This window comes from Streptomyces dysideae (assembly GCF_001514305.1).
Lineage (GTDB): Bacteria > Actinomycetota > Actinomycetes > Streptomycetales > Streptomycetaceae > Streptomyces > Streptomyces dysideae.
This window is the reverse complement of the sequence record NZ_KQ949095.1, coordinates 113,962-168,499: the sequence shown is the minus strand read 5'-3', so window position 1 is coordinate 168,499 and position 54,538 is coordinate 113,962. Positions and strand designations below refer to the sequence as shown.

The following is a 54,538-nucleotide window of genomic DNA, read 5'->3' as shown; positions in this document are numbered from 1 at the left end:
CCGGCGCGGAGGCTGGCGGGCGGCAGATGCCCGGCGTTGGCGATCCGGCACTGCCGCAGCCGCGGGTCGTGGACGGCGTACACGCAGGTGGCAATGGCTTCGTCGAGACCCTCGGTGATCTTGTCCAGGTGCTCGAGGAGCCGGGCCGGATCGACGTCGAGGGAGGCCAGCGTGGTCGTCGCGGTGCGCAGGCGGCCCATCGTCGCGGCGGCGTTGACGCCGCTGCCCATCACGTCGCCCACGACGAGCGCGGTCTTGCCGTCCTCCAGCGGGATCACGTCGAACCAGTCGCCGCCGACCTCGGCGGTGGCCCCGGCGGGCTGGTAGCGGGAGGCGACCTCCAGACCGCCCGTCACCGGCGGATGGCTGGGCAGCAGGCTGCGCTGCAGGGTGAGGGCGGTGTCGCGGGCGTTCTGGTACCAGCGCGCGTTGTCGATCTGGACGGCCGCGCGGGACGCCAGCTCCCTGGCGAGCAGCAGGTCGTCCTCGCCGAACGGCAGCGGATTGCGGGTGCGCTTGAGGTCGAGGGCGCCGAGCACCTCGCCGCGCGCGATCAGCGGCACCGCCAGATAGGAGTGGACGCCCGCGCGCTCCAGCTGCCCCACCGCCTCGGGGGAGCGGGCGATGTGGCACAGGTCCTCGCCCTTGACCTGCGGCACCATGACGGGCCGGCCCGTGCGGACACACTCGGTGACCAGGCGGTCGGGCGCGTACCGGGCGACCTGCCCGGGCGGGTCGGCCGCGTCGAGCGCCTCCGTGGCGTGCTCCGCCTGTACGGCCAGGGCGCGGATCACCGCCGGTTCGGAGGGGCCGAGGCTGCTGCGCCTGCCCTCGACCACGGCCTCGAGCAGATCCACGGCGGCGATGTCGGCGAGTTCCGGCACGGTGACGTCGGCCAGCTCGCGTGCCGTGCGGTCCAGTTCCAGCGTGGTGCCGATACGGGCGGAGGCGTCGGCGATGAGGGCCAGCCGGCGGCGCGCGGCCTCGGCCTCCGTCTCGGCCCGGTACTGCTCGGTGACGTCCAGGACGGATCCGGCCATGCCCAGTACGTTCCCGAGCGAGTCCTCCAGCCGGTAGAGCGAGATCGACCAGGCGTGATCCTCGTCGGGATCGGCCGGGGTCCGGCCGACGACGCGCTGGTCGACGAGCGGACGGCCGGTCTCCAGCACCTTGCGTGCCACGGCCTCGACGGCGTCGACATCGACATCCGGCAGGAGATCGCGCGCCGAGCGGCCTATGTGCTGCTCGGCCGGTATGCCGTTGAGCCGCTCCAGTGCCGGGTTGACCGAGACGTATCGCAGGTCGGTGTCGAGGAAGGCCAGCCCGATGGGGGACTGCGAGATCATCCGCGTCGACAGCGCCACGTCCCGCTCCAGCCGGCGCAGGGTCGGCTGATCCGCCGCGAGCCCCAGGGCGTACACGTCACCCCGGTCGTCCAGCAACCGCATGTTGCGGAACTCCACCAGACGCGTGGTGCCGTCCTTGTGCCGGATAGGAAAGGCCCCGGCCCACGCCTCACCGGTCTCCATGACGTCGGCGAACAGCTTGACGGCCAGGTCGGCGTGCTGCTCGTGGACCATGACGTGCGCGGCGTACTGCCCCAGCGCCTCCTGCGCCGAGTAACCGAACAACTCCTCGGCCTGGGGACTCCACAGCACGATGCGGCCCGTGGCGTCCAGCACCACCGAGGCCACGCCGAGCACGTCGAGCAAGCCGCTCGGCCGTACCGGCCCATGTGCCGGTTCGTCGCCCTCGGTCACGGGATATCCGCCTGCAGTCATCCCACGCACCGCCTTCATCTTTGACGCGGCACGCCGTCCCCCGTGCCGACTCCCCTTGTTCTACCGCGCCCAACCGTCCCTGCGACCTCTGGGTCGCCCACCTCCACCATCCCTCAACACGGTGACGCCCGTCCGGCGAAGCCGTTACGACGGCACGCGACTGTGGCGTACCAGACATCGGCCGTTCTGCGAATTGGCCTGTACATGACCATCCCGAGCCGTCAAACTGTCCGCCGACCACATCCCCACCGAGGAGTCGCCCCCATGGCCCTGCGCGCCCGGCAACGTTGTCACGCCGTCCTGACCGGACTCGTCGCCCTCACCTCCGCCGCGGTCCTGTCCACCGCGGTGCCCGCGCACGCGGCCGACACCTGGACCGAGGTGGGCTCCGACCGCGCCGACCCGCTGACCGAGAGCCAGGGCCTGGCCTCGGTGGAGGTCCCGGCGAACAGCCCCAACCGCTACACCGGCATCGGCACCATCCCGGCCGGCGTCTCCAGCCGCGGCTGGAACCATGTCGGTGACCCCGACGCCTCCTACACCGGCTACTACATCGAGCCGTACCAGCGGGACGACGGCGGCTCGAAGATGTTCCGGGTGCAGGCGCCGGACGGGACCTGGTCCGAGTACGTGCACACGCTGGGTTCCGGAGAGGCGCTGAACAACTCCTTCGTCGCCATCTCGCCCGGCGGCCAGTGGATGGTGTCGGGTGAGTGGGGCACCATGACCCGGCTGCTGGTCCACCCGACCCCGGGCGTCAACCCCGGCACGTCACCGTCGGCGAACCTCCCGTGGACGTCCAGCATCCGGCTCGACCACGCCGTACGCGACGTACAGGGCTGCGACTTCCTCACCGCCACGACCCTGCTGTGCTCCTCCGACGATCCGGCGGGCACCCTCTTCGGCGTCACCAAGCCGCTGCTCCAGATCGACCTCTCCGCCGAGCCGGGCACCTCCGACGTCACCGGCCATGTCACGGCACTCCGCCAGCTGCCGCTGCGCAGCTCCTGCTCGGGCGAGTTCGAGACGGAGGGCATCGACTACGACCGTCGTACGGGCACCCTGCGTGTGATCGTCGTGTCGCCGGGCTTCTGTGTGCTCACGGACTCCAAGACGTACCGCTTCACAAGGAGCTGAGGCCCGCGCGGATGGTGTGACGGCGCCGGGAGTGCTCTCCTGGAAGGTGGTGCCGTGGCCACGAGAGGAGCGATCACGATGGACCGTGAACGACCGCACGACGAGTCCGTATCCGTCGAGATCAGCGGATGCAGCAAGGAGGACGCCCGGATCGTGTTCGACGCGCTGTGCACGTGCTTCGAGTCCGACCGGAGCAGGGAGGACGTGCCGCAGCAGCTCCACGAGACGCGCCCCATGGTGTGGCTCGGCACGTTCGAGGTGACGGACGCGCACACGTGCCCGCCGCCCGCCCGGCTCTCGTCGTCCGTCGAGGCCGACGCGCAGGGCGGCTACTGGGCCGTCGAACGGCTCCGTACGACGCTGAACTCCCTGTTCGCGGTGCGCGACCTCTCCTCGGCCTCGGGCGACCAGGAACGCGAGCTGCATGTGGTGCTGGAGAGCCGGTGAGTCTCAGGCGTCCAGGAGGCTGAGTGCGGCGCGCCGGTAGACGGTGTGGACGGCAGGCAGATCGGCGAGGTGGGCTCGTTCGTCCAGGCCGTGCAGCCCCTCGTACCGCACCCCGAATCCGGCCGTCGCCGGGATGCCCTCGCCGGCGAGCAGGTTGCCGATGTTCGACGGTCCCGCGGTCTTCGCCCGCACCGTCAGCCCTTCCTGGCGGGCGGCGTCCAGGAGCGCGGCGGCGGGCTGCTGCTCCTCGCCCAGTCGGTACGGCGGCCAGGCGGACACCGGCGTGATCCCGGTCGGCCGTGGGGCGGGCACCCGGTCGTCGAGCGCGGCCACCGCCGCACGGATCAGGCGCTCGGCGGATACGGCGTCGAAGCCCGGCGTCGTGCGGATGTCGACGCCCACCTCGCACCGGCCGGGCGCCACCGAGAAGCCCTGACCGCCGTGGCAGGAGGTCACCGTCAGCTTCGGCGGCAACGGGAACTCCCCGTCGGTGCCCGGGAGTTCGGCCTCTTCGAGGAGCCGTACGAGCTGTGCCGCACGGGACACCGCACCCGGCGTCGCACGACGCGACCCGGAGTGGCCGGAGGCCGCGTGCACCGTGATCGTGGCCCGCCACAGCCCCCGCCCGCCGACCACGACCTCGTCGAGCCCCGGGTAGCCGATCATCACCCCGGCCGGGCGCACCGCGTCCGGGTCGGTGAGGTAGGCGCGGGCACCGCCGAAGCCGCCGGTGTGCTCGTCGGCGTCCAGCAGTACGGCGAGCCCGCCGCGCAGTTCGCCGGCGCGGCTGTGCAGCTCGGCCGCGATGCCGCAGAACATCGCCGCGGCCAGCTTGGAATCGGCGGAGCCCCTGCCCCGCAGCCAGCCGTCGACGACGTCTCCGCAGTCCGGCGCGAACGACCACGCGTCCTCGTCGCCGTAAGGGGCCGTGTCCACGCAGGCGTCCAGCGCCCACCACGGCCCGGGCCGTCCGCCCGCGATCTCCACCAGCAGCCCGACCAGCCCGCCCGTGCCGTCGTACAGGCGGCGCTGCGGCAGGCCCCGCGCGGCGAGCCAGTCCGCCACGACGGCCAGGGCGGGACCGTAGTCGTCGATCCCGCCGCGGCTCGGGCGGCGGATCAGTTCCCGAGCGAGTTCGACGATCTCTCCAGTCATGGGGCCACTGTGCCCGACGGTGGTCCGTGTCACCCTCCCCTGGTTGTGCAACTAGTTGCATAAACCGTTCCCGGTCCTCTACAACAGAAGGGCACGACACCGCGACGGAGGGGCCCGATGAGCCGTTACCCACACCTGCTGAGCCCGCTCGACCTGGGCTTCACCACGCTGCCCAACCGCGTCCTGATGGGCTCCATGCACGTCGGCCTGGAGGAGGCCGAGCGTGGCTTCGAGCGCATGGCGGCCTTCTACGCGGAACGTGCCCGCGGCGGAGTGGGCCTGATCGTCACCGGCGGCATCGCACCCAACGACGCGGGCCGGCCGTACGAGGGCGGCGCCAAGCTCACCACCGACGCGGAGGCCGAACAGCACCGGGCCATCACCGGGGCCGTGCACCGCGAAGGCGGCCGGATCGCCATGCAGATCCTGCACTTCGGCCGGTACGCCTACCACCAGGACCTCGTCGCCCCGAGCCCGGTTCAGGCGCCGATCAGCCCCTTCCCGCCGCGCGAGCTCACCGACGCCGAGGTCGAGCAGACCATCGACGACTACGCCCGCGCCGCCCGCCTCGCCCGGCAGGCCGGCTACGACGGCGTCGAGATCATGGGCTCCGAGGGCTACCTCATCAACGAGTTCATCGCCGCGCAGACCAACCACCGCACCGATCGCTGGGGCGGCTCGTACGAGAACCGGATGCGCTTCCCGGTGGAGATCGTCCGGCGGGTGCGGGAGGCCGTCGGTGAGGACTTCATCATCATCTACCGGCTGTCCATGCTGGACCTGGTCCCCGGCGGCTCCTCGCTCGCCGAGGTGGTCACGCTCGCCAGGGCCGTCGAGGCCGCCGGCGCGACGATCATCAACACCGGCATCGGCTGGCACGAGGCCCGCATCCCGACCATCGCCACCTCGGTGCCGCGCGGCGCCTACACCTGGGTCACCAAGAAGCTCATGGGCGAGGTGTCGATCCCGCTCGTCACCACCAACCGCATCAACACCCCGGAACTCGCGGAGGAGTTGCTCGCCGACGGCTGCGCGGACATGGTCTCGATGGCCCGTCCGATGCTCGCCGACCCCGACTTCGTCGCCAAGGCCGCCGCCGGCCGGCCCGAGGCCATCAACACCTGCATCGGCTGCAACCAGGCCTGCCTCGACCACACCTTCAGCGGCAAGATCACCTCCTGCCTGGTCAATCCGCGCGCCTGCCACGAGACCGAGCTGGTGCTGTCCCCGACCCGGCTGCGCAAACGGATCGCCGTCGTGGGGGCGGGTCCCGCCGGACTCGCCTGTGCCGTCTCGGCCGCCGAACGCGGCCATGAGGTCACGCTCTTCGACGCCGCGAGCCGGATCGGCGGCCAGCTGAACGTCGCCCGCAAGGTCCCCGGCAAGCAGGAGTTCGACGAGACGCTGCGCTACTTCCGCCACCAGCTCGACGCGCACGGCGTGGACGTACGCCTCAACACACCTGTGACGGCAGGAGACTTGGAGGGCTACGACGAGGTGGTGGTCGCCACCGGCGTCACCCCGCGCACCCCCGACATCCCCGGCGTCGACCACCCGAGCGTCGTCGGTTACCTCGACGTTCTGCGCGACGGCGCCCCCGTCGGCGACCGGGTCGCGATCCTCGGCGCGGGCGGCATCGGCTTCGACGTCGCCGAGTTCCTCACCGACGGCGGCGACAAGGCGAGCGAGGACCCGGCGACGTACTTCCGCCATTGGGGTGTCGACATGGACTACACGGCACCCGGCGGCCTCGGCGCCCCCGAACGCCCGGCCCCGCCGCGCACCGTCCACCTGCTCCAGCGCAAGACCAGCAAGGTCGGCGCGGGCCTCGGGAAGACCACCGGCTGGATCCACCGCACCGAGCTCAAGCACCGCGGCGTCACCATGCTCCCGGGCGTGCGCTACGACCGGATCGACGACGCCGGACTGCACGTCACGGTCGGCGAGGAGAGCACGGTCCTCGAGGTCGACACGATCGTGCTGTGCACGGGGCAGGACCCGCGTCGCGACCTGTACGAGGAACTGCTCGCCGCCGGCCGTGGCGTGCACCTCATCGGCGGTGCCGACGTGGCCGCCGAACTGGACGCCAAGCGGGCCGTTAAGCAGGGCACCGAGCTGGCGGCGGCGCTGTAGGGGCACGGCGGCCGTCCCTAGGATGACCCCATGTCACTCCCGCACGCGATCCTCACCGCCCTGCTCGAAAGGCCTTCTTCGGGGCTGGAGCTGACCCGCCGGTTCGACAAGTCGATCGGTTACTTCTGGTCGGCGACGCATCAGCAGATCTATCGCGAGCTGGGAAAACTGGAGGCCGAGGGCCATATCCGCGCGCTGCCGTCGGAGCAGCCGACCCGAGGGCAGAAGAAGAGCTACGAGGTCCTGCCCGCGGGCCGCGCCGAACTCGCCCGCTGGACCGCCGCGTCCCAGGACCCGAAGCCGCACCGCGACACCCTGCTGCTGCGCCTGCGGGCGGCCGCCGTGGTGGGCACCGAGGGCATCGAGGCGGACCTGCGACACCATCTCGCACTGCACCGGCGGCAGCTGGCCGAGTACGAGGAGATCGAGCAGCGCGACTTCCCACCCGGCAAGGGCGGCCCCCAGGACCGGCTGCGCCACCTCGTGCTGCGGGCGGGCATCGACCTGGAGACCTTCTGGACGCAGTGGCTCACCCACGCGCTGGAGGAGTTCACGGAACTGCCGGACCGCGACCCGGCATGAGTACGGCCGGCCTCACAGCCGGTACGGCCGCGAACGGCGGCGCAGGAACCAGGCCGTGGCCAGCGCACCCGTGCCCACCAGGACACCGCCCGCCGCCAGCGTGAGCGTGCCGTAGTCCCGGGTGGCACCGCCCAGGCCGCCCATGACACCGCGGGACGGCGAGGCCGTGGCGGAGATCGTGGGCGTGGAGGCGGCGGACACGATGACCGACTGGGTGCCCGCGGTGCTGTCGTTGAAGGCGCACCGGACGACGACGGTGTACGTCCCGGGGCTCACGTTCTGCCAGGCCGCGGACTGCAGGGAGGTCGTCCCCGACAGCGCCACCTGGCGTCCCTGGGCGAAGGTCGCCTGGCTGCGGTTGAGCAGCGAGGCGGTGCCCCAGCTGCCGTCGGAGCTGGTCTGGGAGCACACCGTGGTCGTGACGGAGACCGTGGACCCGGAGGTGCTCACGGAGATCCCCGGCCCCGCGGCGGCCGGTACGGCGGCCAGGGCGAGCGGCAGCGCGGCGGCGGCTGCCACGGCCAGGCCGGAGCGGAGGAGTGGCTGAGACTTGCGCATATGGACTGCCCTCCGGCGGCACGGTTGGCGGTACATCCCTTGCGCCGCCGAGGTCGGGGAACGTCCGTGCTGCCACAGGGGCAGCCAACGTCCCCCCGGCGCCGACCGCATGCGGACCGCCCCCGGGCAGGTGACGGATTGCACCGTCCGGGGGACACCCGGCACGGCATCAGCCCCGCGCGCCCGTCGTCACCGTCCGCTCCGCCGAGTAGCCGCCCCAGGTACCGTCCGGCATCCTGGCCCGGATCCGCACCCGATGGCGCACGCCGTCCTCCGGGCCCAGATAGAAGCTGTACGTCGCCCGGTCGCGCGGCGCGTCCCCGCCGTACACCAGCGAGGTGGCCGTACGGCCGTCCAGCCGGACCTGGTACTCCGTGACCACACCGTCCGCACGCGGCGGCACCCAGCTCAGGTCGAGGTGGTACGCCCCGTCGGCGCGGTGGATCGTCGCCCGGAAGCCGGTCGGTGCGGTGCCGCGGCCGTCGTCGGTGCCCGGTGTGGTGAGGCGGACGACCGGGCCGGCGGGGGAGAGGTGGTCGGCCGCGTCCCGGGCCCGGACGGTGAAGGAGTAGCGGGTACCTGGCCGGAGCCCCGTGACCACGGTCGCCGTCTGACCCCCGCCCACACTGTGGATCTTCGTGCCGTCCTGGTGGATGTCGTACGACACCACGCCCCGGTCGTCCGTGGCGGCGGACCAGGACAGCCGGACCGCCCGGCTGCCGACGGCCCGGCCCTCGAGCCGCCCCGGCCGGCTCGGTGCCCAGCGGTCCGCCGCGCCGGCCGCCGGAGTCGTCGCGCGGACCTCCCCGCTGGGCGGGCCGAGACGTCCGTCGGCGTCCCGGGCCCGCACGGTGAACACGTACCCGGTGGCCGGCCGGAGCCTGGGGACATCCACCATGTGCTCGGAACCCGGCACTTCCCTCACCTTCGTGGTGCCGCGATATACCTCGTAGCCGCTGACGTCCGGCTCCGCCGAGACCGCGTTCCACATGACGTGCACGCTGGTCGCGCTGCCCGCCGCGGCCGTGACACCTGTCGGAGCCGAGGGCAGCCTCCCGTCGTCGTCCGTGCCGTTCCAGGCGCAGGACGAGAGCAGCACGAGCAGCGGTGCGCAGAGCAAGGGAACGCGACGCACGACTGTGCCTCCCCGGGGGCAGCCCGACGGCAATGGTCCGGACCAATATGGCGCCGCCGCGTGCTCACATCAAGAGGGCCGTTGCTGCCGGCCGTCTCAGGGGAGTTACGTATGCTGAGGTCTCTCACGGCTGAACTCTCCCGGAGGGCTGGGGAGTTCATGCCGGTGGCGCGGGCCGCTGTCGTCGCTGAACCCGCGCCCGACGCGGGTGGCCGGAGGGCCGGAGCCGCATGCGCGCTCAGGCCCCCGGTCCCTGCCGGAAGTCCGGGGCGTGCACCGTCCGGCCCCCCAACGGTGGCCGCGGGAGCGCAACGGCGCCAGGGTGGGCTGAGTGCCGTCAGTGTCCCCCAGGAGAGGGTCCCATATCGTGCGTGTCCAGTCGCTGACGCCGGCCGTGGCAGGCGCCGCCCTGCTCGTCCCGACGACGTTGCCCGACGTCGTGCCCGTCACGCAGGGGGAGCCGGTGAGACGGCAGGAGGGCGACGTCCGCGCGGCCGACCTGCTCGTCCCGACGACGTTGCCCGACGCCGTGCCCGTCACGCAGGGGGAGCCGGTGAGACGGCAGGAGGGCGACGTCCGCGCGGCCGACCTGCTCGTCCCGACGACGCTGCCCGACGTCGTGCCCGTCACGCAGGGGGAGCCGGTGAGACGGCAGGAGGGCGACGTCCGCGCGGCCGACCTGCTCGTCCCGACGACGCTGCCCGACGTCGTGCCCGTCACGCAGGGGGAGCCGGTGACGCGGCAGGAGGGCGACGTCCGCGCGGCCGAGCTGCTCGCCAAGGTGCGGGACTGCGCCCCCGTCTCGCGCGGGCGCTACCGCAGCGACGCCGGAACGCCCGCCAGGATCCCGATCTGCGGTATGCGGGGCGCCGTCCACTGGAAGGCCGACATGGACATCGACTGCGACGGCCGGCCCAGCCGCCGCTGCAACCGCCGCACCGACCCGTCGTTCTCCGCCGCCACGGCCTTCCAGCAGTCCGACGGCCGCCCCCTGGACGCCGGACACCTGCCGTACATCGTGGTGCCCGCCCCCAGTCGCATCTCGAACTACCGCGACCACGGCGTCCGCGGCGGCTCGGTCGCGGCCGTCGTGTACCGGGACCGCGTGCAGTACGCCGTCGTCGGTGACGTCGGCCCGCGCGACATCATCGGCGAGGCCTCTTACGCCACCGCCGCGGCCCTCGGTATCCGCCCCGACCCGCGCGGCGGCGGCACGCCCTCCGGTGTCACCTACATCGTCTTCAAGGACACGCCGGTGAAGCCGATCGAGAACCATGCGGCCGCCGTGCTGGCCGGGGAGCGGCTGGCGCGGCAGTTCGTGCGGGGGAGGTAGTCCGGGCCTCGGGGCGGCTGACGGGCTGTCAGACAGCGGACCAGCCGTCGTCGACCGGCAGCACCACGCCGTTGATGTTGCTCGCCGCGTCCGAGGCCAGGAACACGATGGCCGCGGCCTGCTCCTCGGGGTGGGCGATCCTGCCGAGGTTGACGAAGTGCGGGCCGTGCGCCGCCGGGCCGTGCGCCGCCTGGTCGGCGTCCAAGACGATGCCGGTCTGCGTGCCGCCCGAGGCGATGGCGTTCGCGCGGATGCCCTGCTTGCGGTACATCACCGCGAGGTTCTTCGTCAGACCCACCACGCCGTGCTTCGAGGCCGTGTACGCGGCGCCCGCCGCGCTGCCGCGCAGGCCTGCCTCGGAGGCGGTGTTCACGATGGCGCCCCGGCCCGACTCCAGCATGTGCGGCAGCACCGCCCGGGTGAGCAGGAAGGGGCAGCCTCTGGAGGAGACCCTCGACCGGGAGCTCGCGACCCGCGGCCCCGTCGCCGCCGCACTCGACCACGCCACGCTCGGGGGACTGGTGCGGCTGACCCGCACCGAGCCGGGCCTGCGTGCCGTCTGGCTCCAGACGTACGACGAGGCCGAGCCGGCGTTCGCCCGCACCCTCGCCGACCGGGCCGGGCTGCCCGCGGACGACCTGCGCCCGGTGGTCCAGGCGGCGATGTTCAACGCGGCCCTGCGCGCGGCCGTCGAACACCACGTCTGGCACACCGGCGGCACGCCCACCGACCCGGCGACGGCGCGGGCCGAGCTGGCGGCGATACTGCGGACGGCTCTTGCGGTGGTGCGGGAGGGACTGACGTAGCGGCGGGGCCTCACACCTTCCGGTACGTGTACGCCTCCACGGCCGCCGCCTCCACCGCCGCCAGGTCGGCGCCCGTCGCCGCGGTGACCACCGCGGCCACCGCGCCCTCGACGAACGGGGCGTCCACGAGGCGGGTGCCGTCCGGGAGTTCGTCGCCCTCCGCGAGCAGCGCCTTGACGGTGAGGACCGCGCTGCCCAGGTCGGTGAGGACGGCCACCCCGGCACCCCGGTCCACGGATGCGGCCGCCGCGGAGATCAGCTCCGCGCTGGTGCCGAGCCCGCCGCCCTCGGTGCCGCCCGCCGGGGCGACGGGCACCACCGTCCCGCCGCCCGCCAGCCCTTTCGCCAGCTCGGCCACCGACGCGGCGACCTCCGCGCTGTGCGAGACGAGCACGATCCCGACCAGCTTCTCGTCACTCACCGGCCGCCTCCTCGGCCTCACAGAGCCCCGCGATGAGCAGCGCCGACGACGTGGCACCGGGATCCTGGTGCCCGATGCTGCGCTCACCGAGATAACTGGCCCGCCCCTTGCGCGCCTGCAACGGCGTCGTCGCCAGCGCCCCCTCCTCGGCGGCGGCCCGCGCGGCGCCGAAACCGGCGTCGAGCGCGTCCACGGCCGGCACCAGCGCGTCGATCATGGTCTTGTCGCCCGGCGCGGCACCGCCGAGCGCCATCACCGCGTCCACCCCGGCCCGCAGCGCCTCGGCGAGCTGCCCCTCGCTCACCTCGCCGTCGTCTCCCAGAGCCTTGCCGGTACGCCGCAGCAGCGTCCCGTACAGGGGCCCTGAGGCCCCGCCGACCGTGGAGATGAGCTGCCGCCCGGCGAGGATCAGGACGGCGCCAGGCGTCGCCGGCGCCTCCTTCTCCAGCGCCGCCGCCACGGCCGTGAACCCGCGCTGCAGATTGCTGCCGTGGTCGGCGTCCCCGATGGGCGAGTCGAGGGCGGTGAGCCGTTCCGCCTCGCGGTCCACGGACATGGCGGTCGCCGTCATCCAGCGGCGGAAGAAATCGGCGTCGAGCACTGGATCTCCTTGCCTGGTAGGTACGTTGACACCTCCGTGCCGTGGGATCACATACCCCACCGCAGCCCCGGCGTCCGCACCGGCGCGTCCCACAGTCGCAGCAGCTCCTCGTCGATCTGGCACAGGGTGACCGAGGCGCCGGCCATGTCGAGGGAGGTGACGTAGTTGCCGACGAGCGTGCGGGCGACGGCGACACCGCGCGCGGCGAGCACCCGCTGGACCTCGGCGTTGAAGCCGTACAGCTCCAGCAGCGGGGTCGCGCCCATGCCGTTGACCAGGACCAGGACCGGGTTGCGCGGCGGCATGTCCTCCAGGATCGCGTGCACCGCGAAGTCGGCGATCTCGCCCGAGGTCATCATCAGGCGCCGCTCCCGGCCCGGCTCGCCGTGGATGCCGATGCCCAACTCCAGCTCGCCGGACGGCAGATCGAAGGTCGGGCTGCCCTTGGCCGGTGTGGTGCACGCGCTGAGCGCGACGCCGAAGCTGCGCGCGTTCTCGTTGACCTGCCGCGCGATCGCCTCCACCCGCTCCAGCGACTGCCCCTCGTCCGCCGCGGCGCCCGCGATCTTCTCGACGAACAGCGTCGCGCCCGTACCGCGCCGCCCGGCCGTGTACAGACTGTCGGTGACCGCCACATCGTCATTGACCAGCACCTTGGCGACCTGGATGCCCTCGTCCTCGGCGAGTTCGGCGGCCATGTCGAAGTTGAGCACGTCACCGGTGTAGTTCTTCACGATGAACAGCACGCCGGCCCCGCTGTCCACGGCGGCCGCGGCCCGCACCATCTGGTCGGGCACCGGCGACGTGAACACCTCCCCCGGGCAGGCCGCCGACAGCATCCCCGGCCCCACGAACCCACCGTGCAACGGCTCGTGCCCCGAACCCCCGCCGGAGACGAGGGCGACCTTCCCGTCCACGGGGGCGTCCCGCCGTACGATCACCCGGTTCTCGACATCGACGGTCAACTCGGGATGCGCGGCCGCCATACCCCGCAGCGCGTCCTTGACCACGGTTTCCGGGACGTTGATGAGCATCCTCATGCGTACCTCCTGGGGAGATTAACAGGCGAGCCTCTGGCCTGTGTCTTTGCGGGTCAGAGTGGGTTACGTCAGTTGTCGATCTTGGCGGTCCACGGCGGTCGGAAGCGGGCTCCGGCGGGGCTGATACTGACTCGGTGCTGACTTTGATGACGGGGTGTCAGATGCGGTTGACGTACGGGTTGACGGTTCCGGATGCCTGCTCTCGGAAGTATCGACGCTGACCGGGCGCGGGGTCACGTGTGCGGACGCCAACGGGCGCGTGCGGGTCGCACCGCTGCGCTGTCGCATCAGCCGAGACGAGTTGGACGTCGGTCCGGAGGGCCGCGCAACGTGGCCGTGGTGCCGGAGGAGTTCTGGGGGTCGTTCGGGCCGGGGGCGGTCGGGGTCGGCTGGGACTTCGTGTTCCTCGGGCTGGGCAAGCACCTCGCCGACGGCAAGATCAGCAAGGAGGACGCCGAGGCCTGACTGTGAAGACGCGGGATTTCGTGCCGCCGGCTGCCGCCGAACTGGTGTGTACGACAGGAGGCCGACTTCCTCGTAGGCTGAATCTCACACGTGATGGACAGGAGGCTGAGGTGGCCGAGACGACGCTGACCGAGACGACGGTCGCCGAGGTGATGACCGAGCTGGCCGAGCTCGAGGACCCGAAGGCACGTGAGGTGAACGAGAGACACGGTGACGATCACGGTGTGAACCTCAGCCAGCTGCGCGCCCTCGCGAAGCGGCTGAAGACGCAGCAGGAACTCGCGTGCCGGCTCTGGGCGACGGATGATACCGCGGCGAGACTGCTGGCGATCCTGATCTGCCGTCCGAAGGCGTTCGAGCGTGACGAGTTGGACGTCATGTTGCGCGAGGCGCGCACACCCAAGGTGCACGACTGGCTCGTGAACTACGTGGTGAAGAAGAACCCGCACTCCGAAGAGCTGCGCCTGGCCTGGTCCGCCGATCGGGATCCAGTCGTCGCGAGTGCCGGCTGGGCGCTGACCTCCGAACGCGTGACGAAGAAGCCAGAGGGCCTCGACCTCGCAGGACTGCTCGACGTCGTCGAGGCGGAGATGAAAGACGCCCCGGACCGCCTGCAGTGGGCGATGAACCACTGCCTGGCTCAGATCGGGATCGAGCACGCCGAGCACCGCGCCCGTGCACTCGACATCGGTGAGCGCCTGGAGGTGCTCAAGGACTACCCGACGTCCCCGGGCTGCACGTCTCCGTACGCGCCCATCTGGATCACCGAGATGGTGCGCCGACAGCACGACAAGTAGGAAGGTTCGCGCTCGGAGGTCGGCAATTTCGCCGTCGGCGACCGGGTCGGTCGGCTGCATCGTCGAGTCCTGCCGCGAAGGCACGATCACCCCAGGGCGGCTACTCCACCCACGTCGTGGTCACCGAGGACTTCGTCGTCCGAGGCGGCCCCGCTGCTGTGCGCGGGCATCACGACGTACGCCCCGCTGCGCCGCTGCGGCGCGGGCCCCGGCAAGAAGGTCGCCGTCATCGGTCTCGGCGGCCTCGGCCCCATCTCGACCGGCAGGGAAGCGGCGTCCGTGCCCGTGGCGGAGCCCCGGTAGAACTCCAACGGAGTGTCGGCGATCACGTATCTGGTGTTGGCCCCGCCGCCCCAGTACTCGAAGGGGAGCATCCACTTGCCGTCCGTCGTCCGCACGACGTTCGTCATGCGGGTCGGCCGCCGCCGATCTCCTTCTTGCCGCCGCCCATGTCCTGGGTCAGTCCCGCGAGGTCCACGACGGGATCGCTCCAGTTCGCGCTGCGGCCGTCCCAGGTCTTGTGGACGAGGATCTGACCGAGGGAATCCCTGGCGGTGTCGTTCGCGGGGTCCGGTGTCGGGACGCCTGTGTCCGGGTTGAAGCCGAGGTAGTCGTTCTCGTCGGAGTAGTAGCAGACGAGCTTGCCCTTGTAGACCGTCAGGTACGGCTCCCAGAGGGGATCGACCTGCCTGTTCGTGTTCGCGTTCGCGATGTTCTGCCCGGTCGCGCCCGCGCTGCCGCCCTGCCAGCCGCCGGTCGCGACGACGTTGACGACCTTCCACGTCGCACCGTCGTCGGTGCTGGAGTACAGGGCGATCGCCAGGTCCTTGCGGTCCCCGTCGTTGGACGGCGTCCAGTCCGGGTCGGCCGCCTTGTGCTCGCGGTAGTAGTAGTCGTCGCCCGATACGACACTCGCGAGGAGCAGCGTGCCCTGCGTCAGGTCCCCGACATCCTGCGGAAGTGTGTAGAGGTACGGGTTCGTCCAGTTGCTCGTGTACTTCGCGTCACTGGAGAGGTACGCCGGAGCCTTGACCTCCGACAGCGGCTGCCACGTCGTTCCGCGGTCGTCGCTCTTGTACACGGGGAGCGTCTGCCTGTCGGCGCTGCCCGTCTCCGGCACCACCGTGGACTTCTCGAACGACGCGACCCGACGTCCGCTCGGCAGCTGAGCCGACTTCGGGTAGATCGCGCAGTTGCCCCGCCCCTTCAAACACGGTTCGCTTCCGAGCTGGTACAGGGTCCCGCCCGTCGGGTTGTACGCCTGCGCACCGGAGGCGGGTATGGCCAGCATCGCGGATGCCGCGACGAAGGTTCCCAGCGCCAGTCACAGAGTTCCCGCTCGCGGACGCGGGGAAGACGCGGTCCGGCCGCTCAGTGGGCGGGCGGTGGAGGCTGTATCAGGCCGGTCTGGTAGGCGCTGGCGAGGAGCTGGGCGCGGTCGTGGGCCTCCGGTTTCGCCATGGCGCGTTGGATGTGGGTGCGTACGGTCAGCGATGGGCACGCGCTCGCGATCTCGTCGTTGGACTGTCCCTCGGCGGCCAGGGCCACGACCTCGCGGTCGCGGGCGGTGAGATGGGCCAGGCGTCCTGACCGCACGGGGCGGCCGCGAGAGGTGCGAATGGTGAGGAAATGGGTGATGAGGGAGCGGGTGGCCCCGGATGAGAGGAGCGGTTCGCCGGAGGCCACGGACGCGGCGGCGAGCGGCGGCGGGAGCCAGACCCTGCTCGCCCACAACTACCGGTGCGGGATGGCGAGTTCGCGGCCGCGATAGAAGCCTTCCCGCTCTTCGACGACGTACGGGGCCATGGCCGCTCGCCGCTGCGCCTCCGGCTCGGACGTCCGCCAGGAGTCGCATGCCTCCTTGGAGTCCCAGAAGGACACCCCGGTGATCTCCTGCCCGTCCTCGGACCAGTACGCGAAAGCGCGACGCAGACCCTGCGGGGAGGGGTCCGGTTGCCACGCCCTCTCGAAGTCCTCCAAGGTGCCCGGCCGAAGGCGGCGGGTCGTGACCCAGACGAACTGTTCCTCCATGGGCGGCCTCCCTTGCAGCACAGGCCCGGCCAGGGCCCCTTGTGCGACCACCGTAGAGGCAGCCCACCAGTTGTGCCTGCGTAGTGATCGACGGGTGCCCATACCGGGCAAGGGCCGTCACCCGAGCGGCGCACCACGACACGGGGCCGCGGAGTGCCGGCGCTTAGCGTGGAAGCGTCGTACAAGGACGAGGGGGGTAGTCAGACGCTTCTCAGGCAGGAGGACTCAATGCCGGTTGCCGGGCAGATCATGCACCGAGGCGCAGAGTGCATCAACAAGACGGAAACCCTCACACGCGCCGCCGAGATGATGAACAGGCTGGGCGTCGGCGCACTGCCGGTCTGTGAGGACGACGGCAGGATGTGCGGCATCATCACCGACCGCGACATCGTGGTGAAGTGTGTCGCGGAGGGGCGCAACCCCTCCGAGACCGAGTGCACGGAGCTGTGCCAGGGCACCCCGCAGTGGATCGACGTCAACGCCGACGTCAGCGAGGTGCTCGACAGGATGGAGCGGCACCAGATCAAGCGCCTCCCGGTGATCGAGAACAAAACGCTGGTCGGCATGATCAGCGAGCGGGACATCGCCCAGCATCTCAACGAGCATCAGATCGCCGAATTCGCCGAGCGGGTGTACGCCACCGCCTGAACACGGTTCGCGTGCGGTTGCCTGGCGACGGTGACCATCCATCGCCAGGTCGACCACCGTGCGGGAAATCCACAGACTGCCCGAACGACCTCACTGCAGCCGCGGATCCGGTGGGTGTCCAGCTGCCGCTTGATCCGGGCGAGCTGCCCCGGCTTGCGGGCGGCCACCGAGCGGGGCAGGAGCAGGGTGCAGCAGTCCTCGTCCGGGAGCCACGCCGCGTCCACATCACAGGCTGACCAGCATCCTGGCCCGGTACGGGCCTTCTCCACCACGACACCGCCCTCCAGGCCGGCATTGACGGCGATCTGCTTGAGCGGGGCGGCCAGCGCGCGCCGCACCACCTCCACGCCGGTCCGCTCCTCGTCCTCCGCGTCCAGCTTGGCGAAGGCTCTTTCGGATGTCGCGGACGGCGTCCTCGATGCAGTGCTTGCGTTCCTTCCAGGCGCTCCCGCGGCTTCTCGCGGTCGTAGTCGGAGTCCGTGCGCAGCCGGAGTGAGCATGAAGGGGAGGTGTTGAACGATGGCGCACATGCTCGCCGAGGATGATCAAGTAGTCATACGCCTGGCGTGGTGGGAAAGGGCAGCCGCCCGCCGGGGTGACGTGCGCGTGCCACTGGCGGCCGTGCGCCGGGTGACCGTCGAGCCCGACTGGTGGCGTGCCCTGCGCGGAATCCAGGAGAGCGGCATCTGCGTTCCCGGCGCCCTGTGCCTCGGCACCCGCCGCCATCAGGCCGGGAAGGACTTCGCTGCCATACGGCCCGGCAGACCCGTGGTGTGCATCGAACTCTGGTCCTCTACCCCTTTCCGCCTTCTCGCCGTCTCCGCGCGGGACGACGTGGAAGCCGAGGCTGCAGCGGGGCTGTTCCGCCGGGTCGCGCCGAGAATCGACGCCTCCACGCCGTGGCGGCAGCCCCTGCCGGTGCCCGATGAATCGGAATGAGCACAGGCCGGAGATGCACCCCGCGCCAGTCTCGGCCAGGCCAGGACTTGTTGGCGTCATCGCACCCGCCGACAGCAGAACGACGCTTCCCGACCGCGTCGCGCCCGGCTGCCTGCCTCAGAAGAAGAGCTCGCCCGTGAAATCCGGCGAGCACTCGGCGCGCCCGTCGGAACGCATCCGCACGTACGCGAATTCGAAGGTCTCGGCGAGCCGGGGTGCCCTGGTGAAGAAGAGCGTCGTCGCCAGGCCGTCGGCGAGTTCTGCCTCGTCGGCCACGACCCAGGTGGCGGTCATCTCGCTGACAGGCACACCGGTCCTCGCGTCGAGCATGTGATGCAGCCCGTCGCCCCAGGCGCGCCGGCTGATGCCGGAGGCGCACAAGGCCTGGCCCCGCAGCTCGGCCACGCCGATCACCCGGCGCGGATCGAAGGGGTGCTCCAGGCCGACCCGGGTGGCACGCTCGCCGCCATGGCGCAGGTCGCCGCTTCCGTCGACGACGAACCGGGTGCGGCCGGCCTCCTGGAGGACCGCAGAGAGGACGTCGACCAGGTACCCCGTATTGCCCACGAGGGTGGCCGCCCGGGAGGGCGGCCACCCATGCTGGTCGGAGGTGCCTGTCAGAGATCGAATTTTTCGTCCCGGGTCTCGGGCAGAGCCAGCACACACGCCAGGCTGACCAGACACAGCCCGCCCGCGTAGGCCCCCAGCGCCAGCGGTGACGCCCAGTGGCTGTTCAACCAGGTGGCGACCAGCGGGGCGAAGCCGCCGCCGAGCGTGTTGGCGAGGATGAACGCCGCGGAGGCACCCGTGTAACGCAGCCGGGCCGGGAACAGCTCCGGCAGGAACGCCGCGATCGGCGCGAACATCAGCGTGAACAGCACCAGGCCGACCGTGAACGCCGCCGTGATGACGAGCCCGTTGCGGGTGTTCAGCGCCCCGAACATGGGCAGTGCCCACAGCACACATCCGATCGCGCCTGTCAGAATCACCGGCCGTCTGCCCACCCGGTCGGCCAGCCGGGCGGCGGGGATGGTGGCGCCGGCAGCGGCGGCGGCCCCCACGCTCGCGGCGGCCAGCATCGTGCTCTGCGAGATGCCGAGGGCTTTCGGGCCGTAGGAGAGGCTGTAGACGACGGTCAGGTAGTAGACCGACGAACCGCCGACCGCGGCGCCGATACCGAGCAGCAGTCGGCCCGGGTACTCCTTGAGCAGGGTGCCGAGCGGGAATCGGGGAGCGGCACCTGTGGCGCGTCCCCGCTCCGCGAACACCGGCGACTCGGTGACCCTCGTACGTACCCAGAGACCGATGACGATCAGCAGGGCGCTCAGGAGGAAGGGCACGCGCCATGCTCCGGCTGCGAAGCCGTCGCGCCCGGCGATCGAGAGGGTCGGCAGAATCACGGCGCTGGAGAGCAGGAAGCCCAGCAAGGGGCCGACCTGCGGGATCGACGCGAACATCGCCCGGCGTCCCGGGGGCGCGTGCTCGGCGGCCAGCAGCACCGCGCCGCCCCACTCGCCGCCCATGCTGACGCCCTGCAGAAGGCGGAGAGACACCAGCAGGGCGGGGGCGAGAACGCCGGCTGTCTCGTACGTGGGAAGCAGTCCGACCCCTACCGTCGCCACGCCCATCAGGAGGAGAGAGATGACCAGTGCCCGCTTGCGGCCGAGGCGGTCGCCGATGGTGCCGAACAGTACGACGCCCACGGGGCGGGCCAGGAACGCGGCCGCGAAGGTGAGGAAGGCGGCGAGGGTCTGGACCGTGGTGCTGCCGGACGGGAAGAAGGCCGGGCCCAGGACGAGCGCGGCGGCGGTGCCGTACACCGCGAAGTCGTAGTACTCGACCGTGGTGCCGATGAGACTCGCGACGGCGACCCGAGACACCGTACGCGTGTCGCTCGGGCGTGTGCCGGGGAGTTTGGGCGGACTGGTGACGGACTCGGACATGGAGCGGCTCGTTTCCGGTTGGACTGTGGCGTCGGATGCCGGTGATCCACACCACAGCGGGGACGTGGTGGGCAGAAAGGTGACGCCTGGCCGAATGTCGTGCACGCGGTCGTGCCGTCCTCTGGCACGCCCCGCAAGCCGACCTGACCGGTCGTCGGTCGCTTTCCGGCCTGCGCTTAGAGTGGTGGCGTGTCCGAAGGAAACGCCGTGGTGGCGCGCAATGTGCGCCTTCTCCGAGAGCAGCGGGGTCTGTCCCTGGCCGAACTGGCCCGGCAGGCGGGGCTGGCGAAGCAGACCCTGTCGAACCTGGAGCAGGGGGCGGGCAACCCCACCGTGGACACCCTGTTCTCCATCGCGACCGCGCTCGGCGTGCCCGTCACCAGGCTGGTGGCGGAGCGCGAGCAGGTGATGACCGTGCAGCGGGGCGACGAGGTCGTCTGGCAGCGGCACGCGGGCTACGAGTCCCGCTCGCTGGACCACATCTACGGATCCGGTGTCATCGAGAACTATCTGGTGCGCATCGGCCGGGACCTGGAGGGCGCGGGGAAGCCGTCCGAGTCGCATCCGGTGGGCACCCTGGAGCATCTGTACGTCATCAGTGGCCGGGTGCGCGTGGGCCCCGCGGACGCTCCGGTGGAGCTGTCGGCCGGCGACTTCGTCCGCTATCCGGGCGACCGCCCGCACGTGTACGAGTCGCTGGACGGCGAGAGCCTGGTGCACATCGTGGTGAGTGTGCCGCGGGTGCAGCCCGGTACCGGTACCACGACCGTCGTGCGTACGCATGGCGGCGGTCGGCGCTGAGTTGCTGGAGCGGCGTGCCGTCGGTCGGCACGTCTGCTTGGTTCGTCCGGACCGGACCGGGAGCGTGGTGACCGAGGGCAGGTCGGGCTGGGCCGGGTTCGTGCGGGTCAGGCTCCGGAAAGGCCGCCGAGCCCGGCCGGTACCGCCTGCCGCGCCTTGGCCGCGGTGATCGTCCGGCCCGCTTCGAAGGCCACGCGGCGCAGGGCCGGGGCGAAACGGGCGGGGTCGAAGCGCCGGTCCGCGCCCGCGATGGACAGGGCCGCCACGGGGCGACCGGCGGGCCCCATGATCGGTACGGCGACGCAGCTGAGGCCGAGGAGGGCCTCCTGGCGGTCGTAGGCGATGCCGTCCCGGCGGATGCGGCGCAGGTCGGCCCGGAAGCGGTCGGGGTCGGTGAGGGTGTACTCGGTGCGGGCGGGAAGCCCGGCCTCGACGGCCGCCTCGGCGGCGTCGTGGTCGAACGCCAGGAGGGCCTTGCCGACCCCCGTGCAGTAGGCGGGCAGCCGGGCGCCGATCCGGGAGGGCGAGCGGGCCGCCCGGTGGCCGTGGAGCTTGTTGACGTAGACGATGTGCGTGCCGTGGAGCACGGCGAGGTGCACGGTCTCGTGCGTGAGCTCGTACAGGTCCGCCAGGTGCGGCAGCAGTCGCTCCTGGAGCAGCGGGGTCGTGGGGCCGTAGGCCCGGGCGCCGATGTCGAAGAGCTGTGCGCCCAGGCGGTAGTCGCTGCCGACCCGCTCGACCAGGTCGTTGCGCTGGAGGATGCCCAGCAGCCGGAAGGTCGTCGACTTGCTCATGCGGGTGCGGCGGGCCAGCTCGCTCACGCCGATCTCCCCGTCCAGCTCGGCGAGGGACTTCAGCAGGGTGAGCGCCTTGTCGACGGCGGTCTGCTGTTCCGGCGCGGCGTCCGGCGCGATGGCCGACGTGCAGCCGGCTGGGGGCTCGCTGTGGTGCGAAAGGGGGGAGTGGAGTGGCATGGCGGGCTCCGATGACGATCACGACGATCCGGCGATCTATTAAAATGGACGCCTGTCCAATCTAGGTGACCGTTTCCGGATTGTAAACGGGTCGGCGTCCCGCGTGCTCGACACGGCGGACTCGATACGGCGGACTGGTTTCCGGGCCCCGTTCCACATCCCGGCACAGCGGCTGGGCAGGGTGTGGCCGGGCGACGTCTGCTGTGCCCATGCAGCGACACCGTGAGCCGTCCGTCGACGTCGGCGCGTACTTCGACCTGGACCGGGGCCTGATCGATCGGACGATCTTCGGCGACCCCGGCCTCTACCGTCAGGAGCTGCGCCGCGTCTTCGCGCCGAGTTGGCTGTTCCTCGCGCACGAGAGCCAGTTCGGCAAGCCCGGCGACTTCTTCACCACGTACATGGGCGAGGACCCGGTCATCGTCACGATGGGCAAGGACCGGCGGCTCCGTGCCTTCCTCAACGCCTGTCGGCACCGGGGCATGCGGGTCTGCCGCGCCGACGCGGGTGCCACGAAGGCGTTCACGTGCAGCTACCACGGCTGGGCGTACGACACCTCCGGCAAACTGATCAACGTACCCAACGGCGAGGACTACCCGGCCCACTTCGACCAGGATCAGTGGGGCCTGATCGAGGTCGCGCAGCTCGACACGTACAAGGGACTCGTCTTCGCCACCTGGAACCCCGAGGCCCCACCGCTGCGCGAGGCGCTCGGCGGTCTCGCCTGGTACCTGGACGCGATGCTCGACCGCGACCCGGAGGGCACCGAGGTCGTCGGCGGCGTGCACAAGTGGGTGCTCGAGGGCAACTGGAAGCTCGCCGCAGAGCAGTTCGCCTCCGACTGGTACCACGTCAACATCTCGCACGCCTCGGCGCTGATGGTCATGTCGCCCACCGGCAAGGGCCCGAAGGCGGACATCGTGCAGACGCCGGGACGGCAGTACACCGACCCGCTCGGGCACGGCCACGGCTTCCCCACCCACCCGAAGAGCCGCTTCGACGACCGGGTCGTGCACGAGCACTACGACTACGAGGCCCTGCGCGAACGCCTCGGCGACGCCCGCGTCGAAGGCCCGATGACCACCGGCCACGGCACCGTCTTCCCCAACTTCTCCTACCTGCCGGTCAACGGCAGCATCCGCGTCTGGCACCCCAAGGGTCCGGACAAGATGGAGGTCTGGGCCTGGACCATCGTCGACAAGTCGATGCCGGACGAGGTCAAGAACGCCCAACGGATCTACAACCTGCGGACGTTCGGGCCGACCGGCATCTTCGAGCAGGACGACGGCGAGAACTGGAGCGAGTGCCAGGCCACGGCCCACGGCTTCGTGTCCGGTTCCATGACCCTCAACTACCAGATGGGCCTGGGGCTTCAGACCGAGGACGGCATCCATCCCGGCACCACCGGCCGCCTCTACAGCGACGGTGCCGCCCGCGGCTTCTACGCCCGCTGGCGCGACCTGATGAACACGCCTGCCTGGCACGAGCAGAAGAACGAAGAGGACACCCCGTGAGCATCAACGGCACCGGCATCCGGGTCGCCGCCGTCGGCGACATCGACGAGGGCGAGGCACTGAAGGTGCCCGCCGACACCACCGGCCACGGCGACGCCATCGCCGTCTTCCACGACGGCGGCGCCTACTACGCCCTCGACGACACCTGCTCCCACGGCCAGGCATCCCTGTCCGAGGGCTGGATCGAGGACGGCGAGGTGGAGTGCCCGCTGCACAGCGCCCGCTTCTGCCTGAAGTCCGGCGAACCGCAGTGCATGCCCGCCACCCTCCCGCAGCGCACACACCGGGTCGACGTCCGCGACGGTGCCATCTGGCTGCACCCCGGCAAGGAGAGCACGGGATGACCGCCCCACGGCGCGTCGCCGTCGTCGGCGCGGGCCTGGCCGCCGTCTCCACCTGCGACGCCCTGCGCGCCCAGGGGTACGACGGGGAACTGGTGGTGTATTCGGGCGAGCGTGGGCTGCCGTACGACCGGCCGCCGCTCAGCAAGGACGTCCTGCTCGGCAAGGCCCGGCGCGACGACGTCCTGCTGCGGCCGGAGCAGTGGTACGACGAACAGCGCGTCGACCTGCGCGACGGTGCCCCGGTCCGGGCTGTACGCCCGTACGAGGGTGGGATCGAGCTGGGTGACGGCTCGGTGGCCGTCGCCGACCGGGTCGTGCTGGCCACCGGCGGCACGCCCCGTGCGTTGCCCGTGCCCGGCGGCGACGATCCGGCCGTACACCTGCTGCGCACGTGGGAGGACGCCGAGCGGTTGCGGGAACGCCTGCTGCCCGGCGCCCGGGTGGCCGTGCTCGGGGCCGGGCTGATCGGCGCCGAGACCGCGGCCGTCGCGTGCGCCCTGGGATGCCGGGTCACCCTGGTCGACCCGGTTCCGGTACCGCTGGCCGCCGTCGTCGGCGACGACATCGCTCGGGCACTGCATCTCCAGCACACCGCCGAGGGGATCGAGGTGATCACCGCGGGGGTCGAGCGCGTCGAACGCCGCTCCGCCGAGATCCTCGTGCACCTCGCGGGGTACGACGGGGTCGTGGCCGCCGACACGGTGGTGGCCGGCATCGGCATCCGGCCGGCGACGGAGTTGGCGGAGGACGCCGGGGTGCGGGTGGACAACGGCATCGTCGTCCAGGCTGGACAGCGCACCTCCCACCCGAACGTCCTCGCTGTCGGTGACGTCGCCCGTCGGGATGGCCATCGCGTACGGCACGAGCACTGGGAGGCCGCGCAGCGGGATGGCCAGGCTGCTGCCCTGGGCATCCTGGGGCGGCCGGAGCCGGATGCGGGGGCGCCGTGGTTCTGGTCCGATCGGCACGGTTCGCGACTGGAGGCGGTCGGCACGATGGCAGACGCCGAGCGGACCGTGCGGCGGGGCGCACCTGACGGCGGGGCCCTCACTGTCTTCGGCCTGTGTGGTGATCGGGTGGTGGCTGCGGCTGCCGTCGACCGGGCGCGGGACGTCAAGGTTGCCCGGCGTCTTGTCGACCGCCGTGTTGTGGTCGACGCCGAGCGTCTGGCCGATGAGAGCGTTGACCTGCGCGTGCTGCTCCGATCAGGGGGTGCCACGTGATGTTGTCGGTTTGCTGCGGGGCGTACGTGGCTGGTCGCGCCCACGCGGCGGAGCCGCATACCGATACAGCCCCGCGCCCCTTGGGGCGTGCCGCCCACCGGCACGCGTGCTCCCCCCAACCATCGCCTCCGCACTGGAATGACACCCGAGCGCGGATCGCAGGAGGACCCCACCGATGAGCAGCCACCCCCTGGAGTCGACGGCACCCCCGGCCGTCGTGTCCGACGACGACATCCGGCTCCACTTCGAGGTGCAGCGGCTCTACGCCGTCGAGGCGCAGCTGCTCGACCAGCACCGTTACGCCGACTGGCTGGAGCTGTTCGCCGACGACCTGCACTACTGGGCGCCGGTGCGCACCAACCGGCTGCGTCGTCAGCAGGCCCTGGCCGACGGATCGCCCGGTGAGGTGGCGATCTTCGACGAGACCAAGGCGAGTCTGGCCTGGCGGATCCGACGGTTCGACTCGGGCATGGCCTGGGCCGAGGACCCGCCCTCACGGACCCGGCACCTGATCACCAACGTGACGGTACGGGCGGGGGACGAGAGCGGCGAGTACCTCGCCGAGTCGGCGTTCCTCTGCTACCGCAACCGTCTGGAGCGCGAGGTCGACATCTATGCCGGCGGCCGCACCGACGTCCTGCGCCGTACCGAGGACGGCGGTCTGCTGATCGCCCGCCGCACGATCCTGCTCGACCAGAACGTCCTGCTCGCCAAGAACATCAGCACCTTCCTGTGATGACCGACCGGAGACCCACGTGAGCACTGCACAGACTGAAGAGCCGAAGCTCGTCGAGCACACCGTGCAGACGACGCTCGGGACCGTCGCGGTGAGCGAGGCCGGGGAGGGTCCGGTGCTGGTGATGCTGCACGGCGGCGGCCCGGGCGCGAGCGCGGTGGCGAACTACCGGCAGAACCTGGCCGCCCTCACCCCGCACTTCCGGGTCGTGCTGCCCGACCAGCCCGGTTTCGGGGGCAGCTACCGGCCCACCGAGGCCGACCTCGACGCCCGCAGCATCACCGAGATCACGGTCGATGCCCTGCTGCAGACGCTGGACGCGCTCGGCATCGACCGGTTCCATCTGCTGGGCAACAGCCTCGGGGGTGCCGCCGCCATCGCCACCGCGCTCGAAGCCCCGGAGCGGGTCGAGAAGCTGGTGCTCATGGCCCCGGGTGGCGGCTGGCTGCCCTTCGGGCCTACCCCGACCGAGGGCCAGAAGGCGATGTTCCGCTACTACCACGGCGAAGGTCCGACGGTGAAGAAGATGCGGGACTTCATCCGCGTCATGACCGCCGAGCCGAAGCGCTGGGAGGACACCGTCCAGGCCCGCTACGAGGCATCCCTCGACGAGTCCCACATCGCCTTCTACCACGCCTACAACGCCGCCTTCGCCAAGCGGCACGGCATGGATCCGCTCTGGCAGCGCGTCCACAGGATCAAGGCGCCGACCCTGCTGCTGTGGGGGCGCGACGACCGCACGATCACCCTCGACGGCGCCCAGCTCATGCTCAAGCAGATCCGCGACGTCCAACTGCACGTCTTCGGTGGCTGCGGCCACTGGGTGCAGCTGGAGCGGCAGCAGGAGTTCGAGCGGCTTGTCACCGACTTCCTCGGTGCGCGGTGATGGGCGGCTGGCTGGAGGGCGAGGTCGCCCTGATCACCGGCGGCGGCTCCGGCATCGGCCGAGCGGTCGCCCTGCGGTATCTGGCCGAGGGGGCGCGGGTCGCCGTACTGGACCGGGACGCGGGGCAGCTGGACGACCTCCCGGACGGTGTGCTGACCGTCACCGGTGACGTGCGCTCACCGGACGACCTGCACCGCGCCGTCGAGGCCACCGTGGAACGCTTCAGCAAGCTGGACATCCTCGTCCCGAATGCCGGAATCTGGGACTACCACCGCAGCGTCACCCGGCTGACCGGCAAAGAGCTGTCAGAGGCGTTCGACGAGGTCTTCGGCATCAACGTCAAGGGCTACGTCCTGGCCGTGGAGGCCGCTTGGCGGGAACTGGTCCGCAGTCGCGGGAGCATCGTCATGACCCTCTCCAACGCCTCCATCCACACCGACGGCGGCGGCTCCCTCTACACCGCCAGCAAGCACGCCTGCCTCGGCCTGCTCCGCCAGTTCGCCTACGAGCTCGCGCCCAAGGTCCGGGTCAACGGCGTCGCCGTCGGCGGCATGCGCACCCAGCTGCGCGGACCCGAGAGCCTGGGGCTGCAGGACCGTACACTGGCCGCCTCCTTCGCCAAGAACGAAGCCTCCGGTGAGAAGCAGCCACCTCTCATCCCCCTGTACGACTCCAGCGTCGAGCCCGAGCACTTCACCGGCCCGTACGTCCTGCTCGCCTCCCGCGCCAACAGCGGCACCGTCACCGGAGCGGTCATCCCCGCCGACGGAGGCATCGCCGTACGCGGCTTCCGCACCCCCGCCGGCGGCGCCGGCCTGTAGAGAAGCCCTCCGCCTCCCGTTCGACCTCCTCCGCTCCCGTACGACAGCCATAGAAGGAGCCGCCGCCATGGCCGCCGTCGACATCAGCCCAGCAGCCGCGCTGCACCGCAGAGCCAAGTACCCCACGCCCACCGCCCTCGTCTACGAGGGGCAGGAGTTCTCCGCCGCCGACCTCAGCCGCACCGCGGTCGAGCTGGCCGCCGGACTCGCCGAGCGGGGACTGCGCCGCGGCGACCGGATCGCCTACCTCGGCTTCAACAGTGTCACCTTCCTCCACGCGCTGTTCGCCGCCGCTCACCTCGGGGCCGTCTTCGTCCCCGTCAACTTCCGACTCGCCGCCGACGAGGTGCGCCACATCCTCACCGACAGCGGAGCCCACACCGTGGTCGTCGAGGAGGGACACCGCGAACTGGTGGAGTCGGTCCTCGGCGGCATCCCCGCCCGCCGCCACATATTGATCGACACCGACCCCGCCTGTCCCGCCGACGTGGCGCCCACGGCCACGTGGACGCCGCTGTCGGAGCTGCTCGGCCCCGGCCGGCCCGAACGGGAGCCGGTGCCGTTGCACGACGACGACCTCGGCGCCCTGATGTACACCTCCGGCACCACCGGCCGCCCCAAGGGCGTCATGCTCACCCACGGCAACCTGTGGTGGAACGCGGTCAACGTCGACAGCATGGTGGACACCCGCTCCGACGACGTGAACCTGGCCGCCGCCCCCCTCTTCCACATCGGCGGCCTCAACGCCCTCACCCTGCGCACCCTGCTGCGCGGCGGCACGGTCGTCCTGCGCCGCGGCTTCGACCCCGCCCAGAGCCTGGACGACCTGGTGCGGCACCGGGTGAGCACCTTCTTCGCGGTCCCCGCCATGTACGCCGCCCTCGCCCGCACACCCGGCTTCGCCGAGACCGACCTGAGCGCCCTGCGCTCCGCGGTGGTCGCGGGCGCCCCCGTCCCGCCACAGCTGATCCACGACTACGCCGAACGCGGCGTCCTGCTCCAGCAGGCCTGGGGGCTCACCGAGACGGCCCCCTTCGCCACGTACCTGCCCGCCGGGCTGACGCAGGAGAAGGCGGGTTCGGCCGGCGCCCCCATGCCGTACACCGAGATCTGCATCGCCGATCCCGTCACCGGCGCCAGGATCACCGAGGCCGACACCCGCGGCGAGATCTGCGTCCGCGGCCCCAACGTCACCCCCGGCTACTGGAACAACCCCGAGGCGACCCGTGCCGCCTTCGACGACGCCGGCTGGTTCCACACCGGCGACATCGCCCACCGCGACAAGGACGGCTTCTACTACATCGTCGACCGGCTCAAGGACATGATCATCAGCGGTGGCGAGAACGTCTACCCGGCCGAGGTGGAGCGCGTCCTCGCCGCCTGCCCCGGCGTCCTGGAGGCGGCCGTCATCGGCGTACCCGACCCGAAATGGGGCGAGACCGTCCAGGCCGTTCTCACCTGTGCCCCCGGAACCTCGCTCACGCTGGAAGAGGTACGGGAGTTCGCCGGCCGGCACCTCGCCCGCTACAAGCTCCCCACCCGGCTCCTGCTCGTCGCCCAACTGCCGCGCAACGCCAGTGGCAAGCTCGCCAAGGGCGAACTGCGCCGACTGGTCGAGGCGGATGCCGAGCCGGCCGCCGACGCGGTGTGAGCCCGTCATGACGACCACATTCCCCGACGTGCAGCCGCCGCCCGAGCCCGCCCTCGGCGACGGCTGGACGCTGCGCCCACTCGTCGACGCCGGTCACGGCGTCCACGCGTACGCCGTCGCCCCGCGCGGCGGCGGCACACCGGTCGAGCTGCGGCTGTACCGCGTACAACACCATCCGTTGCGTGCGTGCTATCCGTACGGCGCGTACGACATCGCCGTTGGGCTGGTCCTGGTCCAGGACGCGGAGAACACGGCCGGTCGGCTGCTGAACGACCTCGTCCCCGCCCTGTTCGCCGCCGACCCGAACTGCCGCCGTGTGGTCGCCGCACCGCCTGAGGACGACACTGCCACCCAGGCCGCCTTCGAGGCGGGCGGCTTCCGCCGGGTGGCAGAGGCGGATCTGCCGGCCGGCAGCGTCGTCCTGTTCACGGCGGAACCGTCCTGGCTCGCCGACCTCCCTACGGCCTTGGACGACATGCCTCACTGAGCCCAGTTCCCCTCCACAATGGCCGACGGCACAGGTACGAGACCTGGCCGTCGGCCATCGGCGTTCGCCCCGAAAGGGGCGCAGCCCCCGAAACAACGGCCCCCGTGCTGCACAGCGGCACACAGGCTGGAGCCCGGCAGCATGCCGCCGTCACCTTGATCTCGTGCTTGCCGCTATCGCCATCTCCCAGAGCGCCACCGACCCCCTCTCCGGGCTCGCGCTGCGCGACGACGTACCGGAGCCCGCACCGAAGCCCGGCTGGTGCCGGGTCCGTGTCGTGGCCTCCTCACTCAACATGCACGACCTGTGGACCCTGCGGGGCGTCGGCCACCCTCCCGAGCGGCTCCCGATCGTCCTCGGCTGTGACGCCGCCGGATACGACGAGGACGGCAACGAGGTGATCGTCCACCCGGTGCTCGGCGACCCGGACGCCGGCCGCGGCGACGAGACGCTGGACCCGAACCGGGCGCTGCTGTCCGAGCAGCACGACGGTGCCTTCGCGGAGTACGTCACGGTGCCGACCCGCAACCTGGTCCCCAAGCCCGCGTGGCTGTCGTTCGACGAGGCCGCCTGTCTGCCGGTCGCCTGGACCACGGCCTACCGCATGCTGTTCACCCAGGCCCGGATCACCGCCGGTGACCGGGTCCTGGTGCAGGGCGCCGGCGGCGGTGTCGCCTCCGCCGCGATCAAGCTCGCGGTGGCCGCGGGCGCCGTCGTCTACGCCACCAGCCGCAGCGCGGACAAGCGCGCCGAGGCCCTCAACTGGGGCGCCCGGGCCGCCGTACCCACCGGCGAGCGGCTGCCCGAGAAGGTCGACGTCGTCATCGAGACGGTCGGCGAGGCGACCTGGTCGCACTCGCTGAAGTCACTGCGCCCCGGCGGCACGGTCGTGATCGCCGGAGCCACCAGCGGCACCAACCCGCCCGCCGACCTGGGCCGCGTCTTCTACCTCCAGCAGCGCATCCTCGGCTCCACCGGCTGCACCCGCGCCGAGCTGGTCGCGATGCTACGACTGCTGGAGGCCACCGGCGTGCGCCCGGTGATCGACCGGGCGCTCCCGCTCACGGACATCCACAAGGGCTTCCAGCTCATGATCGACGGCGGCCTCACCGGCAAGGTCGTCATCCACCCGCCGGCTCCTCAGCAGTAAGGACCCCCACCATGACCGCAGCCGCCGTCGGGCTGTCCCACTCGCCCCTGATCGGCAAGAACGACCCGGCACCGGACGTCCTGGCCCGGGTCGCCGAAGCCGTCGCGGGCGCCCGGGAGTTCGTCCGCGCCTACGACCCCGAACTGGTCGTCCTCTACGCCCCCGACCACTACAACGGCTTCTTCTGCAAGGAGATGCCGCCCTTCTGCCTGGCCACCGAGGCGCACGCGGTGGGCGACTTCGGTACGGCCGCCGGCCCGCTGTCGGTCGACACCGCCGCCGCGAAGGCGCTGGCCCAGGGCGTCCTCGACCGTGGCGTCGACCTGACCGTCTCGGCCCGGATGACCGTCGACCACGGCTTCGCCCAGCCCCTCGAAGTGCTCTTCGGCGGCATCGACCAGGTGCCCGTGGTGCCCGTCTTCGTCAACGGAGTGGCCACCCCGCTCGGCCCGGTCAGCCGTATCAGGGCCCTGGGCACGGCGGTCGGGGAGGCCGCCGCGGAACTCGACCGCCGGGTGCTGTTCCTCGCCTCCGGCGGCCTCTCCCACGACCCACCGGTGCCGGTACTGGACGGGGCACCGCCCCGGGTCGCCGACGCGCTGATCGAGGGCCGGCCGCCGACGCCCGAGCAGCGGGCCCGGGGAGAGGAGCGGGTCGTGCAGGCGGGGCGCGACTACGCCGCCGGTTCGACCGCGATGATCCCGATCAACCCCGACTGGGACCACCGGCTCCTCGACCACCTGGAGAAGGAGGAGCTGGCGGAGTTCGACTCCTGGAGCGTCGAGGACATGGCCCGGGAAGGCGGCGGCTCCGCGCACGAAGTCCGGGCATGGATCGCGGCCTTCGCCTCGCTTGCGGCGGCTTCGGGGCCGTACGAGATGACATCCCGTTTCTACGAGGCGATCCCGGCCTGGATCGCCGGGTTCGCCGTGGCCACCGCACGAGGACAGGCTTAGCCATGACACACACGACAGTTGCGCGGGCGGCCGCCCGACTCGCCGGTGCCGCGGAGACGGGAACGCCCGTCGTACCGGTCCGCGACCTGCTCGGCACCCAGGACATCGCCGCCGCCTACGCCGTTCAGCAGGAGCTGACCCGGCGCAGGCTGGCCGACGGCGCGGTCGTCGTCGGCCGTAAGATCGGGCTGACGTCCCCCGCCGTACAGCGCCAACTGGGCGTCGACCAGCCCGACTTCGGCGTGCTGTTCGCCGACATGGACGTGTCGGGGGCGGCGGAGGTGCCCTCGGAACGGCTGCTCCAGCCGAAGGCCGAGGCGGAGATCGCCTTCGTGTTGAAGGAGGACTTGGCCGACGAGGACCTCTCCGAGGCCCGGATCCGCGCCGCCGTGGACTACGCCGTCGCGGCCATCGAGATCGTCGACAGCCGCATCGCCGCCTGGGACATCACCATCACCGACACGATCGCCGACAACGCCTCCAGCGGGCTCTTCGTCCTGGCCGAACACCGGCTCACCCTCGACGAGTTCGAGCCCCGCGAGACACCCATGCGGATGTACGCCGGCGACGAACTGGTCTCCGAGGGCAGTGGCGCCGCCTGTCTCGGCGACCCGCTCACCGCGCTCGCCTGGCTGGCGCGCACGGCACGGTCGTACGGCGAACCCCTGCGGGCCGGCCAGATCGTGCTCTCGGGTGCCCTGGGCCCGATGGTCCCGGCCCCGCCCGGCACCCGGATCCGCGCCGAGATCGGTGCGCTGGGCGAGGTCACGGCCGTGTTCTCCGAGAAGAGGGACGCATGACTGCCCCCATGACCCCCCGTAAGACCAAGGTCGCCGTCATCGGTTCCGGCAACATCGGCACCGACCTGATGATCAAGATCCTGCGTCTGTCCGACACCCTGGAGATGGGCGCGATGGTCGGCATCGCCCCCGACTCCGACGGACTCGCCCGTGCCGCCCGGCTGAACGTCCCGACGACCCACGAGGGCGTCGACGGCCTGATCGCCATGCCGCACTTCGACGACATCGCCATCGTCTTCGACGCGACCTCGGCCGGGGCCCATCGCGCGAACGCCGCCCGGCTGGCTCCGTACGGCAAGAAGATCGTCGACCTCACGCCCGCGGCCATCGGCCCGTTCGTCGTCCCGCCGGTCAACCTCGACGAGCACCTCGAAGCGGACAACCTCAACATGGTCACCTGCGGCGGTCAGGCCACCATCCCCATGGTCGCGGCCGTGTCGGCGGTGACTCCGGTGCACTACGCGGAGATCGTGGCATCCATCGCCTCGAAGTCGGCCGGCCCCGGCACCCGCGCCAACATCGACGAGTTCACCGAGACCACCTCCCACGCCATCGAGAACGTCGGAGGCGCCGCGCGCGGCAAGGCGATCATCGTCCTCAACCCGGCCGAACCCCCGCTGATCATGCGGGACACCGTCTTCTGCCTCACCGGCGACGTCGACCAGGACGCCGTGCGGACCTCCGTGAAGGAGATGGCCGAGCGGGTCGCCGCCTACGTGCCGGGCTACCGGCTCAAGCAGGAGGTGCAGTTCACGCCCGTATCACCCGACGAACCGGTACACACCCTCGTCCCGGCGGGCACCGGCCCGGTCACCACCCGGGTCTCGGTCTTCCTCGAAGTCGAGGGCGCCGCCCACTACCTGCCGGCCTACGCCGGGAACCTCGACATCATGACCTCGGCCGCCCTGCGGGTCGCCGAGTCGCTCGCGGAGGCCAACCGATGACCCACACCGACCGCCGGCTGTACATCCAGGACGTCACCCTCCGCGACGGCATGCACGCCATCCGGCACCGCATCGACCCCGCCGACGTGGCCCGTGTCGCTGCCGCCCTCGACGCGGCCGGCGTCGACGCCATCGAGGTCGCGCACGGCGACGGCCTGGCAGGCGGGTCCCTCAACTACGGCCCCGGCAGCCACAGCGACTGGGAATGGATCGAGGCCGCGGCGGACGCGATCGAGAGCGCGGTCCTGACCACGCTCCTGCTGCCCGGCATCGGCACCATCGCCGAACTCGAACGCGCCCACGCCCTGGGCGTCCGCTCGGTCCGCATCGCCACCCACTGCACCGAGGCCGACATCTCCGCCCAGCACATCGCCAAGGCCCGCGACCTCGGCATGGACGTCTCCGGCTTCCTGATGATGAGCCACATGGCCCCGGCCGCCGAACTCGCCGCCCAGGCCCGGCTGATGGAGTCCTACGGCGCCCACTGCGTGTACGTCACCGACTCCGGCGGCCGACTCACCATGGACGGCATGAGCGAGCGCGTCCGCGCCTACCGCGACGTCCTCGACCCTGCCACCGAGATCGGCGTGCACGCGCACGAGAACCTGTCGCTGTCGGTCGCGAACAGCGTCGTCGCGGTGGAGGAGGGCGTCACACGGGTCGACGCGTCCCTCGCCGGGCAGGGCGCGGGCGCGGGCAACTGTCCCATCGAGGCCTTCGTCGCCGTGGCCGACCTGCAGGACTGGAAGCACGGTTGCGATCTGCTCGCCCTCCAGGACGCCGCCGACGACCTGGTACGACCACTGCGCGACCGCCCGGTCCAGGTGGACCGCGAGACCCTCACCCTCGGCTACGCGGGCGTCTATTCCTCCTTCCTGCGCCACGCCGAGATCGCCGCCGAACGCTACGGCGTCGACGCCCGCGCGCTCCTGCTGGAGGTCGGCCGCCGGGGCCTGGTCGGCGGGCAGGAGGACATGATCGTGGACATCGCCCTCGACCTCGTGTCGGGCGAGGCGACGCCGGTGAGTTGAGCACCGGAGGATCAGGCGATGACTGTGGCGTCTGCGCATGCGGTACGGGTGGGCGTCAGCTCGTCGAGGTCTCCGTCGAGGTCATCACCTTCACCCTCCAGCGCCCGCGGCACGCTGGTCAGGGCTGCTGTCCGGCGTTCCCGGCCCCACCCCCGGATGAGAGATCAGGCCGAACTTCGTCGCCACCACGACCTGATCGCGACGGCCCTTCAGTGCTCGGCCGACCAGTTCCTCGTTGGTATAGGGGCCATAGATCTCGGCGGTGTCGATGTATGTGACACCCAGCCCCAGCGCCCGGTCGATGGTGCGAAGGGACTCCGCCTCGTCGGTCGCGGCGCCGGTGTAGCCGTGGGACATCCCCATCGCGCCCAGACCGATCCTTGAAACGCCCGGATCACGCAGCTTGGTGTACCTCATGGATCCCTGTCCCTTCAGTGCTTCTCGGCCAGGCGTCGAGGCTGGGGACGCTGACCACAACCACCCTCGCGCCCTATCGGCTCCGGTGGCAGACCGGGCTGTGCCAGGGAGTGGCGTTCGGGGCAATGACAGGGCCCCTCACACCCTGGTGCCATGGGAGTCGCTCAGGCCACGACCGATTCCCCGTCCGGTCCGGCCGGCTGTGCATCGACTGATGCGCGACGGTGAGGTCGCCGACCTGCGGGTGCTGGAAGGTCTTGCGTCCGCAGCAGCGCCCCCTTCACGTCGCAGCGCTTCCACAGGTGGTTGAACTCCGGCCTCCGCAGGATGAGTTCATCTTCGAGCCGGGCCAGGTCGGGGGCATCGGGGTCGGTGCCGGCCAGGGTGCGGACGAGGGCCACGCAGTCACGGATCTGGTTGTCCCAGTCGTCGGTGAGGTCCCGTGCGGCGGGATGGAGGAAGGAATAGCGAACGAGCTTGCGCTGTTCCGCCGGCCAGTCCTCGATCCCGACGAACAGCCGTGATCCGGCCGGGTTCCGGGCGAGCACGTCATAGGCGCGGCTGACCACGATCGCGGGGTGGGACCGCACGCTCTCCAGCAGCAGCAACGTACCCTCCGACACGGCCCGGCTGGGGGCGGCCAACGGTCCGGTGTCCGTCCGGGCGGCGCGTACTGCTGACCCCGGCCAGGGAGGCCACCTCCTCACGGCGCAACCCGGGCGTGCGGCGCAGTCCGTTGCTGGCCGGCAGGCCCACCTCCGCAGTGGTCACCTGGGCGCGCCGGCGCGCAGGAAGCGCCCCAGTTCGCTGCCACCGCCGCCTTCTAGACCCGTACTTCGCGGGCCGCGAAGTACGGGTCTAGAGGAAGCTGACGTTCTGGGCGAGGGCGAGCCGGCTGGAGTAGTTGATGGTGTTGGTGGCCGGGCGCATGTAGGCGCGCCAGGCGTCGGAGCCGGACTCGCGGCCGCCGCCGGTCTCCTTCTCACCGCCGAAGGCGCCGCCGATCTCCGCCCCGGAGGTACCGATGTTGACGTTGGCGATGCCGCAGTCGGAGCCCTCGGCGGAGAGGAAACGCTCGGCCTCCTGCTGGTCGCGGGTGAAGATGCTGGAGGACAGGCCCTGCGGGACGTCGTTGTGCAGCGCGACGGCCTCCTCGAACGTGTCGTAGGTCAGGACGTAGAGGACGGGGGCGAAGGTCTCCTCCCGGACGACGTCGGTCTGTTCGTCGACGCGGACGATGACCGGCTCGACGTAGGCGGCCCGGGGTGCGGAGTCGGCCAGACGGCGCTCGCCGCCCACGAGAACCTTGCCGCCCTGCGCCTGCGCGCGGGCGACGGCGTCCTGCATGCCGTCGAGGGACTGAGTGGTGATCAGCGGTCCGACGAGGGTGTTCTCGTCGAACGGGTCGCCAATGGGGAGTTTGGCGTACGCGGACGTCAGACGTGCGACGAGCGTGTCCGCGATGTCGCGGTGGACGATCAGGCGGCGCAGGGTCGTGCAGCGCTGGCCCGCGGTACCGGCGGCGGCGAAGACGATGCCCTGCACGGCGAGGTCCAGATCGGCCGAGGGGGCGACCACGGCGGCGTTGTTGCCGCCGAGTTCCAGCAGGCTGCGCCCGAAGCGGGCCGCGACGCGGGGGCCGACCTCGCGACCCATGCGGGTGGAGCCCGTGGCGCTGACAAGGGCGACGCGCGGGTCGTCCACGAGCCGCTCGCCGATGGTGCGGTCGCCGAGGAGGAGACGGTGCACGTCGCGGGGGGCGCCGACCTCTTCGGCGGCCAGGTCCAGGAGCCGGTCGCAGGCCAGGGAGATCAGCGGAGTGAGCTCGGAGGGCTTCCAGACGACCGTGTCGCCGCAGGCCAGGGCCACCGCGGTGTTCCACGACCACACGGCGGCGGGGAAGTTGAACGCGGAGATGACGCCGACGACCCCGAGCGGGTGCCAGGTCTCGGCGAGGCGGTGGCCGGGGCGCTCGGAGGCGATGGTGCGGCCGTAGAGCTGCCGGGACAGGCCGACCGCGAAGTCACAGATGTCGATCATCTCCTGGACCTCGCCGAGCGCCTCCGAACGGATCTTGCCCGCCTCGATGGTGATGAGGTCGGCCAGGTCGCTCTTGTGGTCGCGCAGCAACTCGCCCAGCCGGCGGACGAGTTCGCCGCGTCGGGGAGCCGGTGTGGTGCGCCAGGTGAGGAATGCCTCGCGGGTGGCGGTGACGGCCTCCTCCGTGTCGGCGGCGGTCGCGGCGGTCAGGCCGAAGAGGTCCTCGCCGGTGATGGGCGTACGGGCCTGGAAGTCGGCGCCTGCCGGTACGGTCACGCCGATGCGGTCCAGGCTCGCACGGGCGCGGGCGCGCAGGTCCTCGGTGGTGGGCAGGGTGGTGCCGGTCATGATGCTCCCTTGAGGGTGGTGAGGTGCAGTTCCCTGGCGACCTGGGCGAGGGAGTCGTTCTGCTGCCGTTCGTACAGGGCGTAGGGGTCGAGGACTTCGCGGTCGATGGCGCCGGAGAGCCAGTCGCTGTCGTAGGCGGCGCCCTGTTGGTCGTTGTCCCGGGAACCCGCGTCGGTGAGGTTGGACTGGAAGATGCCGGCCGCCGAGCGGGGCAGGAAGTCCTCGTAGACGATGGGATCGGCCCGTACCCAGCCCTGTGCCACCAGGTCAGTGAGGGTGGTGGGTGGGCGGCTGCCGTTCCGTGGCCGGTCGGGGACGACGCTGTAGGTGAAGTACGCCAACCCCTGGGCGGCGAGGTCGTGTTCGGTGCCGGGGATGTGCTCCGCCCACAGGGCGCGGGCGAGTTCGGCCCGGTCCTCCCCCACTCCCGGCTTCGCTCGAGCGGGGGGACCCCCATCGGGATGCAGGGCCGTCTGCTGGTCGACGAGGGTGAGCAGGCGGTCGTAGCGGGCCCGGCCCTCGCGGGTGACGGCGATGCCGCGGGCCTCGACCTCGCCGAACCGCACGCGCAGAGCACCCTTGGTCACGCTGCCGTCCGGGGCGCGCAGGGCCCGGGGCTCGGCCAGGGCCCGGAACGACGTCTGGCGCAGCAGCAGGTCGGGTCCCTGCCAGCGGGGCGGGCCCTGGATGGTGTCGATCATCTCGATGCCGCGCTCGGTCATACGCCGGTAGAGCTCGTCGATGTCCAGGACGCGCGGGGTGAGATGGTTGATGTGGGTGCTGCGGACGCCGCCGATGTCCGCGGCGACGGCGGAGACCCGCTCCAGGGTCTCGTACCAGGCCCTGTCGATCGGTTCGGCGGACAACTCGAACGCGGCGACGGCGAGTTGGAGGAACCGTTCGGCGTCCTCCTCGGGCAGCTCGCGCTCGGCCTCCGCACGGTCGGCCAGCGCGAGCAGCTCCGGTGGGAACAGCTCCCGGCCGGCCAGGAACGTCTCCAGACGGGCGCGCAGACCGGCGTCGAAGAACCGAGGGTCCGCTGGGGTGAGCATGGACGTGAAGACGCGGAAGGGGTTGCGGGCCAGCTCCTCGCCGTCGACGGGACGGAACGCGGTCGACACGACGGGTACCGCGCTGGCGGCGGCTTCGCGGAGGTCGTAGAAGCCGACCGGACGCATGCCCAGGGCGCCGAAGACGCGGGCGACCTGGGCGAGTTCGGCGGGGGTGCCGACGCGGATGGCGCCGTGGCGCTCCGCGGTCACGCGGCTGATGGAGCCGAGGCGTTCGGCGTCGCCACCCTGGGCGCGCAGGACGTCCTCGTTCACCTCGCGCGACACGTCCACGAGCGTGGTGTAGGCGGGGACCTCCCGCCCGTACATGTCCGAGAGCCGGGCGGCGAAGGCGGCACGCAGCTGCCACTGGCTGATCATGGAAGGGTCTCCCTTTCGAACAGGGGGCTCATCAGGGGAGTTCGGGGTGCTCACACCACGTGGGCTTCGGGGCGGATCTCGGCTCCCGAGCGGAAACGGTCGGCGCTGAGAGGGGAGATGTCGACGAACGGTTCGCGGTCCAGGCAGAGGTCGCGCAGGATCTCGCCGACGGCGGGGCCCTGCAGGAAGCCGTGGCCGGAAAACCCGGTGGCGTACAGGAAGTTGGACAGCTCGCCGGAGCGTCCGATCAGCGCGTTGTGGTCGGGGGTGACCTCGTACAGTCCGGCCCAGCCGTCGGCGATCTCCATGCCGGCCAGTTCGGGGGCTCGGTACCGTACGACGTCCCGGAAGAGCTCCAGCCACTCCGGGGTCCAGGTGGTGTCGAAGCCGTCCCGCTGGCCGGGGTCGGCGAGGCCGAACAGCAGGCCGTCGTCGCTGTTGTGGAAGTACGCCGACGACGCGAAGTCGATGGTGAAGGGGATACGGGGCGCCGGGGGCGTGAGCGGCTCGGTGAAGGCGAGCTGGCGGCGCACCGGCCGTACCGGCAGGTCGACGCCGGCCATGGCGCCGATCTGCCCGGACCAGGCGCCCGCCGTACAGATGACGGTGGAGCAGGCGATGCGGCCGCGGTCGGTGTGGACCGCGGCGACCCGGTCGCCGGCGGTGTCGATGCCGGTCACGCACGCGCGCGTGGCGAAGGTTACGCCGGCCCGGGCCGCGGCGTCGGCGTAGCCCTGGACGACCAGTGCGGGGCGGGCGTGGCCGTCGGTGGGTGAGAAGGCGGCGGCGACGAGGCCGTCGGTGCTGATGTAGGGGCACAGCCGGTGTGCCTCGTCCGGGCCGATCATGCGGGTGGGGACGCCCAGACCGTTCTGGATCCCGACACTGGTCTCGAAGTCCGCGGCCTGCCGGTCGCTGGTGAGCAGGAAGAGGTAGCCGACGCTGTCCAGGCGGATGTCGGTGCCGGGGCGGTGCGGGAAGTCCTGGAAAGCGCGCAGGCTCCGGCTGCCGAGTTCGATGTTGAGCGGATCGGAGAACTGGGCGCGCACTCCGCCGATCGGTTTGCCCGAGCTGCCGCTGCACAGTTCGCCGCGCTCGACGACGACGATGTCGGTCACGCCGGCTTCGGCGAGGTGGAACGCGGTGCTGGCACCCATCACCCCACCGCCGATGATCACGACATCGGCGGTCGGCGGAACGGTGCGGAAGGTGGAGGAGGAGAGGGACAAGAGACCGTCCTTCCAGAGGCTGTGCGTCATCGTGACGCAGCCTGACCGTTGACGTCCATGAACAGTTGGTGCTTCCGATCTATTAGGTTCTCTATATGGACTGGACGAGTTCCCAGCTGCGCTCCCTGGTGGAACTGACCCGGCGCGGCACCATCACGGCGGTGGCGCAGGCCCTGGGGTACACCCCCGGCGGGGTCTCCCAGCAGATCGCCGCGCTGGAGAAGGCCACGGGCATGGAACTGCTGCGTCGGGTGGGGCGGCGGGTGGAACTGACCGACGCGGGGAGGACGCTGGCCCTGCACGCCGAGCGGATCCTGTCCACAGAGGCCGAAGCCGTGGAGGCGCTGGAACGCAGCCGGGGCGAGGTCTCCGGGGTGCTGCGGGTCGGCCTCTTCGCCACGGTCGCCGCCGAGGTCCTGCCGCTGGCCCTGCGGCGCGTGCACGAGGCCCATCCCGGACTGGCCGTGCACAGCCGTGACCTGGACGTGGACGAGGTCTACGACGCCGTCGCCTCCGGCGGTGTGGACCTGGCGCTCGGCCTGGACTACCCGGACGTGCCCATCCCGCGCGACCCCGCCCTGCGGGTGACGCAGCTCTACCGGGAGCGGTTCTCCCTCGCGGTGCCCACCGGGTCGACGGACGGCCGCGAGGAGATCTCCCTGACCGACACCCGGGACCTGACGTGGATCCTGCCGTCCGCCGACAGCTACTACGGCCGCGCCGTGCGCACCGCCTGTCGACGGGCGGGCATCGAGCCGGACGTACAGCACGAGGTGACGGACACCGCGGCCACCCTGGCGCTGGTCGAGGCGGGCATCGGGGTGAGCACGGTGACGGATCTGATGCTCAGACTGCGCGCCTCGCACTTCGACGTGGTGCCGCTGAGCGAGACGGTCGAGCGGCACATCGTCGTGGTGTTCCGCTCCTCCGCCGAGCGCCGGCCCACGGTGGCGGCCCTCCTCGACGTCCTGCGGGCGGTGGCCGAATCCCGGCGTGACACCTCGGCGTAGAGCTTGCTCTTCAGTCTCTTCCGTGCGGGTGCAGGAACGGCTCGTCCACGGGTACCGCCCGCCGCAGCGAGGCCAGCAGGGGGGTCAGCAGCGGGTTGCTGTTCTCGCTTCGGTGCAGGGCCAGCACGGTGCGGTGTGCGGAGCGCTGGGTGAGCCGAGTGGCCTCGATGCTGTCCTTCGGGGCGTGGCCGAGTGCCGGTACCACCGCCACTCCGAGCCCCGCGGACACCAACTCCCGTACGACGTCGTAGTTGTTGCTGCGGAAGGCGACCGCGGCCTCGAACCCGGCCGCCGCACACAGCCGGACGGTCGACCGGGCCCCGTCGGTGCCCTCCCGGCTGGTGATCCAGCGGGCCCGGGACAGGTGGGGGAGTTGTGCGCTCAGGCCGCTGTCGCGGGCGCGGAGCAGCACGAGGTCCTCCGTCAGCAGCCGGTGGTGGGTCAGACCGTCGGGCCATGGACGGGGGCTGAGTCCGTACTCGTACACCAGGGCGACATCCAGGTCACCGTCGCCGAGTGCGGCGACCAGTTCCTCGGGCTCGCCCTCCTCCAGTTGGATCTGGGCACGGGGATGGCTCTCGGCGAACGCCGACAGGGCGGGCGGTACGAGCCTGACGCCGGCGGTGGGGAAGCTGCCTAGCCGCAGCCGGCCGGTGACACCGGTGGCCAGCTCCCGCACGTGCTGGTCCAGGTCGCCCAGGGCGGCCAGCACACGATCGCCGAGCTCGCCCAGGCGGTGGGCGGCGGCCGTCGGCCGGATCCCATGAGCCTCGCGCTCGAACAGCACAAGGCCGGTCTCCTTCTCCAGGGCGGAGATCTGCTGGGAGACCGCGGACGCGGTGTAGCCGAGATCGCGGGCCGCGATCGCGAACGATCCGCTGCGGACGGCGGCCTTCAGCGTGAGCAGGTGCAGTGGCTTCAGCAACGCGGGCTCCTCAGTAGCGTAAGTATCTCTTGCCCTGGTGCGTCAATTCTCTCGTTCTGCTGGCCCTTGTGCCGGCCCCGCCCGGCCCACATCGTGGGAGGACCCGGGCGACCGCGCCTGGTGGGCAAGGAGGAGCGAGCACCGTGACCAGGACAGCGCCGGGCCGTGGCAGCCTCGACGCGGCGGCTGTGGCCGCGGCACTTGCCCGCGGGGACTGCGGAGAGGTCGCCGGTGACGCCGGCCGCCGGGCACAGTACTCGGCCGACGCCTCCAACTACCGCCGGATCCCGCTCGCCGTGGTCTTTCCCCGTGAGCGGCGGCACGTCCTCAACGCCCTCGCCGTGTGCCGCCGCCTGGGTGTGCCGGTCACCTCGCGCGGGGCCGGCACCAGCACCTCCGGCCAGGCGGTGGGGGCGGGCGTGGTGCTCGACTTCTCCCGCCACTTCAACCGGCTGCTCGCGCTGGATCCGGGGGCGGGGACCGCCACGGTGCAGCCGGGCATCGTCCTGGACGACCTGCAGAAGGCGGCCTCCGCCCACGGTCTGCTGTTCGGCGCCGACCCGTCCACCCACAGCCGCTGCACGCTCGGCGGCATGATCGGCAACAACGCCTGCGGATCGCACTCCCTGGCCTGGGGACGCACCGCCGACAACGTCCTGGAACTCGAGGTGGTCACCTACCGGGGCACGGTGGTCCGGCTCGGCGAGATGAGCCGGCGGGAGATCGACGAGGCCGTCGCCGCCGGCGACGACCGCGGGCGGCTGATCGCGTCCCTGCACCGCCTCGCCCAGGACAACCTGGCGGCGCTGCGTACGAAACTGGGGCAGTTCCCGCGGCAGGTGTCGGGCTACGCGCTGGAACACCTGCTGCCCGAGCGCCGGTTCAATCCCGCCCGTGCTCTGGTCGGCAGCGAGGGCACGCTCGCCGTCGTCCTCTCGGCGACCGTCCGACTGGTCTCCCCGCCCCCCGCCCGGGCTCTCGTCGTCCTCGGCTTCCAGGACGCCGGCGCCGCGGCCGACGCCGTGCCCGCCCTGCTGGGGCACCCGTTGCTGGCTCTGGAGGGACTCGACCAGGCGCTGACCGACATCGTCACCCGCCCCGAGACCCGCGCGGCGATCGACAGCCTGCCCGCCGCCCGGGCCTGGCTGTTCGCCGAACTCGGCGGTGAGGCAGACGAGTTGCCCCTGCGTGCGGCCGAACTCGCCGAGACCGCCCGGCAGGCCACGGGCTGCACCGGCACCGAGGTCGTCACCGATCCCGCCCGTGCCCGACGGCTGTGGCGGATCCGTGAGGACGGAGCGGGCCTGGCCACCCGCCTGCCCGGGGGCACCTCCCAGCCCCCTGGGGCTGGGGGAGGCTCCGAAGCCTGGCCCGGCTGGGAGGACGCGGCCGTCCCGCCAGACCGACTCGGCTCCTACCTACGCCAGTTCATCCAGCTGCTGGAACGGCACGACCTGCGGGGCGCGGTCTACGGCCACTTCGGTGAGGGCTGCCTGCACGTCCGTATCGACTTCGACTTCACCACCGAACAGGGCACCGCCGTCTTCCGCGCCTTCGTCACCGACGCCGCCGAGCTCGTCACCGCGCACGGCGGCTCCCTGTCCGGCGAACACGGCGACGGCCAGGCACGCTCCGAACTGCTGCCGCTCATGTACGGGCCTGAAGTCATCGCCCTGTTCGAGGAGTTCAAGAACCTCTGGGACCCCGACAACGGCCTCAACCCCGGCATGATCGTGCGGCCGCTGCCCGTGGACGGCAACCTCAGGGTCAGCCCGCACCGCACGCCGCTGCCGCTCACCACAGTCTTCCCCCTCCACTCCGACGACGGCGACTTCGCCAAGGCCGCCCGCCGCTGCGTCGGCGTCGGAAAGTGCCGTACCGCCGCCCACCGCGGCGACGTCATGTGCCCCAGCTACCGGGTCACCCTCGACGAGAAGGACTCCACCCGGGGCCGCGCCCGCCTGCTCTACGAGATGACCCAGGGTGAGGTGATCACCGACGGCTGGCGGTCGACCGAGGTCCGCGACGCCCTCGACCTGTGCCTGTCCTGCAAGGGGTGCAGCGCCGACTGCCCGGTCGAGGTGGACATGGCCACGTACAAGTCGGAGTTCCTGTACCACCACTACAAGGGCCGCGTCCGGCCCGCCTCGCCCGGGTCATGACGTGGAAGTGGGCCGGCGTCGACCTGTTCTACGGCGGAGCCAAGGCCGGCATCGTCGCCGACCCCGCCGCCCGCGACAAGGAGGCCGTCCTGCGCGCCTTCGCCCGCGCCCTGTCCAACGAGGTGCCCCGCGAGTACGTGATGGGGCTCGACATGGGGCTGACCGAGAGCGACGCCGCCGTCATCCAGGACGAGCTGGGCGACCGCGCCGCCGCCGTAGGCACCCCCGAGCACCTCGGCGGCGTCGCCTACGACAAGCTCGGCGTCACCGGCTACGGGGTCGCCGAGGCCGCCGACGCCGCGGCCCAGCGCCTGGGCCTGCCGCTGGCCGGGGCCCGCGTCGCCATCCAGGGCTTCGGCGCCGTCGGCAGCGCGGCCGCCCGTCGGTTCGCCGAACTCGGCGCCACCGTCGTGGCGGTCTCCACCGCCCATGGTGCCCTGCACGGCCCCGGCGGACTCGACGTCGACGACCTCCTGACGGCCCGCGAGGAACACGGCGACCACTTCGTCACCCGCCTCGGCCGGGGCACGACGCTCGCCCCCGGCGCGGAACTCACCGTTGACTGCGACGTCCTGGTGCCCGCCGCCCTGCAGGACGTGATCGACCACACCACCGCGCAGGACATCAAGGCCGGACTCGTCGTCGAGGGCGCCAACCTGCCCACCTCGCCCGACGCCCAGGCCATCCTCGCCGGGCGCGGTGTCACCGTGCTTCCCGACTTCGTCGGCAACGCCGGAGGTGTCGTCGCCGCCGCCTTCGCGATGGACGCCCGCTACTCCGGCTTCCGCCCCGACACCACCGCCATCTTCGAGACCGTCTCGGCCAGGCTGCGCGCCAACACGGTCACCGTCCTCGACGAGGCCGAGCGCCGGGACGTCACCCCGCACGCCGCCGGCCGCGCCCTGGCCGAGCAGCGCGTCCTCACCGCGATGCGGAGCAAGGGCCGCATACCCCGCGCCTGACCACGCCCTGCTACTCGACGTGCCGTGCCTCCCGCGCGACGACCGGCCGCGCCCGGAGCGCGGCCACGGGGTCGGCCGCCTCGCGAGCGACGGGCATGAACAGGTCGATGTCCCGCTCGTACCAGAGCGTGCTGTTGGACTCCGTGTGGAAGGCGAGCCGCACACCGTGCCGTGACGAAGAAGGGCGGGCGGGTCCCGAACGTCGTACCCATGGACAGTCCGGCGACGAGGACGTCCGCCCCCGCGTCGGCGAGGAGCTTGGTGCAGTACTCGGCGTTCGGGATCAGCGTGAACCTCACCGTGACGTCGGGGTTGGCGGCCCAGAACTTGTAGCGAAATCGATTAGCCCTGGTACATCGCTTCCGTCGCCGGTCAGCTCAGGCGTGGGTCGACGTGGATCTTGGGTCCGGGGCCGGCGCCGACCGGGCGCTCACCTGCGAGGACGGGGCCGACCTGGTCCAGGCCCACGGTCGCGGCGACGAGCGGCCTCGGGTCGACGGAGCCGTCGGCGTACGCCCGGATCGTGGCGTCCAGGCCGGGGGAGGCGGACAGGACGCCCACCGCGGTCACGTCCCTGAGGGCGAGGGCGCGGGTGTCGATGCGGCTGGGTTCGCCGGCCAGTCCTACGTAGACGACGCGGCCGCCCGGCTCGACCGACTCCAGGGCCAGGCCGGGCAGATGGGCGGCGTTCGAGGCGTCGACCACCGCGTCGAACGACAGGTCCGGGACGGCGTCCTCCGCCCACACGTGCTCGAAGCCCAGATCGCGGGCGAAGGCGAGCGAGCTGTCGGTACGGCCCATCAGGTGCACCTCGGCGCCGGCGGCGCGGACGAACATCGCGACCAGCAGCCCGATGGTCCCCGGGCCCAGGATCAGGGCACGGTCACCGGGCCGGGGCATGGCCGCCCGCGCCGCACGCAGGGCGTTGCCGCCCGGCTCCACCAGCGCGCCGAGCGCGGCGCCGACCGAGTCGGGCAGGACGTGCAACGACGAGACCGGCACGGCGAGCTGCTCCGCCAGGGCACCGGCCCGGCCCCCGCGAATACCGACCTCCTGCCGCTTCTCGCACACGTGCTGCCGGCCGCGTTGGCACCGGCGGCAGCTACCGCAGCCGAGCATGGTGTCGCCCATGACCCGTCGCCCGACCCAGGCCGGGTCGACACCGTCGCCGAGGGCAGTCACACGCCCGGACCACTCGTGGCCCAGCCGCATCGGGTACGCGGAGTGTCCTTGGTGGAGGTAGGCCATCGCGCCGGTGAAGAACTCCACGTCGGTACCGCACACGCCCACCCGCTCGACGTCGACGACGACCTCGCCGGGGGCGGCCACCGGTGCCGGCACCTCCTGAACGGCGTACTCCCCGGGGGCGGTCAGGACGAATGCGCGCATGAGGTGCACGAGGCAGGTCTCCAGAGGAGGGGGGTCGAGCGGGCCTCACCGAGGCCTGTCGGGGTGCCGGACGTGTGCGTATGCTCCATGGCGTTCCAGACATTAGACCGGTGTGTCGATTGTTGGAAGGGGCTCAATGGCGACGCTCCGCAGCGCCCAGTGGTACGCGGGTCAGGACCGCAACGCCTACATCCACCGGGCGTGGATGCGCCGCGGTGTGCCGGGGGACGCCTTCACGGGCCGCCCGCAGATCGCCATCGCCAACACCGCCTCGGATCTGACTCCTTGCAACGCGCATCTGAACGAGGTGGCGGCCTCGGTCCGCGACGGTGTCCACGAGGCGGGCGGCATCCCGCTGGACCTGCCCGTGGTGTCGCTGGGCGAGACACAGGTGCGGCCCACGGCCATGCTGTGGCGGAACATGGCGGCCATGGCCACCGAGGAGATGCTGCGGGCCAACCCCATTGACGGAGTGGTCCTGTTGGGCGGCTGTGACAAGACCATCCCGTCGCTGCTGATGGCCGCCGCCTCGGTGGATCTGCCCGCCGTCGTCGTGCCCGGCGGCCCGATGCTGACCGGGACCTTCCGCGGCACTCCGCTGGGCTGTGGCACCGACGTGTGGCGGCTGTCGGAGGAGGTGCGGGCCGGCACGCTCTCGCAGGAGCAGTTCACCCGCTCCGAGTCCGCGATGATCCGCAGCCGCGGGCACTGCAACACGATGGGCACCGCCTCGACGATGGCGCTGGTGGCCGAGGCCCTGGGCACGGTCGTCCCCGGGGTGGCCGGCACGCCCGCTCCCGACAGCCGGCTGCTGGAGGCCGCCCACGGCACCGGTCGGCTGGCGGTGGACATGGTCGCCGTCGACCGGCGGCCGGGCGCCTTCCTGACCAAGGGCTCCTTCCACAACGCGATCGTGGCGCTGGCCGCCGTCGGCGGCTCGACCAACGCCGTCGTCCATCTCCTGGCGATCGCGGGCCGGTTGGGCATCGACCTGTCGCTCGACGACTTCGACCGCATCGGCTCCCGGGTGCCGGTCCTGGTCGACCTTCAGCCGGCCGGGCGTTTCCTGATGGAGGACTTCCACCGCGCCGGAGGCCTGCTCGCCGTCCTGCGCGAGGCCCGCGACCTCCTGGACCCCGAGGCCCTGACCGTCACCGGCGAGCCGCTGGTCGACCACCTCGACGACGCGTCGGTGTGGGACCCGGAGGTCATCCGCACCCGCGCCGAGCCACTGGTCGCCGAGGGCGGCATCGCCGTGCTGCGCGGCAACCTCGCCCCCGACGGCGCGCTCATCAAACCCGCGGCGGCCTCCCCGCACCTGCTCAGGCACCGCGGCCGGGCCGTCGTCTTCGACTCGATCGAGGACTTCCACGCCCGCGTCGACGACCCGGACCTCGACGTCGACGCCGACTCGGTCCTCGTCCTGCGCGGCTGCGGCCCCAAGGGCTACCCGGGCATGCCGGAGGTGGCGAACATGCCGCTGCCGAGGAAACTCCTCGAACAGGGCGTCCGCGACATGGTCCGCGTCTGCGACGGCCGGATGAGCGGCACCGCCTACGGCACCGTCGTCCTGCACGTGGCGCCGGAGGCCGCGGCCGGCGGCCCGCTCGCCCTCGTACGGACAGGAGACGTCATCGCCCTCGACGTCGCGGCCCGCCGCATCGACCTCGACGTCTCCGCCGGCGAACTCGCCCGCAGAACCCCCGACAAGGCGACCGTCGCCGGCTTCGCCAACCCCGGGCGCGGCTGGGAACGCCTCTACGTCGAGCACGTCCTCCAGGCCGACACCGGAGCCGACCTGGACTTCCTGATCGGCTCCAGCGGCTCGGCGGTCAGCCGCGAATCCCACTGAACTCCGGACCCGGCCGCCCGCTCAGGCCTCGGTCGCGGGGCGGCCGGGACGCGCCCAGTTGGTGTGGAACGCGCCGTCGAGGTCGGTGCGCCGGTAGGTGTGCGCGCCGAAGGAGTCGCGCTGGCCATGGAGAAGGGCGGCCGGCAGACGGCCGGCGCGCAGGGTGTCGTAGTGGGCGAGGGCGGCGGAGAAGGCCGGGACCGGGATGCCACGGCGGGCGGCGGAGGCCACGACCTCCCGCCACGGCACCTGCGCGTCGCCGATCTCCCGCGCGAAGCCCTCCTCGCTCAGCAGGCTGACCAGGTCCCGGTCGGCGGTGTACGCGGCGCGGATACGGTCGAGGAAGGCGGCGCGGATGATGCAGCCGCCGCGCCAGATCCCGGCGACCGCCGCGAGGTCGATCTTCCAGCCGTACTCGGCGGCCGCGTCCTGGATCATCTTCCAGCCCTGGTCGTAGGCGACGACCTTCGAGGCGTACAGGGCGTGTTCGACCTGTGAGGTGAAGCGGGCGGCCTCCGTGCGGCTGAGCGGGGGAGTGGTGCCGCCGGGCAACCCGGCGTAGGCGGCGCGCAGTTCACGCTGTCCGGAGGCGGCACGGGCGAAGGTGGCCTGGGCGATCGCGGTGACCGGGGAGGCCAGGTCCAGGGCCGTCTGCACGGTCCAGCGGCCGGTGCCCTTCTGTCCGGCGGCGTCCGCCACGACGTCGACGAAGGGCAGCCCGGTCCTGGCGTCGGTGTGGGCGAGGACCTCGGCGGCGATCTCGATCAGGTACGAGCCGAGCCGGCCCTCGTTCCACGTCCCGAAGATGTCGGCGATCTCGGCCGGGGTGTAGCCGGCGACCTGGCGCAGCAGGTCGTAGGCCTCGGCGATGAGCTGCATGTCGGCGTACTCGATGCCGTTGTGCACCCTCTTGACGAAGTGCCGGGCACCGTCGGTGCCCGGGTGTAGCCGGCGACCTGGCGCAGCAGGTCGTAGGCCTCGGCGATGAGCTGCATGTCGGCGTACTCGATGCCGTTGTGCACCCTCTTGACGAAGTGCCCGGCACCGTCGGTGCCGACATGGGCGGCGCACGGCTCGCCGTCGACCTTCGCGCTGACGGTCTCGACCATCGGGCCGAGCACGGCGTACGACTCCGCCGATCCGCCGACCATGATCGACGGGCCGTCGAGGGCGCCCTCCTCACCGCCGGAGATGCCCGTGCCGACGAAGTGGATGCCACGTTCACGCAGGGCGGCCTCGCGGCGGCGGGTGTCGGCGAAGTGGGCGTTGCCCCCGTCGATGATCACGTCGCCGGGCTCCAGCAGCGGGGCGAACTCGTCGATGACGGCGTCGGTGGCCGCGCCCGCCTGCGTCCTGCGCGTGTACCGGATCGGGTCCGGGTACTTCGCGTCGGCGGGAGTGGCGGGCGGGGGCGGGTGCTGAGGGGCTGCGGCGGGGCTCACCGCGCTCCAGTGGTGGCCGGCCGGCCGAGGGCGTCAGCTGGTCTTGTGTCCCCACTCGGGTCCCACCAGGTCCCACTCCCGGCCCCAGCGGTCGAAGCGCCGTCGGTCGAGGCGCCACCGGGCGAGGGCGCCGGCGCCGAAGACCGTGCCGGCGAGGGCGAGTGCGGCGGCCGTGCCCAGGACGCCGGCCTCGACGGACGCCTCCGTGGGGCTGGGCGGCTCGGTGGCGAGGTCGCCCTGGCCGTTCAGCCAGACCTCGACCTCGGTGCCGGCCTTCTGACCGGCGGGCACGAGCGTCTTGCCCGTCTGCGTGGCGCCGTCGGGGGTCGTCCAGTGGACCTGCGCCAGGGCACGCCGGTTCGTCGTGCCGGCCGTCGTGACGGCGGCCGGGGCGCCGGTGACGACCTCGGCCTTCACGGCGTAGCGTTCTTCGCGCTGCTGGTCGAACACCTCGTCGGCGGCGTGGGCCGTGACCAGGCCGGCGAGGGTGCCGCCCACCAGGATGACCGCCCAGACGGCCAGGACGATCCATGCCTCGACGATGTCGTCGTGCCGTCGCAGCGGGTTGCTCCGCCACCGCCACATCAGCTTCTTCGTGCCTGTGCCGCCGCTCATCGGTCCGCACCTCCTCTTCGTCGTCGCTGTCCTGACGGTGACAGTCGCGGGCCGGCCGCGGCATGGGCCGGTCAGACGGAATGGGGGGACCGACCGGGACCGACTCGGCGCCGGAGCCGGGACGTTCAGCCCCCTTCGTGCGGGTCCGCACGGGACGTGTACGGACTGCCAGACCTCCGCGAGGGACCAACGGCCCCTCTCCGCGGCCGCCGCCCGGCGCTCAGGCTCGAAGGCACACAGCACCACTCAGGCGCGAGAGGAGGGCGTCATGCGCAGCACATCCTTCGACGCCGCGGTCCTGGAGAAGTGCCTCTCGGCCGCGGTCGCCGCGCCCTCGGTCTACAACGCCCAGCCCTGGCGGTTCCGGCTCGACCCCGAGACGGTCACCTTCCACGTCCGGGCGGCCTCGCACGGCAGCCTGCGCTACACCGACCCGGAAGGGCGCGCCCTGCACCTGTCGGTGGGGGCCTGCGTGCTCAACCTGCGCATCGCGATGGCCCACTTCGGCTGGGAGCCGGTCACCCGGCTGCTGCCCAGCCCGGAGGACCCGGACCTGCTGGCCTCCGTCCGCCCGACCGAGCCTCTCACCGGTCCGCGTGGTGCCGATGCCGGGCTGTACGAGGCGATCTGGCGCCGGCACAGCAGCCGGTTCCCGTTCTCCGACCGGCCGATTCCCCCGTATCTGCGCCTGGAACTCGCCGCCGCGGCCGGCGCGGAGGGTGCCCGGCTAGGCTTCCCCGACGCCGCGGAGACCGCACGGCTGCTCTCTCTCACCGCACAGGCCGAGCAGCGCAACCGCCTCGACGCCGACCGTATGGCGGAGAGCCGCCGCTGGGTGCGCGGGGATCCGTACACGTCGTCCGACACCGGCCTGCCCTGGGTGGCGCTCGGCCCGCAGGACGCCCGGGAACGGCTCCCCATGCGCGACTTCACCGCGGAGCGCCACCCCGAGCGGCTCGCCGCCCGCACCTTCGAGACGACGCCCGCCATCGCCCGGCTCACCACCGCACACGACCGCCGCGCGGACTGGCTGCGCGCCGGGCAGGCACTCGAACGCGTCCTGCTGGTCGCGACCGCCCGCGGACTGCGCGCCTCCCTGCTGCACCAGGCGATGGAATGGCCGGACCTGCGCGACTCCCTGAGCGCCCCGACCGAGCACGCCCACATGCTCGTACGCCTCGGCTACGGCCCCCAGGGCCCCGCCACTCCGCGCCGTGCGGCACACACACTGCTCGACACGGGACCGACGGACACCTGACCCGATCAGCCCGTCGTGACGGCGACCGCACCCGGTCGCGGCGCGGCCGGGAGGGCCTCGGAGAGCCGGGCGTACACCTCGAACACGCCCGCCGGACCGGCGGCGCGCAGCACCCGCAGGAAGCGCGCGCTGTCCGTGATCAGCCGCAGTCGGCCCTGCCGGGCCAGGACACGGTTCCGCGCCCGGCACAGCACACCAAGACCACTGCAGTCGATGAAGGGCACGGCCCGCAGATCGAGCACCAGAGCGGCGCACGGTCCGGCGGTCAGGGCGTCCAGGCGGGCCGCGAGGTGCGGCGCCGTGAAGAGGTCGAGCTCGCCGCGCAGCTCCACGACCGTCGTCCCGGCGACGACGCGTACCGAGCGGAACGGCGCGGGCCTGGAGTGGTTTTCGGACATGGTGCGAGAAAAGCGGGTGCAGTGGGGCGTACGGAAGGGCCGCTCGGCCCAGTCCGGCCGGTCCGGCGGGGCCGACCGGACCCAAGTGGCGCTCGGGCCCCGACCGGCGCCCCGAGGGGGACCGACCGGCCCAAGCGGACCGGACCGACACCGGACAAGCTGGACCTGATGCGCAATCCCGGCATCGCACCGCTGCCCCGAGGGCTTCGTTGACGAGAGGAAGTGACGGGCCATGACCGACCGCACCCCGTCGAAGTCGGCGGAGCCGGCCCCCGTGGGCGACCTCGGGCGCCGCCTCACCGAACGCCGCACCCGGCTCGGCCTCACCCTGCGGGAGGCCGCGGGCCGCGCGGGCATGGCGCCCAGCTACCTCCAGTACCTGGAGGAGCACCCCGGCGCCGCACCCGGCACCGGAGTGCTCCACATCCTGGCGGAGGTGCTGCACACCACCGTCACGGACCTCACCGGAGGCGACGCCGAACTGCCGCCCGGGCGCGGGCAGGCCGCCCGCCACCCCCAGTTCACCGAGCTGACGACACAGGAGTGCCGGGCACTGCTCTCCACCCACGGAGTGGGACGGCTCGCCGTGCCCACCGCCTCGGGGCCGGTCATCGTCCCCGTCAACTACAGCGTCGTCGACGGTGCGATCGTCTTCCGGACCGGCCCCGGCACCACGCCCGCGCAGGCGGCCGGCTGTCAGGTCGCCTTCGAGACCGACCGCATCGACGACGCCTTCAGCCAGGGCTGGAGCGTGCTCGTGCGGGGACACGCACGGGCCGTGACCGACCCCGACGAGGCGCGCCGCCTCGACGCGCGGGCGTACAGCACGCCCTGGGCGGGCGGACGGCGCGAGCAGTGGGTGCGCATCGATCCGGTGGCCGTCACCGGACGCCGTATCGCGGTGTGACGGGGCTGTTGTCCGGCACACCCGGGACCGATGGCCCTTCGCCCGCGGCCCCCGACCGGCAACCCTTGGACACAGAGCGCAAACCGCTTCATCAGGCGAAAGACGGACTGACCCATGTACCGCAACGACGGATTCCGCGAACTAGAACGGCAGGAGTGCCTGCGCCTGCTGGCGAAGGTGCCCGTCGGCCGTATCGTCCACACGCGCCAGGCGCTGCCCGCAGTACTGCCGGTCAACTTCTGCCTCGACGCCGACGGCGCGGTCCTGCTGCGCACCGCGGCCGCCTCGGAGCTGGTCCGCGCCATCGACGGCGCCGTGGTGGCCTTCGAGGCCGACGACGTCGACGCGGACGCCCACTCCGGCTGGAGCGTGGTCGTCACCGGCCCGGCCACGGTCGTCACCGACCCCGCCGAGCAGGAACGCCTGGCCCGCACCGGCCCGCGCTCCTGGGTGCCCTCGCCCCAGGAGGTCTTCGTCCGCATCGAGCCCGAGCTGGTGACCGGACGGGAGCTGGTCGGCGGACGCAGCATGTACGGCCTGGACCTCTCCCCCTGACGCATGAGGGGCCCTGTGGCCCTGGGGCGAGGGCCGTACGGCGGGGCCGGCGGGTTCGCGTGGCCCCTGCCACCGGCGCCGGCGCGGTACGAACATCGGGAGCACGGAGCAGAAGGGAGAGGGACATGACTCTCCAGCATGTGGTTGTCGGAGTGGATGGTTCCCTGAACGCCGTACGGGCGCTGGACTGGGCCGCGGACGAGGCCGCGCGGCGCGCGGCGGAACTGCGCGTCGTGTACGCCGTGCCCGACCACGACGAGGCCGGACCCGTCCTCGCGTCGGCCGCCGCACGCATACGGGAACGGCACCCCGGGCTGCCGGTGGTGACCAGGGCCGCCGAGGGCGGTGTCGTACGGGAACTCGTGCGGGAGAGCGAGGGCGCGGAGCTGACCGTCGTCGGCACCCGTGGCCTCGGCGGAGTCACCGGACTGCTGGCCGGCTCGGTGAGCCTGCGGCTGGCCGCGCATGTGCACGGCCCGCTCCTCGTCGTACGCGGGGACCACCCGTGCGACGACGGGCGCGAGGTGCTGCTGGGCCTGGAGGGCGACGCCGACGCCCACGCGGCCGCGTACGCCTTCCAGGAGGCGGAGCGGCGCGGTGTCCGACTGCGCGTCCTGCACTCCCGCACCCACCGCTACATCACCCCCGAACTGCCCTCGCTGATCCCCGCGACCAGCCCCGGACAGCGCGCACAAGTCCGCGAGGACCGGGCCGAGGAGGCCGTGCCGCGGTTCAGCCTGGCCCGGCTGCAGGACGAGCACCCCGAGGTCGCGGTCGAGACCCGCACGGTGCGCACCGGCCCGGCGCACGCCCTGCTGACGGCCACCCACGAGTCCGCCGTCGTCGTCATCGGCGCGCACCGCCGCACGAGCCGACTCGGACCGCAGCTCGGCCCTGTCGCGCACACGCTGCTGCACCGCTCCCACTGCCCCGTGGTACTGGTACCGGCGACCGGCTGACACGGGTCCCGCGACCCCGGCTTGCTCGTCGGCGCCGGGGTCGCCGGACACCTCTTCGGCTCCGTGCCGATGGCCGTCGTGGCCCGCGCGGAAGGCCCCGTCGTCGTACGCGCCGGTACCGGTGCCGGGGGACGAACACCGGCCGGACGTCCACGGCATCGCCTCCGCGGCCATCCCGGCGCCCGTCGGCATGCTGCGGACGTGGCGGGAGAAGTACCCCGAGGTCGAGGAGGCCGTGGCCCCGGTGGGCTCAGGCCTCGGCGAGCCGGACGCCGGTGACCAGGTCCGGGCGGATACGGACCGCGTAGTCCATCGCCCGCTCCACCCACGGGTGCAGCAGCTCCTGGTAGCGGGCCAGGTCGCGGGCGTC

At 72.0% G+C, this 54,538-nt stretch carries 53 protein-coding genes and 8 pseudogenes (2 of these 61 running past the window's edge); 33 read left to right on the top strand and 28 right to left on the bottom strand.

Features of this window, described 5'->3' with window-relative positions; translation table 11 throughout:
• A protein-coding gene (locus AQJ91_RS29300) for a SpoIIE family protein phosphatase (protein WP_067027475.1) crosses the window boundary here: on the bottom strand, nt 1-1,781 show its 5' portion. Its footprint begins 298 nt before the window's first position; the window shows 1,781 of its 2,079 coding nt (coding positions 1-1,781); it begins with the start codon at nt 1,779-1,781; its stop codon lies off the left edge, out of view.
• Between the two features lie 264 nt (nt 1,782-2,045).
• Here AQJ91_RS29300 and AQJ91_RS29295 point away from each other — a divergent pair, with 264 nt between their 5' ends.
• Nucleotides 2,046-2,918: a hypothetical protein gene (locus tag AQJ91_RS29295; RefSeq protein ID WP_067027473.1), complete on the top strand. Its 873-nt coding sequence runs from the start codon at nt 2,046-2,048 to the stop codon at nt 2,916-2,918.
• A gap of 78 nt (nt 2,919-2,996) precedes the next feature.
• Nucleotides 2,997-3,365, top strand: a complete 369-nt coding sequence (locus tag AQJ91_RS29290; protein WP_067027472.1) for a hypothetical protein — start codon at nt 2,997-2,999, stop codon at nt 3,363-3,365.
• A gap of 3 nt (nt 3,366-3,368) precedes the next feature.
• On the opposite strand, the gene AQJ91_RS29285 is transcribed toward AQJ91_RS29290, so the two are convergent.
• Nucleotides 3,369-4,520, bottom strand: coding sequence for a M20 family metallopeptidase (locus AQJ91_RS29285; RefSeq protein WP_067027470.1), 1,152 nt, complete (start codon nt 4,518-4,520; stop codon nt 3,369-3,371).
• A gap of 117 nt (nt 4,521-4,637) precedes the next feature.
• Here AQJ91_RS29285 and AQJ91_RS29280 point away from each other — a divergent pair, with 117 nt between their 5' ends.
• Together AQJ91_RS29280 and AQJ91_RS29275 are read left to right on the top strand one after the other, a co-directional pair.
• A complete protein-coding gene (locus AQJ91_RS29280; RefSeq protein WP_067027468.1) occupies nt 4,638-6,653 on the top strand; it encodes an NADPH-dependent 2,4-dienoyl-CoA reductase in 2,016 nt (671 codons plus the stop codon).
• 30 nt (nt 6,654-6,683) lie between these two features.
• Nucleotides 6,684-7,235 carry a PadR family transcriptional regulator gene (locus AQJ91_RS29275; protein ID WP_067027466.1) on the top strand — a complete coding sequence of 184 codons (552 nt, stop codon included), beginning with the start codon at nt 6,684-6,686 and terminating at the stop codon, nt 7,233-7,235.
• Between the two features lie 12 nt (nt 7,236-7,247).
• Here AQJ91_RS29275 and AQJ91_RS29270 read toward each other — a convergent pair whose 3' ends face one another.
• On the bottom strand, nt 7,248-7,793 hold the full coding sequence (locus tag AQJ91_RS29270; protein ID WP_067027464.1) for a hypothetical protein: 546 nt from the start codon (nt 7,791-7,793) through the stop codon (nt 7,248-7,250).
• A 169-nt stretch (nt 7,794-7,962) separates the two neighbouring features.
• Nucleotides 7,963-8,928: a fibronectin type III domain-containing protein gene (locus AQJ91_RS29265; RefSeq protein ID WP_067027462.1), complete on the bottom strand. Its 966-nt coding sequence runs from the start codon at nt 8,926-8,928 to the stop codon at nt 7,963-7,965.
• Between the two features lie 643 nt (nt 8,929-9,571).
• On the opposite strand from AQJ91_RS29265, the gene AQJ91_RS56130 reads away from it, so the two are divergent.
• On the top strand, nt 9,572-10,261 hold the full coding sequence (locus tag AQJ91_RS56130; protein ID WP_067027544.1) for a glycoside hydrolase family 75 protein: 690 nt from the start codon (nt 9,572-9,574) through the stop codon (nt 10,259-10,261).
• A 28-nt stretch (nt 10,262-10,289) separates the two neighbouring features.
• On the opposite strand, the pseudogene AQJ91_RS29255 reads toward AQJ91_RS56130, so the two are convergent.
• Nucleotides 10,290-10,694, bottom strand: a pseudogene (locus AQJ91_RS29255) (SDR family NAD(P)-dependent oxidoreductase); the annotation flags it as partial.
• Here AQJ91_RS29255 and AQJ91_RS29250 point away from each other — a divergent pair.
• Nucleotides 10,636-11,067 carry an acyl-CoA-like ligand-binding transcription factor gene (locus AQJ91_RS29250; protein ID WP_407696940.1) on the top strand — a complete coding sequence of 144 codons (432 nt, stop codon included), beginning with the start codon at nt 10,636-10,638 and terminating at the stop codon, nt 11,065-11,067. The pseudogene AQJ91_RS29255 and the gene AQJ91_RS29250 sit on opposite strands and share 59 nt — an antisense overlap.
• A 10-nt stretch (nt 11,068-11,077) precedes the next feature.
• On the opposite strand, the gene AQJ91_RS29245 is transcribed toward AQJ91_RS29250, so the two are convergent.
• The 3 genes from AQJ91_RS29245 to dhaK are packed head-to-tail and all read right to left on the bottom strand — an operon-like array spanning nt 11,078 to nt 13,129.
• Nucleotides 11,078-11,488 carry a PTS-dependent dihydroxyacetone kinase phosphotransferase subunit DhaM gene (locus AQJ91_RS29245; protein WP_067027461.1) on the bottom strand — a complete coding sequence of 137 codons (411 nt, stop codon included), beginning with the start codon at nt 11,486-11,488 and terminating at the stop codon, nt 11,078-11,080.
• Nucleotides 11,481-12,089, bottom strand: coding sequence for a dihydroxyacetone kinase subunit DhaL (dhaL, locus tag AQJ91_RS29240; RefSeq protein ID WP_067027458.1), 609 nt, complete (start codon nt 12,087-12,089; stop codon nt 11,481-11,483). The genes AQJ91_RS29245 and dhaL overlap by 8 nt, the downstream gene beginning before the upstream one ends.
• A 47-nt stretch (nt 12,090-12,136) precedes the next feature.
• On the bottom strand, nt 12,137-13,129 hold the full coding sequence (gene dhaK, locus AQJ91_RS29235) for a dihydroxyacetone kinase subunit DhaK (RefSeq protein ID WP_067027457.1): 993 nt from the start codon (nt 13,127-13,129) through the stop codon (nt 12,137-12,139).
• A 330-nt stretch (nt 13,130-13,459) separates the two neighbouring features.
• On the opposite strand from dhaK, the gene AQJ91_RS57470 reads away from it, so the two are divergent.
• The 3 genes and pseudogenes from AQJ91_RS57470 to AQJ91_RS52495 form a co-directional block, all read left to right on the top strand.
• Entirely contained in the window at nt 13,460-13,594 is a 135-nt protein-coding gene (locus AQJ91_RS57470; protein ID WP_267891244.1) for a hypothetical protein, read from the top strand.
• A 152-nt stretch (nt 13,595-13,746) separates the two neighbouring features.
• Nucleotides 13,747-14,391 (top strand): DNA alkylation repair protein, encoded by a 645-nt coding sequence (locus AQJ91_RS29230; protein WP_199848053.1) that lies wholly within the window; start codon nt 13,747-13,749, stop codon nt 14,389-14,391.
• A 95-nt stretch (nt 14,392-14,486) separates the two neighbouring features.
• A pseudogene (locus AQJ91_RS52495) lies at nt 14,487-14,640 on the top strand (alcohol dehydrogenase); the annotation flags it as partial.
• Here AQJ91_RS52495 and AQJ91_RS29225 read toward each other — a convergent pair.
• The 3 genes and pseudogenes from AQJ91_RS29225 to AQJ91_RS29215 form a co-directional block, all read right to left on the bottom strand.
• Nucleotides 14,631-15,682 (bottom strand): annotated as a pseudogene (locus tag AQJ91_RS29225) (RICIN domain-containing protein); the annotation flags it as partial. The pseudogenes AQJ91_RS52495 and AQJ91_RS29225 sit on opposite strands and share 10 nt — an antisense overlap.
• Before the next feature lie 80 nt (nt 15,683-15,762).
• On the bottom strand, nt 15,763-15,987 hold the full coding sequence (locus tag AQJ91_RS56125) for a response regulator transcription factor (protein WP_234383039.1): 225 nt from the start codon (nt 15,985-15,987) through the stop codon (nt 15,763-15,765).
• Nucleotides 15,988-16,125: 138 nt separating this feature from the next.
• A complete protein-coding gene (locus tag AQJ91_RS29215) occupies nt 16,126-16,422 on the bottom strand; it encodes a hypothetical protein (protein WP_067027451.1) in 297 nt (98 codons plus the stop codon).
• Nucleotides 16,423-16,650: 228 nt separating this feature from the next.
• Here AQJ91_RS29215 and AQJ91_RS29210 point away from each other — a divergent pair, with 228 nt between their 5' ends.
• Nucleotides 16,651-17,070: a CBS domain-containing protein gene (locus AQJ91_RS29210; protein WP_067027449.1), complete on the top strand. Its 420-nt coding sequence runs from the start codon at nt 16,651-16,653 to the stop codon at nt 17,068-17,070.
• 254 nt (nt 17,071-17,324) lie between these two features.
• Here the strand turns inward: AQJ91_RS29210 and groEL are convergent.
• Nucleotides 17,325-17,551: pseudogene (gene groEL / locus AQJ91_RS50170) on the bottom strand (chaperonin GroEL); the annotation flags it as partial.
• A 38-nt stretch (nt 17,552-17,589) separates the two neighbouring features.
• Between groEL and AQJ91_RS29200 the strand changes: the two are divergent.
• Nucleotides 17,590-18,009 carry a hypothetical protein gene (locus AQJ91_RS29200; RefSeq protein ID WP_067027445.1) on the top strand — a complete coding sequence of 140 codons (420 nt, stop codon included), beginning with the start codon at nt 17,590-17,592 and terminating at the stop codon, nt 18,007-18,009.
• A gap of 117 nt (nt 18,010-18,126) precedes the next feature.
• Here AQJ91_RS29200 and AQJ91_RS29195 read toward each other — a convergent pair whose 3' ends face one another.
• The gene (locus AQJ91_RS29195; RefSeq protein WP_067027443.1) at nt 18,127-18,576 is read right to left on the bottom strand and encodes an FAD:protein FMN transferase; all 450 of its coding nucleotides are present in this window, start codon (nt 18,574-18,576) and stop codon (nt 18,127-18,129) included.
• Nucleotides 18,577-18,626: 50 nt separating this feature from the next.
• Nucleotides 18,627-19,952, bottom strand: a complete 1,326-nt coding sequence (locus AQJ91_RS29190) for an MFS transporter (RefSeq protein ID WP_067027442.1) — start codon at nt 19,950-19,952, stop codon at nt 18,627-18,629.
• A 189-nt stretch (nt 19,953-20,141) separates the two neighbouring features.
• Here AQJ91_RS29190 and AQJ91_RS29185 point away from each other — a divergent pair, with 189 nt between their 5' ends.
• On the top strand, nt 20,142-20,753 hold the full coding sequence (locus AQJ91_RS29185) for a helix-turn-helix domain-containing protein (protein WP_067027440.1): 612 nt from the start codon (nt 20,142-20,144) through the stop codon (nt 20,751-20,753).
• Between the two features lie 107 nt (nt 20,754-20,860).
• On the opposite strand, the gene AQJ91_RS29180 is transcribed toward AQJ91_RS29185, so the two are convergent.
• Complete coding sequence (locus AQJ91_RS29180; protein WP_234383037.1) at nt 20,861-21,727, bottom strand: IclR family transcriptional regulator; 867 nt, start codon at nt 21,725-21,727, stop codon at nt 20,861-20,863.
• Nucleotides 21,728-21,936: 209 nt separating this feature from the next.
• Here AQJ91_RS29180 and AQJ91_RS29175 point away from each other — a divergent pair, with 209 nt between their 5' ends.
• From AQJ91_RS29175 to dmpG, 13 genes are all read left to right on the top strand, one after another.
• Nucleotides 21,937-23,241 carry an aromatic ring-hydroxylating dioxygenase subunit alpha gene (locus AQJ91_RS29175; RefSeq protein ID WP_067027438.1) on the top strand — a complete coding sequence of 435 codons (1,305 nt, stop codon included), beginning with the start codon at nt 21,937-21,939 and terminating at the stop codon, nt 23,239-23,241.
• Entirely contained in the window at nt 23,238-23,585 is a 348-nt protein-coding gene (locus AQJ91_RS29170) for a bifunctional 3-phenylpropionate/cinnamic acid dioxygenase ferredoxin subunit (protein WP_067027436.1), read from the top strand. The genes AQJ91_RS29175 and AQJ91_RS29170 overlap by 4 nt, the downstream gene beginning before the upstream one ends.
• Entirely contained in the window at nt 23,582-24,808 is a 1,227-nt protein-coding gene (locus AQJ91_RS29165) for an FAD-dependent oxidoreductase (protein ID WP_067027434.1), read from the top strand. The genes AQJ91_RS29170 and AQJ91_RS29165 overlap by 4 nt, the downstream gene beginning before the upstream one ends.
• 175 nt (nt 24,809-24,983) lie before the next feature.
• On the top strand, nt 24,984-25,544 hold the full coding sequence (locus AQJ91_RS29160; protein WP_107122565.1) for a 3-phenylpropionate/cinnamic acid dioxygenase subunit beta: 561 nt from the start codon (nt 24,984-24,986) through the stop codon (nt 25,542-25,544).
• A gap of 19 nt (nt 25,545-25,563) precedes the next feature.
• Nucleotides 25,564-26,430, top strand: a complete 867-nt coding sequence (locus AQJ91_RS29155; RefSeq protein ID WP_067027432.1) for an alpha/beta fold hydrolase — start codon at nt 25,564-25,566, stop codon at nt 26,428-26,430.
• The gene (locus AQJ91_RS29150; protein ID WP_067027431.1) at nt 26,430-27,251 is read left to right on the top strand and encodes an SDR family NAD(P)-dependent oxidoreductase; all 822 of its coding nucleotides are present in this window, start codon (nt 26,430-26,432) and stop codon (nt 27,249-27,251) included. The genes AQJ91_RS29155 and AQJ91_RS29150 overlap by 1 nt, the downstream gene beginning before the upstream one ends.
• A 67-nt stretch (nt 27,252-27,318) precedes the next feature.
• Nucleotides 27,319-28,902, top strand: coding sequence for an acyl-CoA synthetase (locus tag AQJ91_RS29145; protein ID WP_067027429.1), 1,584 nt, complete (start codon nt 27,319-27,321; stop codon nt 28,900-28,902).
• A 7-nt stretch (nt 28,903-28,909) separates the two neighbouring features.
• Nucleotides 28,910-29,389 (top strand): GNAT family N-acetyltransferase, encoded by a 480-nt coding sequence (locus AQJ91_RS29140; RefSeq protein ID WP_067027427.1) that lies wholly within the window; start codon nt 28,910-28,912, stop codon nt 29,387-29,389.
• 163 nt (nt 29,390-29,552) lie between these two features.
• Complete coding sequence (locus AQJ91_RS29135) at nt 29,553-30,539, top strand: zinc-binding dehydrogenase (protein WP_067027425.1); 987 nt, start codon at nt 29,553-29,555, stop codon at nt 30,537-30,539.
• A gap of 11 nt (nt 30,540-30,550) precedes the next feature.
• Nucleotides 30,551-31,495: a 3-carboxyethylcatechol 2,3-dioxygenase gene (locus AQJ91_RS29130; protein WP_067027423.1), complete on the top strand. Its 945-nt coding sequence runs from the start codon at nt 30,551-30,553 to the stop codon at nt 31,493-31,495.
• Between the two features lie 2 nt (nt 31,496-31,497).
• Nucleotides 31,498-32,295 carry a 2-keto-4-pentenoate hydratase gene (locus tag AQJ91_RS29125; RefSeq protein ID WP_067027421.1) on the top strand — a complete coding sequence of 266 codons (798 nt, stop codon included), beginning with the start codon at nt 31,498-31,500 and terminating at the stop codon, nt 32,293-32,295.
• Entirely contained in the window at nt 32,292-33,239 is a 948-nt protein-coding gene (locus AQJ91_RS29120; RefSeq protein WP_407696939.1) for an acetaldehyde dehydrogenase (acetylating), read from the top strand. Before AQJ91_RS29125 ends, AQJ91_RS29120 begins: the two co-directional genes overlap by 4 nt.
• Nucleotides 33,236-34,270: a 4-hydroxy-2-oxovalerate aldolase gene (gene dmpG / locus AQJ91_RS29115; protein ID WP_067027418.1), complete on the top strand. Its 1,035-nt coding sequence runs from the start codon at nt 33,236-33,238 to the stop codon at nt 34,268-34,270. Before AQJ91_RS29120 ends, dmpG begins: the two co-directional genes overlap by 4 nt.
• A 120-nt stretch (nt 34,271-34,390) precedes the next feature.
• Here the strand turns inward: dmpG and AQJ91_RS29110 are convergent.
• The 5 genes and pseudogenes from AQJ91_RS29110 to AQJ91_RS29090 all read right to left on the bottom strand — a co-directional run.
• Nucleotides 34,391-34,687: pseudogene (locus AQJ91_RS29110) on the bottom strand (aldo/keto reductase); the annotation flags it as partial.
• A gap of 164 nt (nt 34,688-34,851) precedes the next feature.
• Nucleotides 34,852-35,295 (bottom strand): MmyB family transcriptional regulator, encoded by a 444-nt coding sequence (locus AQJ91_RS56120; protein ID WP_234383035.1) that lies wholly within the window; start codon nt 35,293-35,295, stop codon nt 34,852-34,854.
• Between the two features lie 250 nt (nt 35,296-35,545).
• A complete protein-coding gene (gene amaB / locus AQJ91_RS29100; protein WP_067027411.1) occupies nt 35,546-37,075 on the bottom strand; it encodes an L-piperidine-6-carboxylate dehydrogenase in 1,530 nt (509 codons plus the stop codon).
• Nucleotides 37,072-38,505: a 2-oxoadipate dioxygenase/decarboxylase gene (hglS, locus tag AQJ91_RS29095; RefSeq protein ID WP_067027409.1), complete on the bottom strand. Its 1,434-nt coding sequence runs from the start codon at nt 38,503-38,505 to the stop codon at nt 37,072-37,074. The genes amaB and hglS overlap by 4 nt, the downstream gene beginning before the upstream one ends.
• A gap of 50 nt (nt 38,506-38,555) precedes the next feature.
• Complete coding sequence (locus AQJ91_RS29090; protein WP_067027407.1) at nt 38,556-39,764, bottom strand: NAD(P)/FAD-dependent oxidoreductase; 1,209 nt, start codon at nt 39,762-39,764, stop codon at nt 38,556-38,558.
• Nucleotides 39,765-39,829: 65 nt separating this feature from the next.
• Between AQJ91_RS29090 and AQJ91_RS29085 the strand changes: the two genes are divergently transcribed.
• Nucleotides 39,830-40,744, top strand: a complete 915-nt coding sequence (locus tag AQJ91_RS29085) for a LysR family transcriptional regulator (protein WP_067027405.1) — start codon at nt 39,830-39,832, stop codon at nt 40,742-40,744.
• Between the two features lie 10 nt (nt 40,745-40,754).
• Here AQJ91_RS29085 and AQJ91_RS29080 read toward each other — a convergent pair whose 3' ends face one another.
• Nucleotides 40,755-41,669 carry a LysR family transcriptional regulator gene (locus AQJ91_RS29080; protein WP_067027403.1) on the bottom strand — a complete coding sequence of 305 codons (915 nt, stop codon included), beginning with the start codon at nt 41,667-41,669 and terminating at the stop codon, nt 40,755-40,757.
• Between the two features lie 143 nt (nt 41,670-41,812).
• Here AQJ91_RS29080 and AQJ91_RS29075 point away from each other — a divergent pair.
• A pseudogene (locus AQJ91_RS29075) lies at nt 41,813-43,819 on the top strand (FAD-binding and (Fe-S)-binding domain-containing protein); the annotation flags it as partial.
• An 8-nt stretch (nt 43,820-43,827) separates the two neighbouring features.
• Nucleotides 43,828-44,793, top strand: coding sequence for a Glu/Leu/Phe/Val family dehydrogenase (locus AQJ91_RS50160; RefSeq protein WP_407696938.1), 966 nt, complete (start codon nt 43,828-43,830; stop codon nt 44,791-44,793).
• 10 nt (nt 44,794-44,803) lie between these two features.
• Here AQJ91_RS50160 and AQJ91_RS56115 read toward each other — a convergent pair whose 3' ends face one another.
• Together AQJ91_RS56115 and AQJ91_RS29070 are read right to left on the bottom strand one after the other, a co-directional pair.
• Nucleotides 44,804-44,956 carry a hypothetical protein gene (locus AQJ91_RS56115; RefSeq protein ID WP_234383033.1) on the bottom strand — a complete coding sequence of 51 codons (153 nt, stop codon included), beginning with the start codon at nt 44,954-44,956 and terminating at the stop codon, nt 44,804-44,806.
• Nucleotides 44,957-45,165: 209 nt separating this feature from the next.
• Complete coding sequence (locus tag AQJ91_RS29070; protein ID WP_199848051.1) at nt 45,166-46,182, bottom strand: zinc-dependent alcohol dehydrogenase; 1,017 nt, start codon at nt 46,180-46,182, stop codon at nt 45,166-45,168.
• 136 nt (nt 46,183-46,318) lie between these two features.
• Here AQJ91_RS29070 and AQJ91_RS29065 point away from each other — a divergent pair, with 136 nt between their 5' ends.
• Nucleotides 46,319-48,034 (top strand): IlvD/Edd family dehydratase, encoded by a 1,716-nt coding sequence (locus AQJ91_RS29065; RefSeq protein ID WP_067027399.1) that lies wholly within the window; start codon nt 46,319-46,321, stop codon nt 48,032-48,034.
• Nucleotides 48,035-48,055: 21 nt separating this feature from the next.
• On the opposite strand, the pseudogene AQJ91_RS56110 reads toward AQJ91_RS29065, so the two are convergent.
• The 3 genes and pseudogenes from AQJ91_RS56110 to AQJ91_RS29055 form a co-directional block, all read right to left on the bottom strand.
• Nucleotides 48,056-48,979: pseudogene (locus AQJ91_RS56110) on the bottom strand (NADP-dependent phosphogluconate dehydrogenase); the annotation flags it as partial.
• 20 nt (nt 48,980-48,999) lie between these two features.
• Nucleotides 49,000-49,386, bottom strand: a pseudogene (locus AQJ91_RS50150) (NAD(P)-binding domain-containing protein); the annotation flags it as partial.
• A 123-nt stretch (nt 49,387-49,509) separates the two neighbouring features.
• Nucleotides 49,510-50,091, bottom strand: a complete 582-nt coding sequence (locus AQJ91_RS29055) for an Rv1733c family protein (protein WP_067027397.1) — start codon at nt 50,089-50,091, stop codon at nt 49,510-49,512.
• A gap of 268 nt (nt 50,092-50,359) precedes the next feature.
• Here AQJ91_RS29055 and AQJ91_RS29050 point away from each other — a divergent pair, with 268 nt between their 5' ends.
• Complete coding sequence (locus AQJ91_RS29050) at nt 50,360-51,349, top strand: Acg family FMN-binding oxidoreductase (protein ID WP_067027395.1); 990 nt, start codon at nt 50,360-50,362, stop codon at nt 51,347-51,349.
• A gap of 5 nt (nt 51,350-51,354) precedes the next feature.
• Here the strand turns inward: AQJ91_RS29050 and AQJ91_RS29045 are convergent, their stop codons facing one another.
• A complete protein-coding gene (locus tag AQJ91_RS29045) occupies nt 51,355-51,747 on the bottom strand; it encodes an STAS domain-containing protein (RefSeq protein WP_067027393.1) in 393 nt (130 codons plus the stop codon).
• A 232-nt stretch (nt 51,748-51,979) separates the two neighbouring features.
• Between AQJ91_RS29045 and AQJ91_RS29040 the strand changes: the two genes are divergently transcribed.
• The 3 genes from AQJ91_RS29040 to AQJ91_RS29030 all read left to right on the top strand — a co-directional run bounded on the left by AQJ91_RS29040 (nt 51,980) and on the right by AQJ91_RS29030 (nt 54,168).
• The gene (locus AQJ91_RS29040) at nt 51,980-52,654 is read left to right on the top strand and encodes a helix-turn-helix domain-containing protein (RefSeq protein WP_067027391.1); all 675 of its coding nucleotides are present in this window, start codon (nt 51,980-51,982) and stop codon (nt 52,652-52,654) included.
• Between the two features lie 114 nt (nt 52,655-52,768).
• Entirely contained in the window at nt 52,769-53,209 is a 441-nt protein-coding gene (locus tag AQJ91_RS29035; RefSeq protein ID WP_067027389.1) for a pyridoxamine 5'-phosphate oxidase family protein, read from the top strand.
• Nucleotides 53,210-53,334: 125 nt separating this feature from the next.
• Nucleotides 53,335-54,168: a universal stress protein gene (locus AQJ91_RS29030; RefSeq protein WP_199848050.1), complete on the top strand. Its 834-nt coding sequence runs from the start codon at nt 53,335-53,337 to the stop codon at nt 54,166-54,168.
• A 250-nt stretch (nt 54,169-54,418) separates the two neighbouring features.
• On the opposite strand, the gene AQJ91_RS29025 is transcribed toward AQJ91_RS29030, so the two are convergent.
• Nucleotides 54,419-54,538, bottom strand: the 3' portion of a protein-coding gene (locus AQJ91_RS29025; protein ID WP_199848049.1) for a pyridoxamine 5'-phosphate oxidase family protein. The gene runs 330 nt beyond the window's last position; only the last 120 of its 450 coding nucleotides appear in the window; its start codon lies off the right edge, out of view; the stop codon is at nt 54,419-54,421.

Excerpts from the sequence above, each read along its gene's own strand:
- AQJ91_RS29215 (WP_067027451.1), bottom strand. The coding sequence starts at position 16,422 with ATGGAGGAACAGTTCGTCTGGGTCACGACCCGCCGCCTTCGGCCGGGC.
- AQJ91_RS29230 (WP_199848053.1), top strand. The coding sequence starts at position 13,747 with ATGACCGAGCTGGCCGAGCTCGAGGACCCGAAGGCACGTGAGGTGAAC.
- AQJ91_RS29140 (WP_067027427.1), top strand. The coding sequence starts at position 28,910 with ATGACGACCACATTCCCCGACGTGCAGCCGCCGCCCGAGCCCGCCCTC.
- AQJ91_RS29285 (WP_067027470.1), bottom strand. The coding sequence starts at position 4,520 with ATGACTGGAGAGATCGTCGAACTCGCTCGGGAACTGATCCGCCGCCCG.
- amaB (WP_067027411.1), bottom strand. The coding sequence starts at position 37,075 with ATGACCGGCACCACCCTGCCCACCACCGAGGACCTGCGCGCCCGCGCC.
- AQJ91_RS29035 (WP_067027389.1), top strand. The coding sequence starts at position 52,769 with ATGTACCGCAACGACGGATTCCGCGAACTAGAACGGCAGGAGTGCCTG.
- AQJ91_RS29045 (WP_067027393.1), bottom strand. The coding sequence starts at position 51,747 with ATGTCCGAAAACCACTCCAGGCCCGCGCCGTTCCGCTCGGTACGCGTC.
- AQJ91_RS29030 (WP_199848050.1), top strand. The coding sequence starts at position 53,335 with ATGACTCTCCAGCATGTGGTTGTCGGAGTGGATGGTTCCCTGAACGCC.
- AQJ91_RS29210 (WP_067027449.1), top strand. The coding sequence starts at position 16,651 with ATGCCGGTTGCCGGGCAGATCATGCACCGAGGCGCAGAGTGCATCAAC.
- AQJ91_RS29275 (WP_067027466.1), top strand. The coding sequence starts at position 6,684 with ATGTCACTCCCGCACGCGATCCTCACCGCCCTGCTCGAAAGGCCTTCT.
- dhaK (WP_067027457.1), bottom strand. The coding sequence starts at position 13,129 with ATGAGGATGCTCATCAACGTCCCGGAAACCGTGGTCAAGGACGCGCTG.
- AQJ91_RS50160 (WP_407696938.1), top strand. The coding sequence starts at position 43,828 with ATGACGTGGAAGTGGGCCGGCGTCGACCTGTTCTACGGCGGAGCCAAG.
- AQJ91_RS29270 (WP_067027464.1), bottom strand. The coding sequence starts at position 7,793 with ATGCGCAAGTCTCAGCCACTCCTCCGCTCCGGCCTGGCCGTGGCAGCC.
- AQJ91_RS29165 (WP_067027434.1), top strand. The coding sequence starts at position 23,582 with ATGACCGCCCCACGGCGCGTCGCCGTCGTCGGCGCGGGCCTGGCCGCC.
- AQJ91_RS29290 (WP_067027472.1), top strand. The coding sequence starts at position 2,997 with ATGGACCGTGAACGACCGCACGACGAGTCCGTATCCGTCGAGATCAGC.
- AQJ91_RS29200 (WP_067027445.1), top strand. The coding sequence starts at position 17,590 with ATGGCGCACATGCTCGCCGAGGATGATCAAGTAGTCATACGCCTGGCG.
- AQJ91_RS29090 (WP_067027407.1), bottom strand. The coding sequence starts at position 39,764 with ATGACGCACAGCCTCTGGAAGGACGGTCTCTTGTCCCTCTCCTCCTCC.
- AQJ91_RS29120 (WP_407696939.1), top strand. The coding sequence starts at position 32,292 with ATGACTGCCCCCATGACCCCCCGTAAGACCAAGGTCGCCGTCATCGGT.
- AQJ91_RS29125 (WP_067027421.1), top strand. The coding sequence starts at position 31,498 with ATGACACACACGACAGTTGCGCGGGCGGCCGCCCGACTCGCCGGTGCC.
- AQJ91_RS29070 (WP_199848051.1), bottom strand. The coding sequence starts at position 46,182 with ATGCGCGCATTCGTCCTGACCGCCCCCGGGGAGTACGCCGTTCAGGAG.
- AQJ91_RS29190 (WP_067027442.1), bottom strand. The coding sequence starts at position 19,952 with ATGTCCGAGTCCGTCACCAGTCCGCCCAAACTCCCCGGCACACGCCCG.
- AQJ91_RS29130 (WP_067027423.1), top strand. The coding sequence starts at position 30,551 with ATGACCGCAGCCGCCGTCGGGCTGTCCCACTCGCCCCTGATCGGCAAG.
- AQJ91_RS29250 (WP_407696940.1), top strand. The coding sequence starts at position 10,636 with ATGGCGCCCCGGCCCGACTCCAGCATGTGCGGCAGCACCGCCCGGGTG.
- AQJ91_RS29175 (WP_067027438.1), top strand. The coding sequence starts at position 21,937 with ATGCAGCGACACCGTGAGCCGTCCGTCGACGTCGGCGCGTACTTCGAC.
- AQJ91_RS29160 (WP_107122565.1), top strand. The coding sequence starts at position 24,984 with ATGAGCAGCCACCCCCTGGAGTCGACGGCACCCCCGGCCGTCGTGTCC.
- AQJ91_RS29295 (WP_067027473.1), top strand. The coding sequence starts at position 2,046 with ATGGCCCTGCGCGCCCGGCAACGTTGTCACGCCGTCCTGACCGGACTC.
- AQJ91_RS29180 (WP_234383037.1), bottom strand. The coding sequence starts at position 21,727 with ATGCCACTCCACTCCCCCCTTTCGCACCACAGCGAGCCCCCAGCCGGC.
- AQJ91_RS29050 (WP_067027395.1), top strand. The coding sequence starts at position 50,360 with ATGCGCAGCACATCCTTCGACGCCGCGGTCCTGGAGAAGTGCCTCTCG.
- AQJ91_RS29085 (WP_067027405.1), top strand. The coding sequence starts at position 39,830 with ATGGACTGGACGAGTTCCCAGCTGCGCTCCCTGGTGGAACTGACCCGG.
- AQJ91_RS29055 (WP_067027397.1), bottom strand. The coding sequence starts at position 50,091 with ATGAGCGGCGGCACAGGCACGAAGAAGCTGATGTGGCGGTGGCGGAGC.
- AQJ91_RS29145 (WP_067027429.1), top strand. The coding sequence starts at position 27,319 with ATGGCCGCCGTCGACATCAGCCCAGCAGCCGCGCTGCACCGCAGAGCC.
- AQJ91_RS29040 (WP_067027391.1), top strand. The coding sequence starts at position 51,980 with ATGACCGACCGCACCCCGTCGAAGTCGGCGGAGCCGGCCCCCGTGGGC.
- dmpG (WP_067027418.1), top strand. The coding sequence starts at position 33,236 with ATGACCCACACCGACCGCCGGCTGTACATCCAGGACGTCACCCTCCGC.
- AQJ91_RS29150 (WP_067027431.1), top strand. The coding sequence starts at position 26,430 with ATGGGCGGCTGGCTGGAGGGCGAGGTCGCCCTGATCACCGGCGGCGGC.
- AQJ91_RS29065 (WP_067027399.1), top strand. The coding sequence starts at position 46,319 with ATGGCGACGCTCCGCAGCGCCCAGTGGTACGCGGGTCAGGACCGCAAC.
- AQJ91_RS29280 (WP_067027468.1), top strand. The coding sequence starts at position 4,638 with ATGAGCCGTTACCCACACCTGCTGAGCCCGCTCGACCTGGGCTTCACC.
- hglS (WP_067027409.1), bottom strand. The coding sequence starts at position 38,505 with ATGATCAGCCAGTGGCAGCTGCGTGCCGCCTTCGCCGCCCGGCTCTCG.